Source organism: Pantoea sp. Ap-967 (assembly GCF_011752565.1).
GTDB lineage: Bacteria > Pseudomonadota > Gammaproteobacteria > Pseudomonadales > Pseudomonadaceae > Aquipseudomonas.
Genome location: NZ_VWXK01000040.1, coordinates 1 through 52,732, shown reverse-complemented (window position 1 = coordinate 52,732; position 52,732 = coordinate 1). Strand labels below are relative to the sequence as shown.

Annotated in this window: 39 protein-coding genes; 11 read left to right on the top strand and 28 right to left on the bottom strand. The window is 59.8% G+C overall.

Annotation, left to right across the window (positions count from 1 at the left end):
- The coding region (locus F3J45_RS29930; RefSeq protein ID WP_205300701.1) for a hypothetical protein at positions 1-240 on the top strand (240 nt) is incomplete at its 5' end.
- Between the two features lie 368 nt (positions 241-608).
- Here the strand turns inward: F3J45_RS29930 and brxL are convergent.
- The 11 genes from brxL to F3J45_RS26885 all read right to left on the bottom strand — a co-directional run bounded on the left by brxL (position 609) and on the right by F3J45_RS26885 (position 17,556).
- Positions 609-2,705 carry a BREX system Lon protease-like protein BrxL gene (gene brxL / locus F3J45_RS26935; protein ID WP_167070232.1) on the bottom strand — a complete coding sequence of 699 codons (2,097 nt, stop codon included), beginning with the start codon at positions 2,703-2,705 and terminating at the stop codon, positions 609-611.
- 12 nt (positions 2,706-2,717) lie between these two features.
- Positions 2,718-5,231 carry a BREX-1 system phosphatase PglZ type A gene (pglZ, locus tag F3J45_RS26930; RefSeq protein ID WP_167070230.1) on the bottom strand — a complete coding sequence of 838 codons (2,514 nt, stop codon included), beginning with the start codon at positions 5,229-5,231 and terminating at the stop codon, positions 2,718-2,720.
- Complete coding sequence (locus F3J45_RS26925) at positions 5,228-7,102, bottom strand: DUF262 domain-containing protein (protein WP_167070228.1); 1,875 nt, start codon at positions 7,100-7,102, stop codon at positions 5,228-5,230. Before F3J45_RS26925 ends, pglZ begins: the two co-directional genes overlap by 4 nt.
- Positions 7,103-7,105: 3 nt before the next feature.
- Positions 7,106-8,902 (bottom strand): BREX-1 system adenine-specific DNA-methyltransferase PglX, encoded by a 1,797-nt coding sequence (pglX, locus tag F3J45_RS26920; RefSeq protein WP_205300700.1) that lies wholly within the window; start codon positions 8,900-8,902, stop codon positions 7,106-7,108.
- Positions 8,895-9,503 (bottom strand): hypothetical protein, encoded by a 609-nt coding sequence (locus F3J45_RS26915; RefSeq protein ID WP_205300699.1) that lies wholly within the window; start codon positions 9,501-9,503, stop codon positions 8,895-8,897. The genes pglX (F3J45_RS26920) and F3J45_RS26915 overlap by 8 nt, the downstream gene beginning before the upstream one ends.
- Positions 9,500-10,645: an ATP/GTP-binding protein gene (locus F3J45_RS26910; RefSeq protein WP_167070224.1), complete on the bottom strand. Its 1,146-nt coding sequence runs from the start codon at positions 10,643-10,645 to the stop codon at positions 9,500-9,502. The genes F3J45_RS26915 and F3J45_RS26910 overlap by 4 nt, the downstream gene beginning before the upstream one ends.
- The gene (gene pglX / locus F3J45_RS26905) at positions 10,642-12,450 is read right to left on the bottom strand and encodes a BREX-1 system adenine-specific DNA-methyltransferase PglX (protein ID WP_167070222.1); all 1,809 of its coding nucleotides are present in this window, start codon (positions 12,448-12,450) and stop codon (positions 10,642-10,644) included. Before pglX (F3J45_RS26905) ends, F3J45_RS26910 begins: the two co-directional genes overlap by 4 nt.
- 78 nt (positions 12,451-12,528) lie before the next feature.
- Positions 12,529-16,083, bottom strand: a complete 3,555-nt coding sequence (gene brxC / locus F3J45_RS26900) for a BREX system P-loop protein BrxC (RefSeq protein WP_167070220.1) — start codon at positions 16,081-16,083, stop codon at positions 12,529-12,531.
- An 11-nt stretch (positions 16,084-16,094) separates the two neighbouring features.
- On the bottom strand, positions 16,095-16,751 hold the full coding sequence (locus F3J45_RS26895) for a DUF1788 domain-containing protein (protein ID WP_167070218.1): 657 nt from the start codon (positions 16,749-16,751) through the stop codon (positions 16,095-16,097).
- Entirely contained in the window at positions 16,748-17,362 is a 615-nt protein-coding gene (locus tag F3J45_RS26890; RefSeq protein WP_167070216.1) for a DUF1819 family protein, read from the bottom strand. Before F3J45_RS26890 ends, F3J45_RS26895 begins: the two co-directional genes overlap by 4 nt.
- Positions 17,359-17,556 carry a helix-turn-helix domain-containing protein gene (locus F3J45_RS26885; RefSeq protein WP_167070214.1) on the bottom strand — a complete coding sequence of 66 codons (198 nt, stop codon included), beginning with the start codon at positions 17,554-17,556 and terminating at the stop codon, positions 17,359-17,361. The genes F3J45_RS26890 and F3J45_RS26885 overlap by 4 nt, the downstream gene beginning before the upstream one ends.
- A 645-nt stretch (positions 17,557-18,201) precedes the next feature.
- Here F3J45_RS26885 and F3J45_RS26880 point away from each other — a divergent pair.
- On the top strand, positions 18,202-21,447 hold the full coding sequence (locus F3J45_RS26880) for a DUF726 domain-containing protein (RefSeq protein ID WP_167070212.1): 3,246 nt from the start codon (positions 18,202-18,204) through the stop codon (positions 21,445-21,447).
- Positions 21,447-23,150, top strand: coding sequence for a LeoA/HP0731 family dynamin-like GTPase (locus tag F3J45_RS26875; protein WP_167070210.1), 1,704 nt, complete (start codon positions 21,447-21,449; stop codon positions 23,148-23,150). The genes F3J45_RS26880 and F3J45_RS26875 overlap by 1 nt, the downstream gene beginning before the upstream one ends.
- 298 nt (positions 23,151-23,448) lie before the next feature.
- Here F3J45_RS26875 and F3J45_RS26870 read toward each other — a convergent pair whose 3' ends face one another.
- On the bottom strand, positions 23,449-23,706 hold the full coding sequence (locus F3J45_RS26870) for a hypothetical protein (RefSeq protein WP_167070208.1): 258 nt from the start codon (positions 23,704-23,706) through the stop codon (positions 23,449-23,451).
- 119 nt (positions 23,707-23,825) lie between these two features.
- Between F3J45_RS26870 and F3J45_RS26865 the strand changes: the two genes are divergently transcribed.
- Positions 23,826-24,701 (top strand): WYL domain-containing protein, encoded by an 876-nt coding sequence (locus tag F3J45_RS26865; protein ID WP_054573621.1) that lies wholly within the window; start codon positions 23,826-23,828, stop codon positions 24,699-24,701.
- Positions 24,702-24,938: 237 nt separating this feature from the next.
- Here F3J45_RS26865 and F3J45_RS26860 read toward each other — a convergent pair whose 3' ends face one another.
- On the bottom strand, positions 24,939-25,850 hold the full coding sequence (locus tag F3J45_RS26860; RefSeq protein ID WP_167070206.1) for a hypothetical protein: 912 nt from the start codon (positions 25,848-25,850) through the stop codon (positions 24,939-24,941).
- Positions 25,851-26,087: 237 nt separating this feature from the next.
- On the opposite strand from F3J45_RS26860, the gene F3J45_RS26855 reads away from it, so the two are divergent.
- Entirely contained in the window at positions 26,088-26,834 is a 747-nt protein-coding gene (locus F3J45_RS26855) for a hypothetical protein (RefSeq protein ID WP_167070204.1), read from the top strand.
- A 242-nt stretch (positions 26,835-27,076) separates the two neighbouring features.
- Here the strand turns inward: F3J45_RS26855 and F3J45_RS26850 are convergent, their stop codons facing one another.
- The 4 genes from F3J45_RS26850 to gabP form a co-directional block, all read right to left on the bottom strand.
- Positions 27,077-29,476 carry a TonB-dependent siderophore receptor gene (locus F3J45_RS26850; RefSeq protein WP_167070202.1) on the bottom strand — a complete coding sequence of 800 codons (2,400 nt, stop codon included), beginning with the start codon at positions 29,474-29,476 and terminating at the stop codon, positions 27,077-27,079.
- A gap of 143 nt (positions 29,477-29,619) precedes the next feature.
- Positions 29,620-30,480, bottom strand: coding sequence for a hypothetical protein (locus F3J45_RS26845; RefSeq protein WP_167070200.1), 861 nt, complete (start codon positions 30,478-30,480; stop codon positions 29,620-29,622).
- A 188-nt stretch (positions 30,481-30,668) separates the two neighbouring features.
- Positions 30,669-31,529 (bottom strand): hypothetical protein, encoded by an 861-nt coding sequence (locus tag F3J45_RS26840; protein WP_167070198.1) that lies wholly within the window; start codon positions 31,527-31,529, stop codon positions 30,669-30,671.
- Positions 31,530-31,736: 207 nt separating this feature from the next.
- Positions 31,737-33,128 carry a GABA permease gene (gene gabP / locus F3J45_RS26835; RefSeq protein WP_167070196.1) on the bottom strand — a complete coding sequence of 464 codons (1,392 nt, stop codon included), beginning with the start codon at positions 33,126-33,128 and terminating at the stop codon, positions 31,737-31,739.
- Positions 33,129-33,641: 513 nt separating this feature from the next.
- Between gabP and F3J45_RS26830 the strand changes: the two genes are divergently transcribed.
- Positions 33,642-34,841, top strand: coding sequence for an NAD-dependent formate dehydrogenase (locus F3J45_RS26830; RefSeq protein ID WP_167070194.1), 1,200 nt, complete (start codon positions 33,642-33,644; stop codon positions 34,839-34,841).
- Between the two features lie 2 nt (positions 34,842-34,843).
- Positions 34,844-35,320 carry an HPP family protein gene (locus tag F3J45_RS26825; protein WP_167070192.1) on the top strand — a complete coding sequence of 159 codons (477 nt, stop codon included), beginning with the start codon at positions 34,844-34,846 and terminating at the stop codon, positions 35,318-35,320.
- Positions 35,321-35,426: 106 nt separating this feature from the next.
- Here the strand turns inward: F3J45_RS26825 and F3J45_RS26820 are convergent, their stop codons facing one another.
- The 3 genes from F3J45_RS26820 to F3J45_RS26810 form a co-directional block, all read right to left on the bottom strand.
- Positions 35,427-36,329 (bottom strand): LysR family transcriptional regulator, encoded by a 903-nt coding sequence (locus F3J45_RS26820; protein WP_167070190.1) that lies wholly within the window; start codon positions 36,327-36,329, stop codon positions 35,427-35,429.
- A gap of 628 nt (positions 36,330-36,957) precedes the next feature.
- Positions 36,958-38,301: an MFS transporter gene (locus F3J45_RS26815; protein ID WP_167070188.1), complete on the bottom strand. Its 1,344-nt coding sequence runs from the start codon at positions 38,299-38,301 to the stop codon at positions 36,958-36,960.
- A gap of 122 nt (positions 38,302-38,423) precedes the next feature.
- The gene (locus F3J45_RS26810) at positions 38,424-39,371 is read right to left on the bottom strand and encodes a 2-hydroxyacid dehydrogenase (RefSeq protein WP_167070185.1); all 948 of its coding nucleotides are present in this window, start codon (positions 39,369-39,371) and stop codon (positions 38,424-38,426) included.
- A 99-nt stretch (positions 39,372-39,470) separates the two neighbouring features.
- Between F3J45_RS26810 and F3J45_RS26805 the strand changes: the two genes are divergently transcribed.
- Positions 39,471-40,358 carry a LysR substrate-binding domain-containing protein gene (locus F3J45_RS26805; RefSeq protein WP_167070183.1) on the top strand — a complete coding sequence of 296 codons (888 nt, stop codon included), beginning with the start codon at positions 39,471-39,473 and terminating at the stop codon, positions 40,356-40,358.
- Between the two features lie 109 nt (positions 40,359-40,467).
- Here the strand turns inward: F3J45_RS26805 and gudD are convergent, their stop codons facing one another.
- A complete protein-coding gene (gene gudD / locus F3J45_RS26800; protein WP_240164723.1) occupies positions 40,468-41,817 on the bottom strand; it encodes a glucarate dehydratase in 1,350 nt (449 codons plus the stop codon).
- 25 nt (positions 41,818-41,842) lie between these two features.
- Entirely contained in the window at positions 41,843-43,195 is a 1,353-nt protein-coding gene (locus tag F3J45_RS26795) for an MFS transporter (RefSeq protein WP_167070179.1), read from the bottom strand.
- Between the two features lie 263 nt (positions 43,196-43,458).
- Here F3J45_RS26795 and F3J45_RS26790 point away from each other — a divergent pair, with 263 nt between their 5' ends.
- Positions 43,459-44,157: a FadR/GntR family transcriptional regulator gene (locus tag F3J45_RS26790; protein ID WP_167070177.1), complete on the top strand. Its 699-nt coding sequence runs from the start codon at positions 43,459-43,461 to the stop codon at positions 44,155-44,157.
- Between the two features lie 210 nt (positions 44,158-44,367).
- Here the strand turns inward: F3J45_RS26790 and F3J45_RS26785 are convergent, their stop codons facing one another.
- From F3J45_RS26785 to F3J45_RS26765, 5 genes are read right to left on the bottom strand one after another with little or no spacing between them, the layout of a single operon-like run.
- Positions 44,368-45,126, bottom strand: a complete 759-nt coding sequence (locus F3J45_RS26785; RefSeq protein WP_167070175.1) for an ABC transporter ATP-binding protein — start codon at positions 45,124-45,126, stop codon at positions 44,368-44,370.
- Positions 45,123-46,184: a FecCD family ABC transporter permease gene (locus tag F3J45_RS26780; RefSeq protein WP_370526488.1), complete on the bottom strand. Its 1,062-nt coding sequence runs from the start codon at positions 46,182-46,184 to the stop codon at positions 45,123-45,125. The genes F3J45_RS26785 and F3J45_RS26780 overlap by 4 nt, the downstream gene beginning before the upstream one ends.
- Positions 46,181-47,290: an ABC transporter substrate-binding protein gene (locus F3J45_RS26775; protein ID WP_167070173.1), complete on the bottom strand. Its 1,110-nt coding sequence runs from the start codon at positions 47,288-47,290 to the stop codon at positions 46,181-46,183. Before F3J45_RS26775 ends, F3J45_RS26780 begins: the two co-directional genes overlap by 4 nt.
- Before the next feature lie 16 nt (positions 47,291-47,306).
- Positions 47,307-47,987: a Fe2+-dependent dioxygenase gene (locus F3J45_RS26770; RefSeq protein ID WP_167070171.1), complete on the bottom strand. Its 681-nt coding sequence runs from the start codon at positions 47,985-47,987 to the stop codon at positions 47,307-47,309.
- Complete coding sequence (locus tag F3J45_RS26765; RefSeq protein ID WP_167070169.1) at positions 47,987-50,320, bottom strand: TonB-dependent siderophore receptor; 2,334 nt, start codon at positions 50,318-50,320, stop codon at positions 47,987-47,989. The genes F3J45_RS26770 and F3J45_RS26765 overlap by 1 nt, the downstream gene beginning before the upstream one ends.
- Positions 50,321-50,499: 179 nt before the next feature.
- Here F3J45_RS26765 and F3J45_RS26760 point away from each other — a divergent pair, with 179 nt between their 5' ends.
- Positions 50,500-51,222 (top strand): response regulator, encoded by a 723-nt coding sequence (locus tag F3J45_RS26760; protein ID WP_167070167.1) that lies wholly within the window; start codon positions 50,500-50,502, stop codon positions 51,220-51,222.
- Positions 51,219-52,583 carry a HAMP domain-containing sensor histidine kinase gene (locus tag F3J45_RS26755; RefSeq protein ID WP_167070165.1) on the top strand — a complete coding sequence of 455 codons (1,365 nt, stop codon included), beginning with the start codon at positions 51,219-51,221 and terminating at the stop codon, positions 52,581-52,583. The genes F3J45_RS26760 and F3J45_RS26755 overlap by 4 nt, the downstream gene beginning before the upstream one ends.
- A 55-nt stretch (positions 52,584-52,638) precedes the next feature.
- Here F3J45_RS26755 and F3J45_RS26750 read toward each other — a convergent pair.
- Positions 52,639-52,732 (bottom strand): IS3 family transposase (locus tag F3J45_RS26750; protein ID WP_167061942.1); only part of this gene is annotated, 94 nt, incomplete at its 5' end.

Here is a 52,732-nt window from a genome sequence, read left to right as displayed (position 1 = left end):
GTAGAGATAGACTTTTTCGACTTTGGCGTCGGGGCGCATCATCGTCGGCAGACTCCAGAAAGAAATCGGGAGCACAGCATCGGGGATCAGGTAAGCGCTTTAAATGTGGGGTTCATGGAGCGCTTACATTGCTATCGCATTGACCGCGACCTTGATCAACAGGCGCGCCAGCAGATCAGCCTTGAGCTCGGACATAACCGGATCAATGTGATCACAACCTACATTGGAGGTCGAACGTGACCAGGCCTTTCGACATGGCACTGTTCCTGAGTGGCGTACTGAATGGCTCGAAGGCCACTCAGCAACGCCACCTACGGCAAGCCCGATGCATGCAAGTGGCCATCCAACAGCGATGGCAACAAGACACCCCCTGGACCTGGCGGCATAAGCATGTACGCTGGTTTTTCACCGAGTACCTAAAAAGCCATTCGCATGCTAGCTGCTATTACTATCGTCTCACAGCCTCATTGATCCTCAAACGAATGGGCACCGCCTGGATGCTCGAAGCTAAAGCCGTCAGTCGACAGTATTAAGATGCGGCGCCTAAGCATACGAACAGTTTGTAAAGACTCTGCGGACCTTGGGTAGAGTATTATTCCACAGCCGCTTCACTCCCCGGCATCCTCGACCCTGATGAACGTTGCGCTGAACTCCTTGCACTGGCGATGTTGCTGTAGGCGATTCGCAAAGCTAAACGCGTCGTTCAGTTCGAAGCGCTGGAAGATATCCAACCCCCGCCCGAGAACGATTTTCCAGCCCCTATCAGTGGTTATGTCACGATCGTGTTTAGTCCCTGTCGTGTCATACACCCAAGTGAGTTGAATACCCACCCCGGCACAAGCTTCCGCAATTTTCTGCAGGCTTTCGGTCTGGCGATCACCGTTGAACTCATCCTCAACGGTGACCACATGTACGGCCACCTCCTCACCGGAAGCAAGCTGCTTACTGATCGTCTCCATCAGCTCCATGAGGTTACGCAATTGATGGAACATCCGCAGGTAGGGATCTATAACGATGATCCGCTTAGCCCCTTTTAAGTACGGTCCAAACAGCTTATCGAAGGTGACGCCGCGCTGGTTCTCCTGGACTACCAGATGCTGAGGTTTTAGCTCAGGCTCTTTACTCACCGAGACAGCAGAATGAACAAGCGGAGGACAGACCGCATCGCTATCCGCACTCTTGGAAGCGGCGTTAGCCAAATCGAATGGATCTAACTCCGAAACTTCACTCGCCACTCGTCGGTGGTACTGGTTCGGGTACTCGCTCTCCTCCAGGGTGGAGATCAGCCTCTCTACGCCATCCGTTCCTTTATAGGTAAAACGCACAGCTGGGTAGGTTGTGTCGATACGCAACAACTGGTCTTTGACACGTTTGCGCCCTTCGATAGCGCAGCGCAACAAATCTTCGACCTCCGACTCAGTCGCCTCACCATGAGGAAAGAGGATTTTCATCAAGCCGGAGAAGGTCTTGTTGATACCATCACGATCACGTGTTGAGATCTCATCTGACAACGTGAACAGACCTTTGTAGCGATCTGAGAAATCATGGCTGCGCAGTGAGCGGAGAATCTCGGCCAGGTAGTCCACTACGAAGCCGTAGCCCGTGGAGAACATTTCTCCACGGATCACATCCACTTCCCATCCAGGTATGTAGCTGTGCAAGCGGTCGAGGAACGCCGAGTCGTGGAACTTCTCCGGCAGCGGATCGAATAGGTCGCTGTGCTTGAGCATGTACGGCACGGTGTGATCGGTGTTGCCGACAAACACCATACTGGCCTCGGCCCCAAGGGTTTCTACACCCCGCGAGAACGATTTGTTGGCCATGTAGTTTTTCATGATGTCGACCAGCGCCTTGTCCACCCGCTTTTGCTTGCCAGCGAATTCATCGAAGGCCACCACATCCCAATAACCCACGAGACCAAGTTTGCCTGTACCGTTGTGGACGAACAGCTTGGGTACCGTCACCTCACCGCCGGAAATCAGGATCCCATGGGGAGAAAACTCGGAGTAAACATGCGACTTGCCGGTGCCCTTCGGCCCTAGCTCGATCAGGTTGTAGTTCCGCTCGCAAAATGGAATCAGACGGATCAGCTGCAAGAGCTTGTTGCGCTTGCCGAACATCTGCGGATTGAAGCCGATGCTCTGAATAAGCAGATCAATCCACTCATCCGTGGTGAACTGCTTGCGGGCCTCCAGATAACCGTCGAAATCAAAACGGGAGATCTGGATAGGCTTGAGCGAGGCCAGCACCCAAGGAGATGAGGATTTATCTTCGGTGTAGTCGTACTCCAGATCAGCGATGCACCACACCCCTCCGACCAACAGCTTCTGATGTGCCTTCACCGTGCTGGAGTCGATCAGCACCTTTCTTATCCCGAGGTTAGCGAACTCAGCCTCGTACACATCGTCTTTGTCGTTGAGAGAAACGCTGACCCGGTCGATGACCTTGTGACGCCCCTTCTCCTTGATGATCGAACGCACCAACCCCGCTTCGTTGCGATGCACATAGTGCTTGCGCAGGATTTCCTTAACCGTCTCGATACCGGTTTGAATCGTCGACTCATCATTCGTTGCGCAGTACTGGCCCAGCAGGTATTCCAGTACATAGGACGGCACGATGGCGTTGCCCTTAACAGCTTTGACCAGATCCTTGCGAACGACTAAGCCCGCAAAATGCTGGTTGATCTTCTCATCGAGCTGACTCATGAGGGCTCCCGCTTAAAAATCGAATTCACTAGTGAACGAACGACGAATCGTATACCGAGTGACCTTGTACTGGGTTACATGTGAGGTGCCTTCAATCTGCTCTTCGAGTCGCAGCTCAACCTGCTGGTTGTTTGCTTCATCAGCTTTCCGGCTCAGGATGAAGCGCACCGACAGCTCTCGTTCACGAGGATTTTCGGACGCGAAATCGAACGTCAGTTCATGCGAGTCGGAGATTAACTCACCGTCCAAGGTGTACAGCCCAGCACGCAACCGGCGAGCTTGTTTCTTCTCAGTGACCGCCTCGGACTGATACAGCACAACAGCCAATTGGCCAGTCGTGATGCTTCTGCTCCCGCCTCCGATAAACTCTACTTCCACACTTCCAACATCGCTCTGGCGCTTTTTGTTGATGCGCACAACCGGGATCACCACCTCTTGCAACGTGGCACCACCATGCACGAACCGGCTGCCAGAACCTTTGAGACGCAAGCGATTGATCGACTTAGGGATCTGTACATCCAGCGATCCTTCAAGCCCCAGCTGTTCAGGGGTGAATGTCCGGAAACCTGCTTGACTACGCAGAGCGCGCCCAAGGACGAAACGCCGGTCGCGATAGAGCACCTCATCACCATCCGGCACATTGCTGAGAAAATCGCTCTCTTCCAGCGGTCGGTGCTGGTAGATGAAACCATGGTCTGCGGTGACCAAAAGGTTGCTGGCATTAGCATTGGTCAGCTTCTTCACCAGGCGGACAAGCTCGGACAATGTCTCTTCTGCCGCAGCAAACACCCGCTCCTCGGTATCTCGCGTATCGCCAGTCTTGTCGATCAGGTTGTGGTACACGTAAACCACATCGTTATCACGCAGCAGTGCCCGTGAATCCGCCTGATTCATAGCCAGCAGGTCTTTGGCCAACACAACAGCAGAGCTTGGCACCGCAGCGGCAAGGATCTTGCCGCGATTGGCCGAGCCCTGAGCGCTCTGACCATCCACTATCGCATCACCGCTGTCATTTTCAGCCAGCTGCAATGCCTGGTTAGGAAGCAGTGCGGCCATACCAAGCTGCGTGAAGCTCGGCAACATGGAAAGCGCCGGCTCCAACTCGGCCTCAAAGCGGTCTTCACGGCGAATCAGGCTCTGCAGCTCTTCACCCACCTCATAACGGAAGGCATCCGAGATCAGCACGCAGACCTTGGTCTTGCGCTCCAGGAAGGATTTTACGCAGCGGCTGAAGAAATTCCGCTGCAGCATGATCGGAGCGGCCGTCCAGCTCGGAGCAGAGTCCACAAACTGCTGCCAACGATCATTGAGACGCGCCAGATAATTGTTAGTGTACTGGTTTTCGATCTGGATGCTGAGCTCCTCCAGCAAGGAAGCCTGGCCAGACTTGCGCGCGTGATGGACAAATTTGCGATACAGCTGATCCAGCCGATACCAGCTCTTCGCATATTTCGCCACGCCATCGGCCAAGGATGTCATTTCCAGCTTTGCTGCATCCAATGTTTGCAGAAACTGCGCGGCATGGTCCAGCGCCAGATAGACATCCTCGAAATGGCTGAACCAATGACTCTGGCGTCGCTGACGAACAGACTGCTCAACATCGGCAGCTGTCGCCGTCCGAGCTACCGTGGCGCGAACAAGCTCACTGAGGATCTTGCGGTCGATCAGCTCGAAGTAGTCGAGCTCCAGTAGGATCCGGTAATCAAGCTTATGCAACTTGTCACCAATCTGTAGTACCTCTGCACACTGAGCAGAAAGCAGCTCGAAGCTGCTCTCATGTGAACGACTGTCTTTCCAGCGCCGGAGAAAAACCAAAGATTCGGCTGACAAGCGCGCCTTGTACTCAGGATCCGTGCCCATCATGAAGCAAGCCTTGAAAAGCTCGATCACGAAATCGTGCAGTCCCGGCTGCTCCGACACATAACCGTAAGCGCGCTTCATCTGCTCCCAGAGGAAGCTATCCAGGCCGCTTGTTTCAATGAGCTTGATGCACGTACTTTCAGCATTGGCGAGCTCAGCCAGCAGTTCCTCAACAATCACATCCAGTCGCGGCTCACCCTTTGCGCCAGCGCAGACAGCAAGCATCTTGAAACGTAGCATGCTCTGCGAGTCGCCTGGTTGCAGCAGCTTATGCAACTGCTCACGCCGCTTGGCCGCAGTGAAGAAGGCTGCATGCTCCTCCAGCACAGGATAGCAGTCTGGCCCCAACTCCAGCTCAGCCAGCCACAGGGCAAGCTGGTCCGTGCGGAAAGTATTTCCGCTGGCCAGTTGCACATCGAGCAACCAATTATCCAGGTAGGCCGGCTCGGCACCCTCGCGGTATAGCAGAAATTTCTGCTCGGGCCGTTCGCGCAAGACTCGATACTTCACACCGAACTCGTTGTTAGCCAGCTCGATTTTCTCGATACCCGCCAGCTCTAGCGATTCAAAATCCGCACGGAACTCCAGACGATTGTCGTACCAGAAGACAATGCGCTGCTTCTCAAACAGGTTGGTAAGCGCCTGAGTAATCTTCGAGTTGCTCATGCCGCAGCCTCACTCTCTTCCTCTTCATCCAATATCTCTTCCGATGCTGGCTGTGGCCCACTTACCACCACATTGCTACGGAGGCGCTGGAGAAGGGCTTCACGCCGTGCATTGCAGAACGCCTGGAAGTCCTGAAACTGCAGACTGTTACTCTCGTCTAGCAGCAAGTCGGCCCGTTTGATGCCGCACCCCTTTTCGGCCAGCCACTCGATCAGCGGCATATCCTTTTTGGAGCGGTTCTGTGAAGCATTCAGAAGGTGCAGGTTGGCAATCGAGTTCCAATTGACCGGGCTCTGGTAGAACGCCATCAACTCAGAGTCACTTTTGAGAAAACCTTGCTTGGAGAGCTCTGCCTTGCTGAAGGCGCTTTGCGGATGCAAGTGATCGATGTCGAACTGCAAGTTTTCGTTGATTTCGGGGAACAACAGACTCAAGACCGAACGACACCGCGAGTCCCCATACTGGATATCGAGCAGTCCTCTGAGATATGCCTCGTCAAAGCGCAGATCCTTGTTGGACGCAGTGAAAGCTTCGATGATTGCTTCCAGAGGGAATGCCTTTTTGCCGATGTGCTTGTTAAGCAGCCGCTGCATTCTCGTCAGTACACCATCAGCTTGACCGCCAAAAACCCCGCGCAGCAGCACCATGTGCAACCAGCGAGACAGTGCTAGGCGCTCATCGCGCAACTGGTTGATGTTGTTGATGCTCAGATATAGCGGCCTGTCCTGGAATGACTGCTTGTACAGGTAGAATGCTAACGGGATGACGGCATTCTTTGCTCTCAACGAATGGTCATTCAGCCCGAAAAGACGCAACAATTTGAAGGTTGCGACAATGCAGGATCGGATCTGCGACCATTGCGTCTGGATGACACTAACCTGATCAGCGTCGAAGTTTTTGACCTTAAACCGCACATCGGCACCGATAAGCATCAAGCAAGTCTTGAGAACCCAGTCTCGACCAATCGAAAACTGCATCTCTGAACTCTGCCTTACCTCGGCAATCAACTCATCAATGTCTTTGCGCGCATCGCCCTGCCAGTTGGCAATCGCAATCGACATCAACAGGTCGGAAAACGCCAACGGCGTACCACCGCTGTTGGTACGAATGAACACGTCAAGGACATGGTCGATATCCTGACTTTCCTCGTTATAGTAGTGGATGACCTCCTCTCTCCGAACGAGGTGATATAGACGATTCAACGTCTTGAGTGCAAACCTATTGCTAGCCAGTCCCTGTTCCGTCAGGTAAGGCAGCACAATCTCCATCAGAATCTCATCATCAGAGCGAACATCGGGCAGCTCTAAGACCTTACCCACCTCAAACCAAAACGAGGTGCTGTCGTTCTTGTACGTTGCTATCTGCTTCTCAGTCAGGAATCGGAAGTCGTACTGAGCCATAGACTCGTTGTCATCTCCTTCAACGCCCTTGCCCAGGTTGAGGTAAAGCCGGCGTGGCGGGAGAACCTGATCGTTGCGCGCGTTGGGCCACCAGACCCTAGGCTGCTTGTAGGCATAGGTTCCTTTTAGACCGATGTAGATTGAGGTCAGCCGCTGCTGCCCATCTATAACCGCCTTGAAGTTTTTGAAATCCCCCTGAGTCGCGACATAGTCATTGGACTCCTTGAAGCGCTGGCAGTAGTCGGTCAGGAAGCTATAAAAACGGTATTTATTCTTGATCTCGGGGCTCGTTACATCCCACATCATGAACGTGTTGATGGGATACTCACGCATCAGGGAATCAAAGAGCGTGCAGATCTGCTGCGTCGACCAGACAAAATTGCGCTGGATCGCCGGCAACAAAAACGTCCGGTCATCGATGTTGCGTATAGCCTGACGAATCGTGATCGCCTTTTCGAAACTACCCGGCATACGTCAGTCTTCCTTGGCTTCTAGGCCGGGGATTTTCTTCAGCGCAGTCCCTAGCTTGAGGTAATTAACCTTAACTCCATCGTCCAGTTCCAATTCGACCTGCTCGGTCGCCAGCGGATAAAGGGTATCGCGCTCGTAATCGTCCAGCTCAATGAGTTGTTTTTTGATCGTATCAGCCTCCTTGCTGGCTTTCGTTTTTTCGCTTTGACTGGCAGATGGGTTGATGGCTACCTGCTGCAGGTAATCCAAGCGCGAGGCGAGCTTTTTGCGGAAATCGCGCAGGTAATTAAGCACCACACTGACAGTATCCGAACGATAGCGATGCAGATAAACCAGTGCGTTGAAAGTCCCTTTCGGGCTGCTGAACAGCCAGTAGATTGGGCGCTTCTTGTAACGTTTCACATGGTCTGCATAGAACTCACCCAGGAAGTAGTCGCGTAGGCTGTAGTTGCGCTTGCCCTTGACGTTGAGCGCTTGCTCGATGAAAGCCAGGTTGTCCTCGTAGTGCACGTCGCCAAAGGCCACACGCAGGAATTGACGAAAACGCAGGGTGATATCGTCTGGAAACCAGTCACCGTCGAGTAGCGGGATCACGTTGTCGTCATCGGCCGGGAAGCTCGGCTGTGGCACTTCGCGCAGATAGTCCGCTAGCGTCTCGCCCTGGTTGGCCAGGACCAAGCCCGACTTGTCTAGGCTGTAACGGCCGAACATGCAGCCTACAGCATAGGAAACCAGTTCGCGCACAGTGTCTGCCAGTAGCATCACCTCCAGCTCTTCCTTGGTCTTTTCTCCGCCATAGCGATAGTGCGGGTTGCAGGTGAGCGTGATCTGGTTTAGTGGCACCTCGGGCGTCAGCTCGTCCTGCAGGCCGTAGGCGTCGATAAAGATGTGATTGTTCTCTTCCTCCAGTCGCTGCATGTCCAGCGTCATTTCGCGCCAGTAAGCGCGCAGCTTCTGATAACTAGCCTTGAGCGTGGGCTGGCGATGCTCGGGATACAACAACGGGAAGTTAGTGAAGTCCCAGGAGGTTTCGTAGGAGTCCCAATCCGTCCTACTAAGGCTAACAAGCTCTCTGACAGCAGCTTCAGCTGCAGCTCTATTAGATCCGGCGTCAATCCAAGGAAGCTCATTGACATTGACAACTTGAAAATTCAAAGTCGGGTTTGAGGCCTTAAGAAACTCAAAGGCAACCTTTGAACACAAATAACCGGCAGCAACATAATAATCCATATCGGACGGAAAAGTGCTTGAGCCACCCACATCAAATATTGCCCCACCCAGTGAACACCTAACGCCAAAATAAGAAGAGCTAACAAACGACCAAGTGAGAGATCTCTTAAAAAAATCCTTCTCGTTAGTTATTTTCCACCCAAGATTACCCCAACTTAGCTGAGGATACTTTTCCAGCGTCTCTTTTTTAATGTCGAATCCGTTCTCCTTCCAGAAAACGAGAAACTCATTGTTCCCATACCAACGCCGAAAATCACCACCCTTGTTATATGGAAACCATTTCTTTCCGGAAGACTCTGCATCCCCAGCATTCAAAGCATTGAGGTTTGTTTCATTTTTCGAGACTTCATGCCATAAGCGCAGCCACTTAGAGTTATCTCCTGTGCGCATACCGAGCTTGGCGGGGAAGCTCTCCTGGACTTTCTCCCCAATCACATAGCATTTTCTGGCATTTTCGCTTAGCCAATAAGCAATGCCCCCTCCTGGCATTTTTTTGAAATCCGCAGCCGAAGCCCGGAAGAAAAATTTCTCCACACTCCGATCAGCCTTACTGGCTTGGCTCTCACTCATCGTTTTTCTCCAAATCCTGTTCATGAACTGGCGCACCGGCCTGCTGCCAGTCGTCCGCAATCGTTTTCCCGTTGCGCGAGGCCTTTACCGATGGAGCGATACGAGTCGCGGGCCACTTTGGGAAGCTGTCGTTCCACAGGTCAATATTGAAAACTTGGCAGTTCTCCACCAACTGCCGCTTCCAACGAGGCATGACCTTCCCCATTGGAGGTAGCTTTCTTGCGATCTCGTCAGAGAAGTTTGGAAATAGCTCGCTATCTTCGAACGTGACCAGACTGAGATAATGCACAGGCTTATGCAGAAGTTCCTCAGCCCATCGGTACAAGAAGGTATCGATGAATTTCGCGGCAAAAGTGTCACCCAGCGTTCCGTCCGCAAGCTCCCCATAGAATTTTTCTAGCCCCTCAGGCTGCGCCTTAGGGTTACCTGGGTCTTTAACCTCAACGAAGAGAATCGCCTCTTCCAGTTCCACCACAAAATCGACGCGGTGCATTTCCCCGATGCCGTGGTAGCCCGATTTTTTCCTGTTCATCTGATCGAAGACGATGGCGTCAATCGCATCGGTGAAGTCGATTTCCAGATCGCGCTCACGCAACTTCATTTACCTAAGCCACCCATCTTGCGGGCCACTTGCTCCTTTGTCAGATCGTTGAATGTTTCAGCGATTGCATTCGGTTCAATGGCACGGTAGTCGTCCATGCTGTCTCGAAGTACTTGCCCCGTTTCCGCCTCGCGCGATAGCACATGGAAACGCACTTGGTCGCCCTTGCCCTTCTTATCCAACAGCAGATCGAACCATTTTAGCAGCACGTAGTCGTGTGTGGCGAGGATGACTTGCTGGCCATTACGAGCGAGCTCAAGCAATGCCAGCACGAGATCCTTCATTAGCTTGGGATTTAGATTGGATTCGGGCTCGTCCCACAGCAGCGGGCCAGCCGTTCCAGGGTTAAGGCTGCCGTTGCTGAGCAGCCGCTGCAACACGCCGATCTTGCGAAAGCCTTCTGCAGTCATCGTGCTGGACAGCAGTCGCGACTTGGCTGGCACAAAATACAGCTCGGAATCCTGGAAGCTCTGCGGTGCCTTCTGTTCCGAGCTGCTCTTGCCCCGCTTCTCGACATACTCGCCAGCCTGAAAGCAGAATCGCCCTTCGTGCAACTCATAGCGCCCGCCAATCAAGTTGGCCAACCGGGGAACGATGCTGGCAAAGCGTGGGTCGAGCTTTACCTTAGCATCCAGGTCGTCGGCCCCTTCTTTGATGAGCCGGCGAGCCAGGTCCAGATAACCATCGTCAAAGATACGCTCAATGGTGGACTGATCCGGCTGCTCTGCAGTAAGGCCGCGAACCAGCGATAGCACCTCCTTGGTGGGGATAAAGTTGGCTGCAGCAAGCTCCCCACCAGCGCTGGTGCTGACTTTTACCTGGCTGGCAGTGCCGCTGAATCGGGCGGTGATTTCCTGTCCCGACGCAAAAACAGCTCTTAGTACAGCATCTCCGCGCGTGCCGGCTCGACGCAGTTCACCGACTTGTCCACTGAGGGGGTGGTAGAGACGGCAGAGCTTGCGGGCGAGCTGTTCGCCTGCCTTCTCCACATAGGCCTCCTGCCCGCACAGGGCGAGAATCGACTTGAGCAGTTGGGTTTTGCCTGTACCATTTTCACCGATGATGATGTTGATACCCGGAGAGAAGTCGATAGCCAGATCGGTGAATGCGCCGAAGTTCTTGAGCTGGAAGCTACTGATCATGCTGCCCTGCCTTGTGCGATGGCTGTGGACAGCATCTCCATCTTCTCCGCTTCCGAGTTCCCGTCCACAAGCCGCATGTAGGCACCCCGATAATCCGGTTTGTGGGCGTTTTCCAGCACAAAGGCCGTGGTCGAAACGACCTCACCGCCGATGCTGTCGAAAGCACGCGCGCCCAGATGCGCCATAGAAAGAATGGTGTACTGATTGAGAATACGGCTGCGCAATGCCTCGAATGAGGAAAGGAACATCCAGCTCTGCATGGTGATCATGGCGACAGCCCCTCCCTTCACCGCCAGATCCAGATTGCGTTCAATGAACATCGCAAACAGGTCGGATTTGCTGCTCGGGAAATTCTCCTTGGCCCAAGAGCTCAAGCGAGGATTCATACCCTTGCCGCCCATATAAGGCGGGTTGGCCACGACCACTGCATAGCGCGCGCTCAAGACGTCAGCCATGCGCAGAACACTCAGCACTTTTTTGTGCGTCTCAGCCAAGAACAGGTTGATGCTCATGTCCTTGCTCTCCAACGTGGCCAGTACATCGGCCACGTTGACGACTTTGGGCACAATCAGCGAGCCGAAATTGTCAGCCTCACTGAACTGCTGCAGCGTTTCGCGCAAACCGTAGGTGAACAAGTCACGACCGACAAAGCTCATGTACTCATCAAGCTCTTCGCTACTGAAGATCATTCTCTCCAACACGGTGATGTTCGGCTTAACGCTTTTATTGAAGAAGCGCCGTTGACGGGCACGGGCTTTCATGGTTAGCGCAAATGCAGCCAGTTCTCCTGCACGTTCATCCAGCTCGATGCCAAAGAGATTGTGGGTGAGGATCTTTTCCGGGATTTCAGCCGGATCAAAACCCTCCTCTTCGTACATCGCATACAGCAGGTCGAAGGCGTAGGAGAGCATGTGGCCGGAGCCACACGCTGGGTCGCAGACTTTTATGCCCTCTGGACCGGTGATCTTGAGGAAATCACTCTCTGGCTTCTCTGGCGGGATGTAGTACTCCATTTGCTCTGCCAGCCGTGAGTTGGGCCGGTTGAGTAGCCAGAGTCGGCCCAGAGAATTGTCTACCAGGTAGCGCACAATCCAGTGCGGGGTGAACAGCTGAGTGGCGGCCGGGATGTTCTCTGGGGTGATCTTCTGATTCCTCTTCAACCCCTCGAACACCGCATCTTTCTTCTCGGAGATGTAGAACTGGTAGAGCCAGCCGACCACCTCGACATCCTCGCAGGCATCGGGCGTCATGGCCTCGCGCGTATAGGCGAGGATGGAATTGCCCGAAAGCAAATCATCGGGCATTAGCAGCTCGGTGTAATCGTCAATTCGCTCAAACAGGAAGGGCATGGACTGGTGCCAGGCATTACACACGGCAACTACCAGTAGGCGATAGGCCTCACCTTGCGAGTCGTTACTTGGTGCGCGACCCGCGAGAAGATCCAGGATCCTCTGACGAACCTGAGCCGATACCATCTCTTCGTCGACGTGCCCCATCTTCGCTTCAGCCAGGATCTCGGGCTGGAACTGCCCCTCAGCCGGCGACACCACGCCGATACGGGTGTAGCGGTTGACGTCCATAAAGCGCAAGGCACAGAAGCGGTTAAACCAGGTGTAGGCAACACGCTCTTCCACATGCTCGCGACCGGAGATGCTGATCAGTTTATCCAGCGCAGCCACTACCTGGGCTCGCTCACGGCGTGCAGCACTTTGCGGTGCCAGTACCACATCCAACTTACCGCTCACCTGATCAAGCAAGATGCGGCGCGCGTATTGGGCAAATTTCTTGAGTTTGCTGGTATCCATCAATCCCCACTCAGCCATTCAACCGAACGGCCCTAGAATTAGCCTCGCATCGAGCGGGCCAGTAGTATTTATTCAGTGTCAAATCTGCACTCGGTTGCCGGCTTGGATTTCCTTCAGCCAGGCTTCCCGCTGCTTCTGAAGATAATCGTCCAGCTCTGTTTCGCTGGTCAGCCAGGGCTTAGGGTAGCCAACCTTGATATGGCGAGACTGCACGATGCGTGGCTCAGCCACTTTCAACATTCGCTCTTCAGGCCTATCAGCGCCAAGCGTTTCAGTATCCTCGGGCTTCGTAGATGGCGAGGCTTGCTTAGCAGGAGCCGGTTTTGGATGCGCGAACTGATCCAGCTTGAGCAACAACTGAGGATATTGTTCGTCCTCGAATCGATTGCGCTGGTCACGAATGACCGCGATGAGCTTCTGCCCTTTCAACTGCTGCTTAGTCTGCGCAAAGGGGGCTGAGAGCTGCTGTTTCTGCGCAGCGTCGAGAGCCCCGTATCCCTCAGCGCCCTGCAGGCGCTGCTCCAGATCATCGACCAACTGCTCACTGGCTTTTTGCTCGCTGGCCAGTTGATTGGCGATGGCAAGCTGAAGCGCCTCAAGCTGCTGTCGAGCTTGTTGAAGGCGATTGCCTTGCCAAGGCTTTGCATCTGCGAGCACCGCTCGAATGGCGTCAACTTCCGCCGAGCCGACGTAAGCAAAATTCTCTTGCTGCTCCTGCACCAGCAGACGGGCCTGATCGTAGATCTCTTTCTGCGGGCTTTTCATAAAGCGCTGCACAGGGTCGATGATCTGCTCCTTGGCCTCTAGCAGCGCATCTTCTGCGCGAGCGAGATCCGTCAGGAACCAGGCTGGATTCCTGGCGGCTATTTCCTTGAGAGTTGCCAGCACACCGTCCAAGGCGCTAAGGAATGGATACTGCACCTTCTGACCGTGCAACTCAGCCAGGTCGATCTCCAGTTCCTTGATGGCATCTATGGTTTCACGCGCCAGAGCGCGAGCCTCATTGCTACTGGCCGGCTCGCCAATAAAGTCCGCAAAGAAATCCTTTAGTGCCCGTACCTGGGACGCGGTGAACTCGATTTGCGGCTCCAGCACTAGGGTGGTGTGGGCATTAGTATTGCGCAGGCTGCGCTCCAGCAGATCCCCTTCCAAGGGATTGCTGTCTTGACGCACCTCGACCTTTCCTCGCGTGCACAATAGGGCGAGGTTGCAGAGAATTGCGGCGTAGTACCAGCCGTAGCTCTTGCGTTCAAAGCGCTCCAGCAAGCTTTTGACCGTTGTACGAACGCCACTGCGAGCATTGGTCTGGATAAAAGCCAACAGCTCCTGCTCGGGTTCACTCAGGCTGGTGGCATCATTGCCAAGCAGTCCGTCCTGGCCCTGCCGCAAGTACTTGCCAATATCAGCCTCGCTGAAAGGCACATCCCGCAACATACGCAGGTTCGGATAGGTGATTTCGATGAGCTGGTAGAAACCTTTCAGAATCCGTGTCTGACCATCGGTACTAGATGCTTCAATATCGGCAGCATTGATGATCAGATGGGCACCAGCCAACAGGTGCTTGGCACGCTCCTGAATATCTGCGAGGCGCTCCGTATTCTGGAAGCTCTTAGAGTCAAGGATTCGTTTGACAGCCTCTTGTGGGGTGCTGCTGTTCTGACGAATGTACGTCTCCGTGCGCTTGTACATGGTCAGGTCTTGCATGAAACGCGCATCGGCAGGCAACACGACACGCAGCTCATCCCGCCCCATGCTTTGCATGCGCTGCACGGTGAGATTGTCGAAGTTGTCGCTGAGCGGTGTTACGACATGGATGGTGACCTCATGCTCCCGACTGAGCACCCGATCATCCATCTTGCGGGTGTAGGAGTAATCCTGGCCGTTCTCATAGCGAATCTTGCGCTGCTTGATCGCGCCATCAAACAGCAGAGCCTCTAGCTCTTTGAGAATGTCCGCAGACTCCACCTCGGTGTTCTTGATCTCCTCCTCAATATCCTTCTCTTCGTCTGTAAGGTACTCGTACAGATCGCCGTTGCGCTGGATGTAGGTCTGCTGCTCAAGCAGATTGAGCGCAGCTTCCAGCCTCTCGCGCTGGGCTGGTACGTCCTCGCCGAAGCGCTCTAGCATCAAAACACTGAGGTTGCGCAGAGTGGCTTTGAACTCCTTGACGTACTTGACCAGGAACAGAGCCTTGAGGACACGAACAGCATACTCATCACCCAGGTGATGCTCAGCAGTGTTGATCGCACTCTGGATCGCACTTTTCAGCGCGCCACGAATGCCTTCAAACATTCGATCAAAGGTGGCCAGTTGCCCAACCGACTCGTTATCAATGGAGATGGCCACCTCGCGGAACACACCGAGCATGGAGCGCTCGCCCACCGAATTGGCCTTGCCTTCGAAACCGTTGTGCAGAGAAATGCCACGGATGGCCGACTGGAACAGCGGAAACTGGTACGGCACAAACGGATAGCAGTAGGTGAAATGCTCCAGATCCCGGAAGTTCTGGTAATGTTGGCCCCCATCGGCGAACTCGAACAGGGTTTTGAAGTTGTTGAACTGCTGGTCATAGACGGTTTTCAGCAGGCCTGCACCGCTATCGTTCTTAGTCAGCAGACGCTTCTGGATCACCTCGGCCACGTCAGCGCTGGTGAGCTTGAGACGGTTGGAAAAACGAGCCTGGATCTTGGTGAAGTCGTTACTCTGCTGCTTGCTCATGTCACCGAGCACAGAGTTCATATCCTCCTGGGCGGTGACGATAATCCAAGCCCTCCCCTGGCACTTAGTCGCCAGACTTTCGGCAACTGTCTGCAGGTTGGTCATCAGCTTGGTGTTTTCGGCGATGTACTGGCCTACCTCATCGACAAAGAAATTCAAGCGGAAATTGGCTGGCTGCTTGTCTAGCCAGGCCTTGACCTGGTTGCCAAAGTCCTCGATGGAGACGCTGTACTGGGTGCGGTATTTATCGAGGATTCCCTTGGCCAGAGTCGGATCTTCACCGTTAATCTGCGCATAGGCCTTGGCAATGTTGCCGGACTCCAACAGGGCCTGCTCGCGACCACGCTCCCAGGGCTTTTTAGCGATGATCTGGTAGGCGTTCTTGAAGGCATCGAACTGCTCGCGACTGTCGAGATCGCGTTCGAACTGGGCAATGTAGCCCTGCTTGCCGAAGTAGCCGCACATCTCGTTGAAGACCTTGACGAAGACCGACAGCAAAGCGTCGATCTGCGTCTTGCTGATGATGTCGGCCTTCTGGTCGATGTTGAACAGGATGCTCTTCGAGGGGATGGCAACGGCTTGCTTAAGCATGCTGCGCAACAGTGCATCGTCCTCGTGGATCTTGGGCACGAAGATATCCAGTGCAGAAGAGCCATCGATGCGTCGGTTTTCCAACAAAAGCGCCAGCATCTTCAACAGGTGCGATTTACCCGACCCGAAGAAACCAGAGACCCACACGCCGTTGGCACCGTGATAGTCGGTGTAAGCATCAAGAAAGTGCTCCAGGCGCTTGGCGACCTCGTCTGTCAGCACATACTCGCTCAGCTCGTTGTACAGGCTGGCTTCATCATCAGCCTTAATCACCCCTTCGATAGGACGGCTGACGGGGTTCAGGAAAATGCCGTTGAGTTCCATCTACTGCTTCCTCAGGCCTGAGTCTCGAAAATGTTGAATGCGCGGTAGTACTTGTCGTCGTGCAGCAAGCCAAATAGCTCCAGCGAAGCTCCCTGCTCCAACGAGTAACGGTACTCGCCGGGGAAGAACATAACAGTGGGCTTGGACTTAGCAGTGCTTTGCAGGTTGTTCAGCACGTTGTGTGAACGGATATAGGGGAACACTTCACCAATCCCAGAGAGGAATAAAACGTCGTACTCAGCAGCACCCAGCCGCTCACCAATAGCGGGGATCAGATACTCTTCGATGCCCAAAACGTTCTGCAGAGTTTCCAACAGCTGCTCTTTCTCTGCCTCCTGCTCAATGGCGAGAAGGTCATCCCAGAGGCTACCCTCCTCGCTGCTGCCCTCCCGGGCTTTGAGCAGCTCAATGGACAAGTCATACAGGTTAATTTCCAGAACCTGTATGCCTCGGCCCTCGAGACAGGGGATGCTCATGTTCGCCAACCGCGTTACCAGCTGTCGACGTACTCGCCCCATCTCCACCGCTTCAGTAGCTTTGAACTCGCAGATGTAAAAGGGCAGATCGTTATTTAGCCCTCTCATCTCTAGAAAACGCTGGCTGCTGATAACGCCCAGCAGATGCTCGAAGCGTGCGGCCAGCGGCTGCTGGCTGATTTTTCGGTTCATTGAAGCCACCTCTGAATTTCGCTATCCGTGGCAGAAAAAACCAACAGATGCTCACGCCCATGCTTGGCTATCAGCCGGGCTAAATACGGGCTAAGCAGCGCAGGCTGGATCTGACCTTGATCGGAGAGCAGATCAGCCTCGCGCAGCATCTGAAATACACCATGGCGCAGACGCTTTTGGGTGGAGACTGCAATCTCGTCCAGCTCCTTGTGCCAAAGTGCCTTAGCGTTGTAGAAAGCCTCGTAGTCAGCAGTCATGATCTGGTGACGTCGGTTGAGGTAGTACTCGTGCAATACCTCAATGGCGAAATCACGGATGAAACCATAACGACGACATGCCGCCGACCAGAGCAAGTAACTGCGCTCACGCCGGTTACCTTCGACCAGAACCTCCAGCTCTTCGACATCGAGCAGTACGAGTCGCCCGAACAACTCGATGCTAATGCGCTTGGCTGCATTGGCTGTACGCGCCTGCAGGAGGTTGGCACTACGCACCTCAGCACGAGTCTGCGACCAGTCGCGCAGCGATAGGTAACGCTCAGCAACCAGTGGGGCTTCCTGTAGAAATAGGCCACCTGTTGTAAACGACAGACGGTAGCGTTCGGTGCTCATGCTGGCTCTCGTGCCACATCGTCGTTCGCCCCACCCCCTTTCACCCAGGCGTCTACATCGCACCTCTGGAATTTCCACAAACGACCCACCTTGTGTGCAGGCATGCTGCGCTTGGAAATCCATGAGTAAACGGTGTCTTTGCTGACACCCAGGTGTTCTGCAATCTCATCGACGCTCAGCCAACGGTCAGTCATCGAATTTGCCTAGAAAAAAACAGCGATCTTAACCGATTTAAACTGGTTAAGCAGGCATAAGCATGAGCGAAAAGCCAAGATTCAGCTCGCGACCGTTAGATCACCGACGTATCCTTCAACCTATCGACAGACTACAACCAAGCCGCTGCCCTCCAGCATTCAAAGACTCGCTTCGAGTGATAGCAGGAACTCTGCACGCATGATGCAAGCCGCCTTGCGAGTGATGTCGAATGGCCACACCCTAAAGCAAAATGGCTGACGACGTCCATGTTGGCTGTTCATACAGGTAAACAGATAGAGCAGATTAAAGCGCTAGGCTCAGCCTGGTTTTACTAATTACCCCCAGCAGCCCAGATACCCGTAAAGTTTTCAGGCACACGCTTCTACTTCACGGACTGTTTTCGACCTCAGGCAAGCCGCTGACCACATAGCAAACCGCCATCAAAACGAGGTAAATTCGCCACATCAGTGACGCCAACAAACGTCGCCCCCAGTTCAAGACGACAAGGATGTAGCAATGCCCAACCCAGGGACTCTTTCCTCTGGCCCCCAACCTGGCCGCCCCCGTCTGCAAAGCGCCCACACCACTTTTCCTCACAAGCGCTGCCCGAAAAGTAGCATCACCGTGGATAGGGAATAGCCCCCATGCCCCAATCATTCCACTTCCGGAGCGCACGGTCTGCCAGCACCAGCAATACAGAAGCCAACGTCTTCATCCACGGCTACAGCGCCGGGCATAGCGACGAAGACAAGCAACTCCTACTCGACAGGATCCCTGAGCAGCTAAAGCACTTCACCAACATCTTCGCGTTCTGGCCTTCGAATCACATCTTGCGGTTCGACAAATCCTCAGCCTGGAAGCTTGCCGCTGCGGGTCTGAACACCGGCGCGGCGTTCACCGGTGCCCCCGTGGGGTCTCTAGGCCTTGTGGGCTCGATCGCCAAGGATCGGATGGGTAATTTCACTCAGGCCCGCGCACGCGCGGAAAGCATGGGCGCGGTATTGCTCGAACAGCTTCAGCAGTACCTGCTCAGCAACCACCCGCAGATCAAGACCATCAACCTGATTGGCCACTCGCTTGGCGGCCGGCTGGTCATCAGCAGCCTCAAGAACTTTTCGAGCAGGCAACAACTGGCTATCAACGATGTGCTGCTAATGGCCGCAGCCGTCGAGGTCACAGCCATTGAAGCCCGCAAGATGCGTGGCCTGCTTCAGGGGCGACTGATCAATGCCTATTCGAAGGCAGACAAGACCCTGCTGCTAAACGTGGGAGAAACCTGCCTGGGGCGTAACGAGGTCGAACACTTCGAATGCATCGAGATGAGCGACTTTGGTCACACCGATTACTGGGAGCGGCTCGCTGAGGTACTGACCGAAACACGCTTCAAGGTGTTCTTACCCCCCTCACCAGAGCCTGCCCAAGCACCTGCAGAGGCCATAATGCCAACCCCCACGTCCGCGCAAACTGCCAAAGCTCATAACATGAAACTTGAACTGAACAGCCCAAGTGACGTTTACCAGCAAATCAACGACGAGCTGGCACTCATCATCGCAGAACTGAGACACCCCTCCGATGACATCGCGTTGAACCAGGCACGTGAAGAAGCACTCCAGCGGCTTGAGCAACATCGCAAAGCCTTGTATGAGCGGCTCGCCGAACTGGAGAAGAATGCCGAGTGGAACACCTTCACCATTGCCTTCTACGGCGAAACCGGCGCAGGCAAGTCAACCCTTATCGAAACCCTGCGCATCCTGCTTCAGGAACCTAGCAAGCGAGCCAGCCAGCAGGCGTTTCGCAAGCTGCGCACAGAGTATGGGATGACGGAAGAAAACCTGCAGCGGCTGCATCAGGATATCGAGCAAGTCGAAGCGCGACTTGGCGAACTGACGCAACAGCTCAATGCCACAATGCAGCAGTTCGAACAGCCATTTAGTGAAGCCCGGAGCGCCCTCGACCAGGCTAATGTCCGGTCCGGCGAGTTGACTCAGCGTCTGGGCAGCGAGCTTGAACAACATGAGCAGGCACATAAGGACGCCCTTGCGGCCGTAACCCGCCTGCATACGCTTCTCGCCACACGTAAAAGCACCGCTTCACTATGGCAGTCGCTCTTGAGCCTGTTCAGAAAAATGCCGGAAGAGCTCGAACTGAATGCCGCTACGGCTTCACTAGCCGAAACCACTCAGGCACGCGACAGCGCTACTGCGACACTGAGCACTGAGCGGCAGAAGGCAGAGCAGGAACGCGTCGCACTGGAACGGCAACTGGGTGAAATAACGACAGCACGTGACCAGGCCTGTACGGCACTTGCCACCCAACAGGCGCAAGCGACGCAGCATCAGCAGGCGATGGTGCAGCAACGTCTGGAGAATGAAAGCCAGCTGGCGAACTTGGTGGCACAACTGCAGGTGCATGCCGACGGTGAAATCATCGGAGACGGCCAGGCCGACTACACCCGAGAGACGAAGCGCTATGAGTTCGAGCTGGACGGTCGGCCATTCGCACTGCTGGATGTCCCGGGTATCGAGGGCAAGGAAGGCTTGGTGCTCAACGAGATAGAAAAGGCCGTGCAAACCGCTCACGCCGTGTTCTATGTCACCAACCAGCCCGCACCTCCACAAACGGGCGATGGCCAACACCAAGGCACGCTGGAGAAGATCAAGCAGCACCTGGGAGCGCAGACAGAAGTTTGGACACTGTTCAACAAGAAGATCACCAACCCTAAACACTCTCTAGCCAACCGACCACTGATCTCCGACGACGAAAGCATCAGCCTTGCCGGCCTTGACGAGAAGATGAGCGAGCAGCTTGGCAAACACTACCAAGAGATGTTCCCGCTCAGCGCGCTGCCGGCATTCCTCGCCTCGACCGATCACCTCGCGCCGGGCTCGCAGAATGCCAAACGACGCAGCAAGATGCTTGACGACTTCGGCGCCGACGAGTTGCTGGAAAAGTCCCGCCTGCGCGCATTCCTGCAACTGCTGGGCGATCGCCTGATCCTCAACAGCAATACCAAGATCATCAGGGCCAACTTCAACAAGGCCAATGACGCGCTCAACCAGACCACCTCGACGCTTTCAGGTGTTCAGCAAACTCTGAGCGCGCTGTCGCGTAAGCTCTCGCAAGAAGAGCAAAGTGCAAAAAGCCAGCTGAGCAGCAGCTTCCAGGCACTGAGAAAGCGCCTGGAATCCTGCGGCGAAACCTTGATTGACCAATTCGCCAGCAACGTACGTAACAACGTCTATGCGAAGATCGAAACCAATATCAGCAATGACGAGTTCAAAAGCACACTGACCGACGAGCTTGAAACCCAACAGAAATCGCTGGGTAAAGAACTGCCACAGGCGGTTCATACCGAGGTCGGCAAATTCCAGAAGGCGGCCGAAGATATTCTGAAACGCTTCGAGAAGCATGCCCAGGAGCTGACCGCAAGCTACGCAAAACTGGGCAGCATGCGCTTCAACGAGCGCTTCAGCCTCAACATCAAGATCGACAACGGCATCAAGGTTGCGGGGCTACTGGCCAGTCTTGTAGGCATCGCCGCGGCACCGTTCACTGGCGGGGCCAGCCTGTGGGTCGCCGGGGGCGCTGCACTTACTTTCCTGATCGCGGTCGGCAAAGCGCTATGGAGTGCAATCGACAAAGACTTCAAAAAGTCCCAACAACGCCAGGCGCTTGATAAAAACCTACGCAGTGCTATTGAACAACTGCGCGAATCGCTGGAGGCAAGCCTGGACGCGGCACTGAGCGATATGCAGGGGACCATTGAGCAACTCGACCTCGCCCTTGAAGCACCCGCCAGACAGGCTGCCAATCAGGTAAACACGCTGTCTCGCTCGACAAACCGCCTGAAAGTTCTCTCCCGTCAAATTGAAATCGCAGGAAATCTGTAATGGAAAACACGCTCAAGACATTTAAGGCGCAACAGACAAGCGCGCTGACATTGCTCGACAGGCTGCAAGACTTTCTCGGGCAGGGTGAGCAGGCCGGCATCCCGATCGATCCTGCTTTGATCAGCAAGCTGCAGAATGTCATCAACAGCATGTCGGATGAGAAACTCAAGGTTGCGCTGATTGGCGGCTTCTCTGAGGGAAAGACCTCCATCGCGGCGGCCTGGATGGAAAAGCTGGACAGGTCCAGCATGAAGATCAGCCATCAGGAGTCATCCAATGAGGTGAAAGTCTACGAGGTCGGTGAAGACTTCGTACTGATCGACACCCCCGGGCTGTTCGGTTTCAAGCAGCAGGAAAATACCGAAACGCACACCGTCGAGAAGTACAAGGACATCACCAAAAAGTACGTGAGCGAATCACACCTGGTGCTGTACGTGATGAACTCGACCAACCCCGTCAAGGAAAGCCACAAGGATGACCTGACCTGGTTGTTCCGCACTCTTGATTTGCTACCCCGCACCATTTTCGTTCTTAGCCGTTTCGATGAGGTGGCTGATGTAGAGGATGAGCAGGATTACCAGTCCAACCTGCAGGTCAAGCGCAACAATGTGGCAGGCCGCCTTCGCGAACAGATCGAGCTGACTGAGAAGGAGGCGGCCGAACTGTCTATCGTTGCAGTGGCCGCCAACCCCTTCGACATGGGCGTGGAGCACTGGCTGGCCAACCTTGGACAGTTCAAGGAGCTGTCGCATATTGCTACCCTGCAGGCGGCCACCACTGGCAAGATCCAGCAGAATGGCGGCGGCGCCGCACTGGCAAAAGAGATGCACGCCAGCGTGATCCGTGACGTGCTCAACAACCAACTACCTGTTGCCATCGAGAACGACGAAAAGGTTGCCCAAGAGGTTGCCAGGCTTGATGAGCTCAACACTCGCCTGGTCAATCAACTGGCAGTGACCGATCAGCAAATCGAAGAGGCGCGCATTAACCTGCGCAACTTTGCCACGCGCTATTTCTCTGATCTGATCCTGCAGGCCAAGGGTTCCAGCCTAGAAACCTTCGGTGACTTTTTCGAGCGCGAGGTCGGCGCAGAAGGCATCATCGTCTCCACCCGCCTGCAAAACGAGTTCAGCCGCCAGACGCAGTCGATCACGCTTGAGGTCGAAAAGATGCAAGTGGGCTTCGATAGCGAGGTCAACCACTTCAATACCACCGTCAAGGCACTGGGCAAGCAGGGCATCAACCATGTGCTCAAAGGCAACCTGATCAACAACACCACGGTACTGGCTGCGCGTGATGGGCTCACTACCATTGCCAAGACGGTTGGCATGGATATCGGAAAGTATCTGAAGTTCAAACCGTGGGGCGCCGTAAAGTTTGCCAAAGGCGCCAACGGGGCGCTGGCCTTCATCGGGGTGGCCATTGAAGCCTGGGATAGCTGGGAACAGTACAAGCGCGAAGAAGCCTTCAAGAAGTCAGTTGCAGAGATGGTTAACAATTTCGAGCAGCAGCGTCAGGACTTCCTTGCCGTCGTTAACTCGGAGCGTTTCAAGGAGCAGTTCTTCCCAGACTACCTGCTGCTCAACACCCGCCGACAGGAACTGCAGGTCAATGTCGATGAAAGCCGTGTACGTCAGCAACGCTTCAAGGCATGGCGCGAAGAAGCTGAAGCTATCGACGCGGAATTCAAGCGAATAAACTGACCCACTTCCGGTGCCCGCTGCAGAATGCGGCGGGCGCTTGCTAATCAAAACTGCCCGCCGTCCCGCTAACGCCCCCGCCGCGCCAAAACCTCCGCCACAGCAGCCTCGAGCCATCCCGCTACGCGCATCTTCAGATCAGTACTACCGCACCGCGGGCACACTACGAGCCACTCCCCCGGCATCAATGCATCGCTGCGCGGAGCGATGGTCTTCTTCCAGTTGCAGTCTTCACACTGCAGCGTGAAGGGCTTTGGCTTTATCGGCATGAATGCCTACTCCTGTAGAACGCTACCAAGCATTACTGCGCAACCGGTACCAACCCCTGCAGCAACTCCACCTTGCGCCGCAACTGCGCCACATGCTCCCGCTCTGCCCGCAACGCCGAGCGCAGCTCACGGTTCTCCATCTCCCAAATCTGCAACCAGCGCAAATCCCGCTGCCAATGCTCCACCTTTTTCCCAAGTTCGCCCAGCTTCAACCCCTGCTGAATCAGCACCAACAGGATGATCCCCATCGCTACCAATGCACCCGTCGCAACCACTTCCGGCATAGTCATGCTCATGTCCTTTGCTGCCCTCGATGTATTCCGAAGACCAGCCAAAGATATGTAATTCAAAATTACACGTCTAGAATGTAGACTTATACAGGTAAAGTAATCGCGCACATGGAGAGGGTATGAAACGCAAGCAATCTATTGAGCAGGTACGCTGGGACCTGGCACTTCGCTATCGGTTGATCGAGACCGTTGCCTGGTGGGAAGGCCGGCTGACCACGGGGCACCTGATACAGAGCTTTGGCATCAGCCGTCAGCAGGCGTCGAAGGACATCAATACCTACATCACCGAACATGCGCCCGAAAACTTGACGTATGACAAGCAGATCAAGGGCTATGTACCGAGCGAGCAGTTCGAGCCGCTGTTCATCGACAACAGCGCCAGCGCCTATTTGCACCTGCTGTACCAGAACAATGAGCGCGCCCCGCACATCGACGGGCTGGCACTGGCTTATGCGCACACCCGGGTGCTGGAAGTACCTGATCGCCCCATTCGGCCAGAGGTGCTGCGCCCCTTGCTCAAGGCCTGCCGTGAAGGCCTGCGCCTGGAAACCGAATACGTGTCCTTCAACACCCCAAACGTTGAAGTGCGCCTGATCGCACCGCACACACTGGTGTACACCGGAATGCGCTGGCACGTGCGGGCCTACTGCGAAAAGAACGGCCAGTACCGGGACTTTGTCCTCAGCCGCCTGCGGGGGCAGCCAGACTTGCTGGACGCGTCGCCAAACACCCGCGAGCAGGACGAAGATTGGAATATAGAGGTGCCAATCATCTTCGAGCCTGATTGGCGGTTGAACGCGGCGCAGAAGGCAATTATCGAAACCGACTTCGGAATGACGGAGGGACAGTTGGTGGTCTCCAGCCGCCGGGCACTGGTGAAGTATGTGCTACAGCGGTATCAGATCGACCACCGGAACATGGCAATACTGCCTGAGGCCCAGCAATTGGTGGTGAGCAACCTCCAGGACCTGCAGCCGTGGTTGATGAAGTACTAATACTTAGCTCTTCGCAGCGTCAACCGAGATAATCTGCGAGACTGCCTCAACCCGCTCGGCACGTTCAGTGCCTCAGCTCAGTGGCTGTGCTTGGAACAGGGGTCGCCCGACAGCGGGCGACCGATCTGGCCATCGATAGGCCAAGAATACTTTTCGCAGTATTCCAATCGGTATTCCAGCTCAAAAATCAAAACCGGAATTCCCACCATAATCAATATTTTAACAACCTAATTCAAATTACCCCGGCCCACCAACACCCCTCAGTTCCTCTACTCCTTTCACCACCGGCACACAAACCACCTGCTCAAACCGATACCCCTCCCCCTCATCCGGCAAAGCAATCGCCCCAACCTCATCATGCAGCACCGCCACCTTCGCCCCTCTAAAACCTGGCAATCCACAATACGACGGCGGTAAATGAAACGCCCCAAACACAATCGCTTCCCGCACAGGCCCTGCATACGTCTGCTTATCTGCCAATTTAATCGCAAGCGTCAGCGCCAATAGCCCCCCAATAAACAGCGCACACACCGCAACCCAATCATACAAGCTGTCGTGCTTGCGCTTCTTACGCATGCTCAGGTAGTCGCGCACCATGGCATACAGCTGCAGCACAATGGTCAACCCAGCAGCCGCCAGGCCCAGCACCATGGCGAAAGCAGAGAACCAGACCATCGGGGTGATCACCAGAGTCAGCGCAAGCTGGGCGCCGGGTAGGTCGCGCGCGGGCAGCCCGGTAAGCTCAGCGATCATCTGGTCAGAAAGAATCTTCGAGACGGCTGCAATGCCTATGGCGAGCAAACCGAATAGTGCCTTCCAGGGCAATAACGGCTTGAGAAATGCGATCAGCTTTTCGAAATAACAGTAAAGGTACGCCGTGGCTGTGACTAAAGTGACTGCCGCAATAATGATAAAGGTACGGAGTTCGATGGGCATTCCGCCCCTTTTCCAGAAGGCTGCTGCGTACAGCACAGCCATTGAGGCGATAAACACCCACATCGCGTACTGACGCTTCTCCCAGCGCCTTATGCGTATGTAGCGGCGCTGATACCAGATGAATTTGTGGGGCTGCGTCTGAAGATGGCTGAGATGCCCCAAGATCGCGGGGGCTACGAGAAACGCGAAAACGAGCAGTAAAACTTCAAACATTCCGAGTCCTTTTTGGCGCTGACGTGTCGTCCATGAGCACTGCCGGGATCAATGAGGCCAGCAGCAGTCAGCTCCGATGATGCCAGATCAACGTCCTGGCCAGGGAGCCAGCGCGCTACCCCACCGCCAACAAGATGGCCATTAGCCATAGCACCCGTAATTGACCTTGGCTAAAGTAGCGCCCTTCGTGGATTTCGCCGCATGCAGCGCCGCCACCATCAACAAGGACGCCCCCCAATGACCACCAGCGGAACCCTAACCTTCGCCATCATGATGCTCCTCGGCGCCATCAGTTTCCTGATGCCCCCCGACGGCGCTGTTCTGGCGGTCGGCCTGGCCTGCCTGTTTTCCTTCGCCTACTTCGTCTACTACATCATCTACCGCGACCTGCACCACGACATCATCGGCGGTGTGCTGTTGGCGCTTCTGGTCATGGCCCTGGTCGCCATCCCCGTCATTGGCTGGCTGATTCTGCTGGCCTTCGTGTTCTACAACATCGCCAAGGCGTTGGAAGGGTTGAAGGCCCTGACGCCAGACATCATCACCAGCTTTGGCATCTATGGCCTCCTGTGCGCGCACAGCTTCCTTAACGTGAAGGACGCAGCAGCGGTGATCGCGTTCGCCGCTGTCTACACCGTGGCCGCCCTCGCCTACTGCCGGCAGCTCAACCGGCTGCCGCTGCGCGAAGCGTTGTTCAAGCTGAGCGTGATGTGGCTGGCGATTCCTTTTGCGGTGCTGATGGTGATTTCGATCTTCTCCAGCTTGGCGAATTTGTTTAAGGCGGTGAGCTCTACGATTACACGCACGGTCATCACGCCACAGACGGTTTCTGCGCATGTGCGTAGTGGGGTGGAGGTCGCGGCCTATACGCGCAATGTCACCAGCACGGTGACGTCGACGGTGACTAACTATGTGCCGGGGTCGGGGGCGGTGACTTCGGCGGTTGCCAAGGAAGTGGCGCGGGCGGCTAAGGCGGGGGAATAGGCACTGGAGTGGATGGCACCGGCTTTGCCGGTGTTCGCGGGCAAGCCCGCTCCTACAGGGAAGCCGTTTTCATCTGGTTACGGTGGGCCTGGTAGGAGCGAGCGCAGCTCGCGATGGGCTGCAAAGCAGCCCCAGCATCACGTGCGTGGGACTGAAAATTTGGGGCCGCTGTGCGCCCCATCGCGAGCTGCGCTCGCTCCTACCAGGTTGGGGTAAGCCTGTTGAACCGAGTGGCGCGAAAGTTACCAGCTGTAGCTGAGTTTCGCGGTCACTTCACGGCCTGGGTTGTAGTAGTTCGCTGTGCCGGAACCCACTACATGCTGCTCGTCGAACAGGTTGCTGACGTTCAGGGCCAGGTCTGTACCCTTGGCAATCTTGTAGTTCAACGCCGCATCGAACAACGTGGTGCCGTCGCTTTTCTTGGTGTTGGCAGCATCCATGTAGTACCCACCCACATACCGCGCACCCAGGCCGACGCTTACGTCGGTGGCAGGAATGTCGTAGTAGCTCCACAGCGACGCGGTGTGCTTGGGCGCCACGGTGAACTCCTTGCCCTTGAGCGACGTGCCGTTGTACAGCGAGCCGCGCAGTACCTCGGTTTCCATGTAGGAGTACGCACCGATCAGGCTCAGGTTCGGGGTGATCTGCGCCTTGCCTTCCAGGTCCAGGCCGCGGGCATGGGACTCGCCCACGGTTTGCTGCTCGATAATGCCGCTCGGCAGCACCACGGCGATGGTCACGTTTTGTTGGGTCAGGTCATACACGGCAGCAGAGAACAGTGCGTCCATGCCCAGCGGCGAGTACTTCACGCCCACTTCGTACTGCCGGCCGGTCTGCGGGGTCACGCCTACCTGCGGCGGGGAAACCGATTCCACCATGCTCACGTAGGTGGATACCTCGTCGTTGACGATGTAAGTCAGCGCGCCGCGGTAGGAGGTTTCAGAGAAGTTGTCGCTCTGCTTGGTCGGGCCGCCGACATATTCGGTGCTGGACAGGTCCATGGAGTCGTTGCGCACGCCGGCCGTTGCGATCAAGCGGTCGTAGAACGACAGGTTCTGCTGCAGGAACACCGCCTTGGTGGTCGCGTCGTTCTTCTTGCGGGTATACGGCGTAACGCCACCCGGAACGCCGGTGTACACCGGGTGGGCGATGTCGATGGACGGCGCCAGGCTGTACACCGAGCTTTGCTTGGTGGTGGAGTCGAGGTATTCGACGCCCACCAGGGTGCTGCTGTCGACGTGCTCGAACTGGGCATCGTACTGCAGCATCAGGTTGCCGTTGAGCTGGTCGGCATCGCTGTCGGTGCCGAACACGTAGCGCGGGATGACGGTGCCCACGCGCGAGGCGCTGTCGCTCAGGTAGACGTAGCCGAAGTCGTCGCTCAGCTCGCTGTAGCGCAGGTTGCCGCGCAGCACGAAGCCGTTGTCGAAGTCGTGGGTGATGTTGCCGCTGAGGCTGGTGCGCTCTACATCATGGAAGTTGTAGCTGGGCTCGCCGAAGAAGTCGCTGCGGTCGTATTCCTTGTCCAGCGGGTAGCCGCCGCTGTTGGGCGAGCTGTTGGTCTTCAGGTAGTCGAGGATCACCGTGGCCGAGGTGTAGTCGGTCGGTGCCCAGGTCAGGCCGCCCATCACGAAGCGGTTATCGTCCTGGGAGTGGTCGTACTCGCGGTCGCTGTTCTGCATCTTGGCGGTGAAGCGGCCGGCCAGGGTTTGCTCTTCGTTCAGCGAATCGCCCACGTCGATGCCGGTTTCGGCATGGTTGTAGGAGCCGTAGGTGACGTAACCCTGGCCGAATTTTTCGAAGCGCGGCTGCTTGGTCACGAAGTTCACCGAGCCACCCGGGTCGGCCGGGCCGAACAGGGTGGAGTTGGCGCCGCGCAGAATTTCGATGCGCTCATAGGCATACGGGTCTTCGCGCACGCCACGCATCGAGCTCAGGGTCAGGCCGTCGCGGTAGGTGGTGGCCTGGAAGCCGCGGATCTGGAAGTAGTCGTTACGGTCGTCCGAGCCATAGAAGTCGCTGACCACGCCCGGGGTGTACTGCAGCGCCTCTTCGGTGGTGCTGACGCTGCGCTGTTCCATCTCCTTGCGGGTGACCACGGAAACGGACGCCGGCGTGTTACGGATGCTGGTCGCCACCTTGCCGCCCACCCACAGCTCCTGGGCGACCACCGAGTTCAGGTCGTCGTCAGCGCTGGCCTTGACCTTGGCATTGATGATCACCGGTGCAAGCCGGTAGTCCTCGGTCGCCCCCAGCTCCAGTGGGGCTTGGGGCTGGGGCTGGGGCTGCGGCAGCACCAGGTAGGCGCCAGGCCCTTGCTGCTCGGACTGCAAGCCGGTTCCCTGCAAAAGCGCTTGCAGTGCGGTCGAGGTGTCCAGCGCGCCCTGCACCCCTGCGGTAGTGCGCCCGGCCACGTTCTGCGCATCGAACGACAGGCTGATCCCGGCCTGGCGTGCAAAGCGGTCGAGCGCCGGCTGCAGTGGGCCGCCTGGGATATTCCATTGCTGGAGTTGGCGGCTTTGGTCGGCACTCGACGGTTGCGCCAGCGACGGCAGCGCGTAGCTGCTGACTACCAGGCCCAGGAAGGCGCCGTGCAAGGCGCGGTTCAAGGGATGGCGCAGTGGAACCGGGGTAGAACTCATTTTCTCGCTCCGTAAAGGGGTCGGCAGACTGGCCTGTACTTCGGCCTTTTCTACATGCCGAACGAGAATGAGAAAACACCTCATTTATTTTTGCGTGTCATACCCCAGCACCACTGAAGCATTGAAGCTTGCCGCCTCTCGCCCTAGCGCGCAGCCTGCTGCGAAGCGCTCTTGAACTCGTACAGGCTGTTCTTGCACCCCATGGACGCCACCGTGAATCGCACTTCATAACGGGAATAGTCCCGCGCTGAAACGTTCGCAGGCTTACGCCCCTTGTCGACAGCGCCATTGTAGGCCAGCACCGCATCGCAGGTGCTCATGTCGCCGACCTTGGTATTGAGCCTCGCGGCCTTCGAGCGCATCTGCGCCTCGAAGCCGGCATCGTTGATCACGACCGGGGTACGCAATGGCGTCGTCGCCAAGGCCACATCCTGCCCCCGGCCTGCGCCGAGGAAGCCCACCACCATGGTGATCTGGCCATTGCTATCCACGCGCGGCAGCCCGGTGAAACGGGTCGCGAACTGCTCAGCCCCCGCCAGCTGGCTGATGGTTTGCCCCGTCATCTGTACCCAGTAGGCTTGCGGCGGATTGGCTGCATCGTAAGCAGGAGCGGCCCTGTTGTAGGGCTTGCCAGCCATCTTGAGGGCCTGTTGCCTGCTGAAGTAGCGGTCACGGCAGGTATTGCTGGTTTGCGTGTCCATCGGCTGGCTGGATTTCGCGCTGTAGAGCAACGCAGCCGCGCACTCATAGTCGTACTGGCCGGCGAAATACAGGAACTGGCCACTGTTAAGCGGGCTTCTGGTGGGCATCAGGTCCAGCCCACTACTACCCGCCCCACCCGCCATACCGGTAGCGACACTACCGGGCACCAGCGACCTCAGGGAACTTGCCGTTTCATCCGAAAAGCGAACCTTGGTGGTGCCATCGGGCATCCGCTCAGTGGTTACACACCCCGCCATCGCGACGGCAGCCAGCACGGCCAGAAGGAGTTTGAACTTGTTCATGCGCGTATCCTTACGTAGAAAATCAGCTTGCGTATGAGTAGATGAAGTGCCCCATGCCCCACAAGCACTGCCTGCACAGGCAAGGCCGGCTCGCTGCAGCGAGCCGCCAGGCTGATCGATCTACCTGCACCCAAGCCAGCACCTGCGCCAAGGCTCAACTCGCCGCAAAGTGCTTGCCGAGAGAGTGATCAGCGTGCCGCAGTCTGCGAAACGCTTTTGTAGGAGTGCATACCATCCTTACACGACATCGAGGAAACCGTGAACCGAACCTCGTACTGCAAGTATTCACTGGCGATGATGTTTGCCGGGCGCCGGCCTCGATCAACGGTAGAGCTGTAGACCAGCACTGCATCGCATGTAGTCCAGTTACCGAACTCCGAGTTGCGTTTGGCGGCATTCGAGCGCACTTGCGCCGCGAACCCGGCATCCTCCATCACAACCGGAATGCGATGGGGTGTAGTCACCAGCGCTACATGCTGCCCACCACCTTCACCCATGAACCCTGCGGTCATCGTGATGTTGCCTTGGCTATCGAGCCGAGGCATGGCGGTAAATCGCGCGGCGAATTGCTGAGTGCTAGCCAACTGGCCAACGGTTTGCGCTTTCAATTTGGACCAGTATGCATCCGGCGGATTGCGCACATCATAGGAAGGCGCGGCCCTGTCATAGGCATTGCCCGCCAGCTTCAACTCCGACTGGCGCAGGAAATAACGATCGCGGCAGGAGTCATTGGTATTCTTGTCCAGCTCTTTGCCGGACTTCGCGCTGTACAGCAGGGCACTGGCACAATTGAAGTCATACCGGCCGTCGAAATACAGGTACAACCCACTGCCGGCCTGGCTTTTGGTCGGCAGCAAGTTCAACCCTCCCCCACTCGAACCATTGGCAGCCCCGGTGACAAGGCCGCTGGGCATTATCGACGTCAGCGAACTGACTGCTTCATCGGAAAAACGAACCTTGGTGGTGCCATCGGGCATCCGCTCAGTGGTTACACACCCCGCCATCGCTGCAGCGGCCAGCATCGGCAGAATGAGTTTGATCTTGGTCATGCGCGTATCCTTACGTTGAAACCGGCTCAAGTGCGATCAGAAAAAACGCCCCAGCCTCCGACCGGCTACAGATGCAGGCGTTTCGGGGCGAGGGAAGAATAATCGAAAAAAGCCATAACACAGCCCATTTGCCGGCCATCGGAGGGCCAAAAAAACAAAGGGCACCCATCCACAGGTGCCCTTTGCCTTGTTGCAAGGTGAACTCAATCACCCCATCGACCGCGCCCCCACCGCTTGCGCATGGCCCCGCGAGGTGACGATTCCAAGGAAGGAAATCACGATCGCCAGGCCCAAGGTCGAACTCACTTCCATGCGGTGCTCCGGCGTGTACATCATCACCGCCAGCGCAGCGGCGATGAAGATGATCACCGCCCAGGTCAGGTACGGGAACAGCCACATGCGGAACTTCAACTCGGTGTTCTCGCGCTCCAGGCGGCGGCGCATGCGCAGCTGGGAGATGGCGATGACCAGGTACACCAGCAACGCGATGGCGCCGGAGCTGGCCAGCAGGAACTCGAACACGCCCTTGGGTGCGAAGTAGTTGAGGATGGCGATGGCCGCGCCGATCAGGGTGCTGCCGAACACCGCCGCACGCGGCACGCCGACCTTGGAGGTGCCCTTGAGCATGGCCGGTGCATCGCCGCGCTTGGCCAGCGAATACATCATCCGCGAGGCAATGTAGATCGACGAGTTCATGCAGCTGGTCACCGCCACCAGCACCACCAGGTCGACCATGAATGCCGCGTTGGGGATGTTCATGATTTCCAGTGCCCGCTGGTAGGAACCCACCACCGCCAGCTGCGGGTCGTTCCACGGCACCACGGAAATGATCACGAAGATCGACAGGATGTAGAACGTGCTGATGCGCCAGATCACCGAGCGCGTGGCCTTGGCGATGTTGCGCGACGGGTCGCTGGACTCGGACGCCGCGATGGTCACCGCCTCGGTGCCGATGAAGCTGAACATCACGGTGATGAAGGCACCGACCACCGCCGCCCAGCCCTTCGGCGCAAAGCCGCCGTGCTCGGCAATCAGCCCGCTCAAGCCGCTGACTTCACGGTTGGGCAGCCAGCCCATCAAGGCGGCGAAACCCAGGCCGATGAAGCCAAGAATCGCCGTGACCTTGAGAATGGCGAACCAGAACTCGAACTCGCCGTACTTGGCCACGCTGAACAGGTTGGTGCAGGCCAGCAACAGCACCGAGGCCAGGGCGAAGATCCAGCCTGGAATGTCGGGGAACCAGGCGTTGAGCACGTGCCCTGCTGCCAGCGCCTCGATGGGGATCACCAGCACCCAGAACCACCAGTACAACCAGCCGATGGTGTAGCCGGCCCAGCGGCCGATGGCCTGGTCGGCATAGGTGGAGAACGATCCGGTATCCGGGTGCGCTACGGCCATTTCGCCGAGCATGCGCATGACCAGCACCACCAGGGTTCCGGCCACGAAGTAAGAAATTATGGTGGCGGGCCCGGCGGCCGCGATGGCATGGCCGGAACCTACGAAAAGTCCTGCGCCGATGATGCCGGCGATGGACAGCATCGTTACATGACGTGGCTTGAAACCTTGTGCAAGGTTGCCATCAGATCCCACGGTGTTCATTGATGTTGTTCTCTTTTTGCTGACACAAGGATGGACGGGCAGGCGTAGGCGAAAATATCTCCTTTTAAATCAATAAGTCGACAGGATGCAGGCGTGCTGTTGTTGATCTTTGGCACGCATCACAGTGCACATTGCCGGAGCGGTTCGGGCTTCATTTAAGCCCCGCGAGGCTGTGGGTAATTACACGAGAACGCCTCGGAACTGTTCGATCACGACAGGGCATTTCCATTCGCGCCAGATGTCGTGAATGGCATGCTCGATCGCGTCACCGAGCCACCTGGGGCTTTTGTTTTTCATCTGGATGTGTGTTGCCAGGGCCGGCCCTTTCGCGGGCAAGCCCGCTCCTACAGGGACCGCACAGCATTTGGAATCTGTGCGGCGTGGCGAACACCGGGTTGATAACCACCGCCTATCTCACCATCCGATCAAACGATTGGCCCGCCTTTGCCCTCCTGGTGAACCATCGGCGCCAGCGGCCACCCTGCGCCGCTCGCCAAATCCAAGGAGAAGAAGATGGCCAAGATTGTGTGTGTGCTCTACGACGACCCGGTAACCGGTTACCCGCAAAGCTATGCCCGCGACGACCTGCCGGTGCTGGAGCGCTACCCCGACGGGCAGAGCCTGCCCACGCCCAAGGCCATCGACTTCAAGCCCGGCCAGCTGCTGGGCAGCGTTGGCGGCGAACTGGGCCTGCGCAAGTACCTGGAAAGCAACGGCCACCAACTGGTGGTGACCTCCAGCAAGGACGGCGCCGACAGCGTGCTGGACCGCGAGCTGCACGACGCCGAAATCGTCATCTCGCAGCCATTCTGGCCGGCCTACATGACCGCCGAGCGCATCGCCAAGGCGCCCAAGCTGAAGATGATCGTCACCGCCGGCATCGGCTCGGACCACACCGACCTGCAGGCGGCCATGGAACGTGGCATCACCGTCGCCGAAGTCACCTACTGCAACAGCCACAGCGTGGCCGAGCACGTCGTGATGATGATTCTGGGCCTGGTGCGCAACTACATTCCGTCCTACAACTGGGTGGTCAAGGGCGGCTGGAACATCGCCGACTGCGTGGCCCGCGCCTACGACCTCGAAGGCATGAACGTCGGCACCGTGGCCGCCGGCCGCATCGGCCTGCGCGTGCTGCGCCTGCTCAAGCCGTTCGACGTCAAGCTGCACTACATGGACCGCCACCGCCTGCCCGAGAGCGTCGAGCGCGAGCTCAACCTGACCTACCACAGCACCCTGGAAAGCCTGGCCAAGGTGTGCGACGTGGTCACCCTGAACTGCCCGCTGCACCCAGAAACCGAGCACATGATCAACGCCGACACGCTGAAGTACTTCAAGCGTGGCGCCTACCTGATCAACACCGCGCGCGGCAAGCTGTGCGACCGCAATGCCATCGCCGGCGCCCTGGAAAGCGGCCAGCTGGCCGGCTACGCCGGTGACGTGTGGTTCCCGCAACCGGCCCCGGCCGACCATCCATGGCGGCACATGCCGCACCATGGCATGACGCCGCACATCTCCGGCACCACCCTGTCGGCCCAGGCGCGCTATGCCGCCGGCACCCGTGAAATTCTTGAGTGCTACTTCGACAACCGGCCGATCCGCGACGAGTACCTGATCGTCCAGGGTGGCGAACTGGCGGGCGTCGGCGCGCACTCGTACAGTGCCGGCAACGCCACCGGCGGTTCCGAAGAAGCCGCGCGCTTCAAGCGTTGAGCATGACGGCCTCGACCACTGCCAGCAGCAGCTTGGCCCGGCGCCGTCCAGCAGTGATCCTGCTGGCCGGCCTCGGCTCGCTCGCAGGCCTCGGTGCGCTCGGCGCCCTCGCCCACTACAGCGGCAACGCTTGGGTGATGGGTTCGTTCGGCGCCTCCTGCGTGCTGCTGTTCGGCTTCCCGGACGGGCCGTTTTCGCGGCCACGCAACCTGATCGGCGGGCACTTGCTGTCCACCACCGTGGGGTTGCTGGTGCTGCATTACGGTGGAACGGACTGGTACTTCATGGCCCTGGCGGGTGCGCTGGCATTGATGCTGATGCTGGCCACCGACACCGTGCACCCGCCAGCGGGGAGCAACCCGGTGATCATCTTCCTGGCGCAGCCGGGGTGGGATTTCCTGGTGATGCCGACCTTGGCGGGGGTGCTGGTGCTGTTGGTGATCAGCCAGGGTTGGCGCTGGGGTTCGAAACCTCGGTGAACCTGTGCCGGCCTCTTCGCGGGGCAAGCCCGCTCCTACAGGGGTTGTGTTGGCCCTGTAGGAGCGGGCTTGCCCCGCGAAGAGGCCAGCACTGCCAGCACCCCTGTCAAGGCAGCACCCGATCCGCCCAGCCTTGCAAGTCCAGGCTCTCCAATTCCCTCAACGCCGCCGCCAGCAACGGGCTGCGCACCGCCTCGTCACGCACCAGCAAGCCCATCTCGCGGCTCAGCTCCGGCACCAGCACCCGCGCCGCCAGCGGCCCGTCCGCCTGGCACAGCACGCTGTGCGGGAGAATGCTGAACAACCCCGAATGCCGCACATGGGCACACAGCGCCGTCAGCGAATCGGTTTCCACCCGCGGCTCAACCGCCAGCCCCTGGCGCTGGAACATCGCATCGATCCCCTGCCGGCACTGCATCTTCGCCGCCAGCAGGCACAACGGCAGGTGCGCCGCCGCTTCCCAGCTCATCGGTTGGTCACCGTCGAAACTGCCCTCCCCGGCGGCCACCAGTACATAGCGCTCGCGAAACACCGTGCGCACCGAGCAGGCCGCCAATGGCTGGTCGTCCAGGTAGCTCAGGCCCAGGTCCAGCTCGAAGGTATCGAGCTTGCGCTGGATCTCCTGGGCCGACAGCGTGTGGATTTCATGGCGCATGCGTGGAAAGCGCGCCAGGCAGCGCTGGGTCAGCAGTGGCGCCAGCGGCAAGGCTGCCGGAATCACCCCCAGACGCAAGGTGCCCACTGGGTCGCCTTCATCGGCACGGGCATCCTGGCGCAACCCTTCGCAGTCGGCCAACACCCGCCGGGCCCAGGCCAGCACCCGCTCGCCATCCTGGGTAAAGCCCTCGAAGCGCCGGCCGCGCTGGACGATGACGATGCCCAGTTCTTCCTCGATGCTGCGAATGGCGCCGGACAACGCCGGCTGCGAAACATGGCAGGCCTGGGCGGCGCGGCCGAAGTGTTTTTCCCGGGCCAGGGCGACCAGGTAGTTGAGCTGGCGAATGAACATGGCAGCAAGGACTCCTGCCAGGCCACTCCGGCGCATCCGTGGGCCTGGTCGTGTTGTAGTTGCTGCAGTATTAGCGCATCCCTTGCTTGGGCTCAACTTGGGGGGCGCTTCGCGCGCTGCGCTTGCTCCGTCTGTTTCGGGCCAGTTACCTCTGTGCCTGGCGCGCACAGCCGTCTTGTTGGCAAGACGCGATATCGCGCCAAGCGCGAAGGGCTCGCGCGCGGTGGTCACATGAACATTGGCCCGAAACAGATGTAGGAGCAGGCTTGCCTGCGATGCGCCGCGCGGGCGGCGCTCGGTCGCACAGGCGACACATATTCTTCGGCGAACACCCGCTGACTTTTTCCGATTGTTGCCAAACAGCCTGTCCAGCCTGCATGCGGTCGAGATGGCCGAGGGGTTGGTTGAGGCGATTCTGGATGGCATCGAATCGGGGCCTGTGAAGCAGTAGCCGGTGTGGAGGCTTACAGGTGCTTGCCTTGATGCTTTCTGCGCCTGTGAGATCGAGCGCCGCCTGTGCGGCGCTTCGCGAGCTGCGCTCGCTCCTACAGGGAGGGGTGTGCGCCGCTTAAGCCAGCCGAATAAAAAAGCCCCGGTTTCCCGAGGCCTCTGCTGCCAAGGCGTCTGCCTACGCCTGCCCGGTTCGCTCGAAGCGCCTGGCCAGCAACAGGTAAGCGAAGATCCCCAGCACACCATGGGCGGCCACGAACCAGAGTGCGTTGTGGAACGAGCCCGTACTCGCCACCACGTAACCAATCACCAACGGGGTCACGATGCCCGCGGTATTGCCGATGCCGTTGAACACGCCACCGCACAGGCCGACCATCTTCTTCGGCGCCACATCCGACAATACCGCCCAGCCCACCGCCGCCAGGCCCTTGCCGAAGAAGGCCAGGGTCATCAAGGCGATCACTGCCGCATTACCGTCCACGTAGTTGGCCAACACCAGGCTGGTGGACAACGCCATGCCGATGATGAACGGGGTCTTGCGTGCCTTGGACGGGTGCACGCCACGGCGGATCAGGTAATCGGAAACGAAGCCCCCGAGCACCCCGCCGCTGAAGCCGCAGATGGCCGGCAACGCGGCAACCCAGCCGGCTTCCATGATGCTCATGCCACGGCCCTTGATCAGGTAGATCGGGAACCAAGTGATGAAGAAGTATGTCAGCGCGGTGATGCAGTATTGGCCCAGGTAGATCGCCCACAGGTTGCGGCTGGTGAACAGCTGCATCACCTCGGCGCGGGTCGGCTTGCTCTTGGCGCTTTTGCGTTCCTTCTCCAGGTCCACCAGCGCGCCACCTTCACGCATGTAGTCCAGCTCTTCCCGGCTCAACCCAGGTGCACTGTGCGGCTCGTGATACAGGCGGAACCACAGCACGCTCAGGGCAAGGCCGAGTACGCCCATCCAGATGAACACCTGCTCCCAGCTCAGGGCATGGGTCATCCACGCCATCAACGGGGCGAACACCACCACCGCCATGTACTGCGCCGAATTGAACAGCGCCGAGGCGGTGCCGCGCTCGCGGGTCGGGAACCAGCAGCTGACGATGCGCGAGTTGGCCGGAAACGCCGGCGACTCCACCAGGCCAAGCATGAAGCGCATGGAGAACAGCGCCACCGCCGCCGACACCCCGGCCAGGCCCATCCAGCCCACCGTGCCCTGCAGCAAGGTGAACAGCGACCAGAGGATCAGGCTGGTGCCATATACCCGGCGGGCGCCGAAGCGGTCGAGCAGCATGCCGCCTGGCACCTGGCCAAGGGCGTAGGCCCAGGCAAAGGCGGAGAAGATCATGCCGAGCATGACCGGGTCGAGGTTGAGGCTTTTGAGCACCTCGGTGCCGGTGATCGACAAGGTGGAACGGTCGGCGAAGTTGATGACGGTGATGACGAAAATCAGTGCCAGGACCTGGAAACGATGACGGCCGGTCCCGGCCATGGCCTGCGGTGCGGCGACGGCGGATTTGCTGTTCATGTGGACCCTCTTGCTTCTCGGTGGAAGCGATTGTTCTTGTACAGAGAAGGTGTGGCCCTTGGGCCTGTGGTGGTTGGGCGTTGTGGTGGTTGTGCCGGCCTCTTCGCGGGGCAAGCCCGCTCCTACAGGGAGACCTGGTTTGGCGGCACCTCGCCGCTGAAGCAGGCTTCAAGGTTGCTCAACACCATGCGCCCCATCGCCAAGCGGGTCTGCAGCGTGGCGCTACCGCGATGCGGCTGCAGGCTCACCTGGTTCAGGTCGCGCAGCGCTGGCGGCACATGCGGCTCATCGACGAACACATCCAGCCCGGCCCCGGCAATGCGCTGTTCACGCAGGGCGGCTTCCAGCGCCAGCTCATCGACCAACTTGCCGCGCGCCACATTGATCAAATAGCCCTGCGGCCCCAGCGCATCGAGCACTTCGCGCGTCACCAGCACCTGCCCGCCATCGGCCGAGGCGGCCACCACCAGCACATCCACCGAGCGCGCCAGCGCCACCAGGTCAGGCTCATAGCGGTAGCCGGTGTGGGGCTGCTCACGGCGCCCGTTGTAGGCAATGCGCATGTCGAAGGCAGCGGCGCGGCGGGCGATGGCCTTGCCGACCTCGCCCAGGCCAACGATGCCCAGCGCAATACCGCTGACCTGGCGCGCCAGTGGCAGGTTGACCGTGCCCCACAGGCCATCGCGTACCAGCCGCTCACCCTCCCCCATGCGCCGCAGGGTGTTGATGATCAGCCCCATGGCCAGGTCGGCCACATCGGCGGTGAGCACGCCCGGCGTGGTGGTGACGTAGATGCCACGGCGGGCGGCGTGGTGCAGGTCTACCGCGTCGGTGCCGATGCCGCTGATGGCGATGATTTCAAGCTGTGGCAGCTGGTCCATCAGCGCGTTGGACAAGCCCTTGGCACCGCCGGTGACCACAGCGCGAATGCGCGGGCCTACCTCGTCGAGCAGCGCTTGCGGGTTGGCGTGCTGGTACAGGCGATGCACCTGGTAGGTGCTGGCCAGCCGGGCATCGATTGCCTCGGGCACTGGCTGGGTCAGCAACACATCGATGGCGTGGTCGTTCATCGTGGACATCCGGCAGTTCGAAGACATGAGTCGATGCTAGGCCGGCATTTGATACAGGTCTAATATAGATGCTGGATCGAATAATTCAGGAATTGAATCATGGAGCTGCACCAGCTGCGCTGCTTCGTCGCCGTCGCCGAAGAGCTGCACTTCGGCCGCGCCGCCACCCGCCTGCACATGACCCAGCCGCCGTTGAGCCGGCAAATTCAGCTGCTGGAGCATTCGCTGGGGGTGTTGTTGCTGGAGCGCAACAACCGCCAGGCACGTCTGACCCTGGCCGGGCAAAGCTTTCTGGAAGATGCCCGGCGCATCCTGCACATTGCCGAAACCGCCAGCCATTCGGCGCGGCGCATCGCCCACGGCGAAGCAGGCCGGCTGACCCTGGGTTTCACCGCCGTGGGGGCCTACAGCATGATCCCGCGCTTGCTGGTGCACGCCGGGCACACCCTGCCGGACATCGAGCTGGTGCTCAGCGAGAGCGTTTCCAGCACCCAGGTGCACGACCTGGAAGCGAGCCTGATCGACATCGGCCTGGTGCGCCAGGTGCTGCCCAGCGCACGGGTGGAGTACCTGCCGATCCACCGCGAGCCGTTCGTGGCGGCGCTGCCGGCCGGGCACCCGCTGGCGCTTCGTGAACGGATCACGCCCAGCGATTTCCATGGCCAGCCGTTCGTGATGTACAGCGCCGGCGAAGGGCGGTACCTGCATGACCGCATCGCCAACCTGTTCGCCACGCACCAGGTGCAGCCGCGCTATCAGCACCGCTTGGGGCAGACGCACTCGATTCTCGGGTTGGTCAATGTGGGGCTGGGGTGTGCGGTGGTGCCGGCCTCGGCGCAGGCGTTGAGGCTGGAGCAGGTGGTGTTCAGGCCGCTGGTGGGGATGGAGCAGCAGGCGGAGATATTCCTGGCGTTTTGCCGGGATAATCCAAACCCGGTGCTCGGGGCGTTTGTGGAGATGGCGCGGGCATTCTTTGAGGCAGGATAAACAGTGGTGGCTTCTTCGCGGGCAAGCCCGCTCCCACAGAAATCGCACAGGTTTCAAAGGCTGCGCTGTACCTGTGGGAGCGGGCTTGCCCGCGAAGAGCCCATCGGCTTTAACGCACCAGGCAAGGCCGCTTGTTATCGAAGCTCCACCCCGGAATCAGGAACTGCATCGCCACACTGTCATCCCGCGCCCCCAAGCCCATGTTGCGGTAGCACTCATGGGCCTTGGCCAGCTGGTCCTCATCCAGCTCAACCCCCAGCCCCGGCCGCGCCGGCACCCGCACATGGCCATCGACGATGCGCAGCGGCTCGCGGGTCAGGCGCTGGCCGTCCTGCCAGATCCAGTGGGTGTCGATGGCCGTGATCTCACCCGGCGCCGCCGCCGCCACCTGGGTGAACATCGCCAGCGAAATGTCGAAGTGGTTGTTCGAATGCGAACCCCAGGTCAGGCCCCAGTCGTTGCACATCTGCGCCACCCGCACCGAGCCTTGCAAGGTCCAGAAGTGCGGGTCGGCCAATGGGATATCCACCGACTGCAGCTGAATCGCATGGCCCATCTGCCGCCAGTCGGTGGCGATCATGTTGGTGGCGGTCGGCAGCCCGGTGGCCCGGCGGAATTCAGCCATCACCTCACGGCCCGAGTAACCGTTCTCGGCACCGCACGGGTCTTCGGCATAGGCCAGCACATCGTGCTTGTCGCGGCACAGGGCAATGGCTTCCTTGAGCGACCAGGCGCCGTTCGGGTCGAGGGTGATGCGTGCGTCGGGGAAGCGCTCGGCCAGGGCCGTCACCGCTTCCATCTCTTCCTCGCCACGCAGCACGCCGCCCTTGAGCTTGAAGTCGCTGAAACCGTAACGCTGCCTCGCCGCTTCGGCCAGGCGCACCACCGCTTCAGGCGTCAGGGCCTTTTCATGGCGCAGGCGGAACCAGTCGTCGTCGGCATCGGCTTCGTTGCGGTAGGCCAGGTCGGTTTGCTGGCGGTCGCCAATGTAGAACAGGTAGCCCAGCATCTTCACCGCCTCGCGCTGCTGGCCTTCGCCAAGCAACGCGGCCATCGGTACGTTCAGGTGCTGGCCGAGCAGGTCGAGCAGTGCCGACTCGATGGCGGTCACCGCGTGCACGGTAATGCGCAGGTCGAAGGTTTGCAGGCCACGGCCAGCCGCGTCGCGGTTGGCGAAGGCCTGGCGCATGGCGTTGAGCACGCGCTGGTAGTGGCCAATCGGCTGGCCGACCACCAGGCTGCGGGCATCTTCCAGGGTTTGCCGAATCTTCTCGCCGCCCGGCACTTCGCCAAGGCCCGTGTTACCCGCGCTGTCACGCAGCACCACGACATTGCGGGTGAAGTACGGGCCATGGGCGCCACTGAGGTTGAGCAGCATGCTGTCGTGGCCGGCAACGGGGATCACACGCAGGTCGGTGACCACTGGGGTGCTGCTGTGAACGGCGGGATTGGTCTGCATATTCATGGTTGTTGTCTCGCAGTCATCAGTGGGTCTGGCCCAGGGCCGAGGGGGCCTTGAGGTCGTCAGAGGTGGCGCCCTTTGGGCGCATGCGTACGAAGAAGATGGCAATGGCCGCCAGCAGTGAGGTCACGGCCAGGCCATACAGCCCGCCCTGGATCGACCCGGTCTGCTGCTCCAGCAGGCCAAAGGTGGTGGGCGCAACGAAGCCGCCGAGGTTGCCCACCGAGTTGATCAGCGCAATCACTGCCGCGGCGATGCGGGCATCCAGGTAGCCCTGGGGAATCGGCCAGAACAGCGACGAGGCAGACTTGAAACCAATGGCCGCGAAGCACACCGCGACGAAGGCGAACACCGGCCCGCCGGTGGTCGACATGAACATGCCGATGGCAGCCACCACCAGCGCCCCGGCAACCCAGGCCTGCTGGAATTTCCAGCGCATCGAGCCGGCAGCGAAGGCGTACATGGCGATGATCGAGATCAGCCACGGGACCGAGTTGAAGAAGCCGACCTGCAGGTCGCTCAAGTCTCCCATGCGCTTGATGATGCTCGGCAGCCAGAAGGTTGCGGCGTAGATGGTCAGCTGGATACAGAAGTAGATCAGGCAGAACAGCACGATCTGGCGGTCCTTGAGCAGGCTCCAGGCCGAGGGTTTCAGCGCACCGACTGCCTCGCGCTCACGCTGCTCGCGGTCGATGGTGGCCACCAGCGCGGCCTGCTCGGCCTGGCTCAGCCACTTGGCGTCCTGGGGTTTGGAGTCGAGCCAGAAGAACACGAAGAAGCACAGCGTCACCGAGGCCATGCCTTCGATGAACAGCATCCACTGCCAGCCGTGCAGGCCCAGGCCCTGAACCTGCATCAGCGCCCCGGCCAGCGGGCCGGAAATCAGCGAGGCGAAGGCCGAACCGCTGAGGAAGATGGCAATTGCCTTGCCGCGCTCGGCAGCCGGCAGCCAGCGGGTGAAGTAGTAGATCACACCGGGGAAGAAGCCCGCCTCGGCCACGCCCAGCAAGAAGCGCAGCACGTAGAACTGGGTTTCGTTCTGCACGAAAGCCATGGCCGTGGCCACCAGGCCCCAGGTGAACATGATGCGGGTCAGCCACAGGCGCGCGCCGACCTTTTGCAGCAGCATGTTCGACGGCACTTCGAACAGCGCATAGCCGATGAAGAACAGCCCCGCGCCGAACCCATAGGCGGCTGCGCTGATGCCCAGGTCGCTTTCCAGGTGTGGGCGCACGAAGCCGATGTTGACGCGGTCGAGGTAGTTGACGATGAACATGATGACGAACAGCGGCAGGACGTGGCGCTTTACCTTGGCCACGGCACTGGCCAACGCGTCGCCTTCATTCCGGGCAGACGGAGCGAGGGTGTCGTTCACTTGTGGATCTCCCACTAATTGTTTTTGTGCGGGTCGTAGTTGTCTGACATGGCAGTGGGAAAGAGCATATGCGCGACACAGTTGTACGACAAGATGCCGATTGTCGCCGAATGAGCAAAGTACAAGCTAATAAACAGCAATAATGACGCGATCATGCTAATAACACGCAAAACACTCAGCAACGCCGCAGGGAAAAACCGCGCAAAAAATAATTTTCTCGATTAACTTGTCGTACAAGATAGCCAACCCATCGGGATTACCCCATGCCCCAGCCATCCGCCAAACGCAGCCACAGCCGCGCCCATGACCTGGTGTCGAGCCTGACCCAGCAGATTCTACTGGGCACCTTCAAACCTGGGGACAAGCTCCCCTCGGAAAACACCTTGGTGCGCGAGCATGGCGTCAGCCGCACCGTGGTCCGCGAAGCGCTGTCGAAGCTGCAGGCCTCAGGCCTGGTGGAGCCACGCCACGGCATCGGCACCTTCGTCATGGAGCGCCAGGCCCAGGCGGGTTTGCGGGTGGGGGCGGAGAATGCGGCAAGCGTGCGCGACTTGCTGGAGTTGCGCATTGGGCTGGAGGGCCAGGCCGCTGCCCTGGCCGCCGTACGGCGCAGTGATGAGCACCTGTCGCGCATGCGCCAGGCGCTGGATGACTACCAGGACCTGGCAGCGGCCGGGGACAGCTGCATCGAGGCGGACCGGCGCTTTCACCTGCTGATTGCCGAGGCCACGGGGAACCTGTATTTCAGCGAGATGATGGGGCAACTGGGCAATGGGCTGATCCCGCGCAACCGCATGGCCTTCGCCGAGCGGTCAGGGGCCAACTTGGCGCGGCATGCGTACCTGGCGAACCTGGAGCATGAGGCGATTTTGAATGCCATCCGCCGGCAGGACCCGGATGCGGCCCGGGCGGCGATCTGCCTGCACCTGTCCAACAGCCGGGATCGGTTATTGCCCGATTGAACCCAGCGCTGCGTGGCCGGGCTTCGCCCCTGTTCGAGGACGGCGGGTGATGAACGGGTAGGAGCGAGCGCAGCTCGCGATGGGCTGCAAAGCAGCCCCGGCATCCTGTGCCGCGAAGCTGAAAAACTGGGGCCGCTGCGCGCCCCATCGCGAGCTACGCTCGCTCCTACCGGGCCGGCGCAAAGCCGTGCGCGAGGCCGGCACAGGCCATTACAAGGCCCGATCCACCAACACCTGCAACCGCCCCTGGGAACACTGCTCGACCCGCGCCTGAACACCGTACACCTCGGCCAGCAGCTCAGGCTGCAGCACCTCCCCCGGCGCCCCACAGGCCACCACCCTGCCCTCGCGCAACACCACCAGCCAATCGGCATGGCTGGCCGCCAGGTTGATGTCATGCAGCACCGCCACCGCCAGCAAGCGGTGCGCCACCACCCGCTCGCGCACCGCGCCCATCACCCGCAACTGGTAATGCAGGTCCAGCGCACTGGTCGGCTCGTCGAGCAGCAGCACTTGAGGATTACGCGCCAGCAACTGCGCCAGCGCCACCAGCTGGCGCTGGCCACCGGACAGGCTGTCCAGCGAACGGTCGGCCAACGCCTCGATGCCCAACTGGCGCAACGCCTCGTAGGCAGTTCCCAGCAGGTCATCGGCACCACTCACGCGCAGCGCCGCGACAATGCTTTCCAGCACCCCCAAGGCAATGCCCGGCGGCAGTTGCTGCGGCATATAGGCCAACCGCCGCGAGCGCTCGGCAAAGCTCAGCCGGGTCACGTCCTGGCCATCCAGGCTCACGCCACCCTTCATCCGCTCCAGCCCCGCCAGCGCCCGCAACAAGGTCGACTTGCCCGCACCGTTCGGCCCCACCAGGGCCACCAGGCTGCCCGCCGGCAATTCCGGCAAGCTCACCCCGTGCAAAATCTGCCGCGCGCCATAGGCCACGGCCAGCTCATCGATCAACAGGCTCACAGCTTTCTCCCTCGGCGGAACACCAGCACCACGAACACCGGCACCCCCACCAGCGCGGTCACGATGCCCACCGGCACGATCACCCCCGGCAGAATCAGCTTGCTGGCAATCGACGACAGCGACAGCATCAACGCCCCCACCAGCGCACTGGCCGGTAACAGGAAGCGCTGGTCCTCACCCACCAGCAAGCGGGCGATATGCGGCCCGACCAGGCCAACGAAACCGATGGTGCCCACGAACGCCACCGCCGTGGCCGACAACAGGCTGATGCGCAGCAACGAAGCCAAGCGCAGGCGCCGGGTGTCCACGCCAAAGCTGCGCGCGCGGTCCTCGCCCATGCGCAGCAAGGTCATCGCCGGTGCCGCGCGCAACGAAAACGGCAGCAACACCCCCAGCACCAGGGCCAGGATGCCAAGCTTCTGCCAGTTGGCCCGGGCCAGGCTGCCCAAGGTCCAGAACACCAACTGCTGCAGCACGTCCTCGGTGGCCAGCAGTTGCAGCAGCGACACCAGCGCATTGCAGCTGAACACCAGGGCAATACCAAACAGCACCAGGCTTTCCACACCGGCGCCGCGCAAGCGCGACATGGCCTGCAGCAGTACCACCGACAGGCAGGCGAAGGCGAATGCCATCACTGTCACCTGGGCACTGGGCGCCAGCCAGGCAACGCCCAGCGGGTAGGCGATTGCCAGCGAAGCACCCAGCGCCGCCGACGACGACACGCCCAGGGTGAAGGGGCTGGCCAGCGGGTTGTCGAGGATCGCCTGCATCTCGGCGCCCGCCAGTGCCAACGCCGCGCCCACCAGCACTGCCATCAGCGAATACGGCAGGCGCACGTTCCAGATAATCACCCGCTCGGTGGCGCTCAGGGTTGCCGGGTCGAAGATGCCGTGCACCAACTGCCCCAGGCCCATGCCCGAGGCGCCGCTGGCCAGGTCGCCGAGCACCGACAACAGCAACAAGGCCGCCAGCGCGGCCACCAGCATCGCCCGCCGCCAGAGCAGGCGGCGGTAATGCCAGGCCGCGAGCGCGGCGCCGTCCTGGGCCAGCGCGGTCACTTGGCGTCGACCCAGTACTGGCCGTCCAGGCCTACCTTGAGCATCTGGTTGATTTCAGCCATGGTCGCCAACGGGTCGACATCGGCGAAGCGCTCGGGGTGAACCCAGCGCGCCATGGCCTCGATGGCGAGGATGTTGAACGGCGAGTTGTAGAAGTCATGCCACAGGCCATGGGCCTGCCCGGCCTGAATCGGCCGCAGTGGCGCGAACTCGGGGCGTGCGGTGATCTTGGCCAGGCTCTGGCGCGCGGTGTCGGTGGACACGCCGGCCCCCAGCAGCACGCCCGGTGCACGGTTGCCCGTGGCGATGTACACGTCCGGGTCGGCCTGCAGCACGTATTCGACGCTCACATCGCCCAGCGCCCCCGGCACCACATCGGCACCGATGTTATGCCCACCCACGGCCTCGACCACGCTGCCCAGGCCGCTCTTGCCGGTGGTGTGCCCCGGTGCCTGCCAAACGCCTGCCAGCAGTTCGAGGAACACCTTGGGCCGCTCGCCGGCCTTGAGCGTGGCCACGCTGTCGGTGATGTGCTTGAGGTGGCGGTCGTACAGGCTCAGGTATTGCTGGGCCTGTTGCTCACGCCCAAGCAAGGTGCCCAGCGCCTGCATGCTCACCCGAGTGTTCTGGATGGGGTGAACGCGAAAATCGATGAACAACACCGGCACCCCGGCTTTTTCCAGCAGGTCGGCCACCGGGCTGTGCTGGGTCGGGCCTTCACCGGCAATGCTGAAGATCGCCAGGTCCGGCTTGAGCGCCAGAATCTGCTCGGCGCTCACGCTTTGCTCGGAGGCCTGGCCGATCAGTGGCAGCTTGGCCACCTGCGGGTACAGCTTGGCGTACACCTCGTAGGTGTGCGGGTCGAGCAGGCGCATGTCGTTCTGCCAGCCGACCACGCGCTGGAACGGGTTGTCGCGGTCGAGCAGGGCCAAGGCGAAGAACAGCCGCCCTTCACCCAGCACGATGCGTTGCGGCGCGTGGTCGACCTCGACCTTGCGCCCCAGCACGTCGGTGACTTCCACGGCGCTGGCGCGCTGGGCCATGCCCAGGCACGCCCCCAGCACCAGCAACAACGGCAGCAGGCGCCGCCAGAAAGGTTGGTTCATCGGTGACCTCCCAAGGTCAGGTATCGCCCCAACGGCGGAGCAGGTTGTGGTAAACCCCGGTCAACTCAAGCAGCGAGCCCGCGTCGGCGCCTTGGGCGGTGAGGCGCTGGATGGCCACGTCCATGTCCAGCAGCAGGCTGCGCTGGCTGTCTTCGCGTACCAGGCTCTCGATCCAGAAGAAGGCCGCCAGGCGCTCGCCACGGGTAACCGGCTCTACCCGGTGCAGGCTGCTGCCCGGGTACAGCACCAGGTGGCCGGCTGGCAGCTTGACCGCGCGCTCACCGAAGGTGTCGCGGATCACCAGTTCGCCACCGTCATAGGTGTCGGGGTCGGCCAGGAACAAGGTGGCCGAAAGGTCGGTGCGTACCCGTTCGCGCACGCCCTTGATGCCGCGTATGGCGTTGTCGACGTGAAAGCCGAAGCCCTCGCCTGCGCCATAGCGGTTGAACAGCGGCGGATAAATGCGCTTGGGCAGGGCCGCGGACATGAACAGCGGGTTGTCCGACAGCCGCTGCAGAACCAGCCCGCCGAGCTGGCGGGCGACCGGGTCGTCCTCGTCCAGCTGGCGGTTGCGCTTGGCCTGGGCCGACTGGATGCCGGCCGTGGCCTTGCCGTCGACCCAGGGTTGCGCCAGCAATTGCTGGCGCAATGCATCCAGTTCGTCGGCACTGAACAGCCGGTCGATTTCCACCAACATCAGAAGGTGTAGTCCACGCTGGCCGTCACGGTACGCCCGGCACCCGGGATGCCGTACAGCTGGAAGCCATCGAGCGAGGCGCCGACACGGCTGTAGTAGAACTTGTTGAACAGGTTCGAGACGTTGAGGTTGACCGTGGTCTGGCTGTCGACCTTGTAGCGCGCGGCCAGGCTGTGCAGCCAGTACGACGGCGCCTTCTCGTGGTCACGGGTGGAAATCGTGTAGACCCCGGACGCGCCATTGGCGTAGCTGCTGTTGTTGTTCAGCCCGCCCACGTACTTGTTGTCGCTGTAGCGGCGCCGGCCCACATAGTCGGCGCCGTAGCTGACGCTGAGCTGGTCGGTGAGGTCGTAGGTGGTCCACAGGTTGGCCGTGAGGTCAGGAACGTTCTTGGCTTCCTCGCCCTTGTTGTCGCCCTTGGTCTGGCGGCTCTTCATTGCCGCGAACCCGGCATAGGCCGACCAGCGGTTGGTGATCTGCCCCTGCAGGCCCAGCTCGATACCGTCCACGCGCTTGGCCGGCAACGAACGCACAGGCGCGCTTTCGCCTTCGGTGTATTCCCAGCTGTCTTCAAGCTCGGTGCGGAACAGCGCGGCGGTGAGGTTCAGGCGCTCGTCGAACAGCTCCCACTTGGTGCCCAGCTCATAGGTTTTCGAGACGGCCGGTTTGTAATCCTCGGTGCCGGCGGCGCCGTAGATCTGGTTGTTGGTGCTGGCGCCCACCGCCGAAGGCTGCGCCGCCTGGCTGTAGGACACGTAGATGCTGCCGTTGGGCAATGGCTTGTAGACCAGGCCCACACGGCCACCGACGGCATCGTCGCTGCTGCTGGTGCTACCGGTGCTGCGGTCGGTGTCGACATCCCAGTGGTCATAACGCAGGGCGGTCAGCAACTGCCACTGCGGGCTCAGGGTCATGGTGTCGGACACGTACAGGGCGGCATCCTTGACCACGCTGCGCGGGTCGCCATAGCCCTTGTCGGTGCTGGTGGACGCGAAGTGGTGCGACGGGTTGGCCAGGTCGAAGAACATGTTGCCGTCCGGCACATCCAGGGTCTTGTGCAGGCCGCCGTAGGTTTCGCGGTACAGCTCGATGCCAGTCACTGCCTCGTGGTGGATGCCACCGGTGTCGAGGTTGAAGCGCAGGTCGGTCTGGTTGTCGACGATCTCGTAGCGCTTGGACTGGCCGAAGTCGCTGCCGCGCAGGTAGCCGTAGCCGCTGCTGCTGTTGGCGTAGTCGGTGTAGGCATTGATGCCGTTGACCGAGCTCAGGCCACCAACGCCGACGTAGCCCAGGCTGGCGCAGCGGGTGCCGGTGCAGGTCTTGTTGCCATTGGCGTCGGCGGCGATGAAGCGCGCCGGCGAGAGCACGGCCCAGTTGTCGGTCTGCTGCCAGCGCAGCTGGTTGCGCAGGGTCAGGTCGTCATTGAAGTCATGTTCCAGCAGGCCGGTGAGCGAGCGGGTTTCGCTGCGCTGGGTGTACAGGCTGGAGTCGCCGTACCAGGCATCGCGAGACACCCCAGGCATGCGGTGGCCGTTGGTGCCACGCTGGATAGGCACACCGCCATCCGGGGTGTTCTTGTCCTTCTGGTAGAACGCGTCGATCCACAGCCGGGTGTCGGTGCCCAGGCCAAAGCCGAACGAGGTGGCGAAGCCCCAGCGGTCGTAGTCCACCTCGTCGCGCTCGGACACGGCGTTGTAGTGCTTCATCAGGTTGATGCGCACGGCAGTGGTGTCGTTGAGCTGGCGGTTGATGTCGGCGGTCAGGCGCTTGTAGTTGTCGGTGCCGATGCCAGCCGACAGCTTGCCGGCGTCGCCTAGGTGGGCACGCTTGCTGACCAGGTTGACGCTGCCGCCTACGGCAGATACGCCCGACTCGACCGAGCCCGTGCCCTTGTACACCTCGGCCTGTTCCAGGTTGAAGGTGTCGTTACGGCTGGCCATGCCGGCATCGCGCACGCCATCGACGGTCATGCTCTGCTCGGCGGCAAAGCCGCGAATCGAGAACAGGTCGCCCCAGCCCAGGTTGCCCTCGCCAGACATGAAGGTGATGCCCGGCACGTTGCGCAGCACGTCCTGCAGGCTCTGGGCATTCTGCTCATCGAGCACGGCACGTGGGACTACACTGATGCTCTGCGGCGCGTCCAGCAGCGGCGTGGTGATCTTGCTCGACGTCACGCTGTCGACCTTGTAACGGTCTTGCTTGCCAGTCACCTGGGTAGCGGGCAGGTCGAGCGCCTGGGTGTCGGCAAGGGCCGGCAGCGCGCAGGCGCCGAGCACCATACCGAAGGCCGGGGCGAGGGTCACCGGCAGCCGCTGGAGGGACGCATGGGGCATGTGAATTCCTTAAAGAAAATCAGTCTCATTTGTGTTGCGCATTCTAATGATGGCCACCAGCCCTTCGGTGTCCGCAAATGTACCGGCGTGCAGTCCCTCGCCACTGCAACACATTCCGTTACATTCGCGTTGCAAGACGCGGTGTAAGGTGCCTCCCATCCATGCTCTGCAGGTGCCTGATGACCAAGCCCGACCACATCCTGATCGTCGATGACGACCCCGAAATCCGCCAACTGCTCTCCACCTACCTGGATGAAGCAGGCTTTCGCACCTCGGTAGCCGGCGAAGGCCGCGAGATGCGCAAGCGCCTGGAAGAACACCGGGTCGACCTGGTGGTGCTCGACCTGATGCTGCCCGGCGAGGACGGCCTGAGCCTGTGCCGTGAGCTGCGTGTGCGCAGTAACATCCCCGTCATCATGCTGACCGCCCGCGGCACCCTGGTAGACCGCATCGTCGGCCTGGAAATGGGCGCCGACGATTACCTGGGCAAGCCGTTCGACCCACGTGAACTGCTGGCCAGGATCAAGGTGGTGCTGCGCCGTACGCAAAGCTTCCCCGAGCGCGCCCGCCTCGATGAAGCAGGCACCCTGCGCTTCGCCGGCTGGCGGCTGGACACCACCACCCGCCAGCTGCGCTCGCCGGCCGGGCTGGTGATCAGCCTGGGCAATTCCGACTACCGCCTGCTGCGCCTGCTGCTGCAACACCCCAACCGCGCCCTGAGCCGGGACTTCTTGCTCAACCACGTGTTCGACCGTGAGCGCGAGCCGTTCGACCGCAGCATCGACGTGTGCGTCAGCCGCGTCCGCCAGCACCTGGGCGACGACCCACGCAACCCGGCGCTGATCCGCACCGTGCGCAACGAGGGCTACATGCTCACGGTCGACGAAGTGCTCAGCGAATGAAGCGCTGGTGGCCCCGTTCGCTGCAGGGGCGCATGGTGCTGATTCTGGTGGTGGGTGTGCTGGCCTCGCAGTTGCTGACCAGCAGCATCTGGTACGAAGTGCGCCAGACCCAGGTGCTGGAGATTCCCCTGCGCCTGCTGGCCGGGCGCCTGGGCGACCTGCTGCGGGTGGCCCACGACCAGCCAGCGCAACTGCCGGCCATGCTCGACGCCATGGAGTCGCCGCGCTGGCACCGCCTGCCGGCAGCCCCGGCCCCCGGCAACGCGGTGGAACCGGCCCAGCAACGGCTATTGCAGGAACTGCTGGCGGCGCGCACCACTGGGCCTGCCCCGGTGCGCCTGCTGGGGCTGGAGATCGTCGATGGCGAAGGCCGCCCGGGCGGCGCGCCCTTGCTGCTGCGCGGGGCGCCGGCCAGCGTACGTGCCGTGGTCGAACTGACCTTGCCCGATGGCCAGCCCCTGTACCTTGAAACCGTCGAGGGCCAGGGCTGGCGCAATGCATCAATCGGCTCGCTGGTATTCGACTTCATCTTCCGCATCTACCTGCTGCGCACCATCGCCGTGGTGCTGATCGCCCTGCTCGCCGTGCGCCTGGCCTTGCGCCCGCTCAAGCAGATGGCAGCGGCCGCCCAGGCGCTGGGGCAAGACATCCACCGCCCGCCGCTGAGCCTGGATGGCCCACAGGAAGTACGCCAGGCCGCCCAGGCGTTCAATGCCATGCAGCGCCGGCTGATCGACAGCATCGCCGAGCGCACGCGCTTCTTCGCGGCCGTTTCCCACGACCTGCGCACGCCCATCACCCGCCTGCGCCTGCGCACCGAACTGCTGCCTGACGAAAACCTGCGCCAGCGCTTTCGCGGCGACCTGGAGCATATGGAAGACATGGTGTCGGCCAGCCTTGATTTCCTGCGCAGCGGCGAGCTGGAAAATGCCCGCGAGCCTGTGGATATCGACGCGCTGTTGATGGCGCTGCAAGCGGACTTCGAAGACCTGGGCTGCGAGGTGCGGGTCACCGGCCACGCCCTGCCCTTCAGCGCCCACCCCAGCGGCCTGCGCCGCTGCCTGCAAAACCTGCTGGACAACGCCCGGCGCCACGCCCCGGGGCCGGTGGACATCGAGGTGCGCGATACCCCGGACCGGCTACGCATCCAGGTGGCCGACCGTGGCCCCGGCATAGAGGCCGAGCACCTGCAGCGGGTGCTGGAGCCGTTCTACCAGGCCGACCCGTCACGCAGCAGCGGCGGCCACGGGTTGGGCTTGAGCATCGCAGCCAGCATCGCCAGCGCCCATGGCGGCAGCCTGAAGCTGGGGCCGAGGATCGGCGGTGGGCTGCTGGTGACCCTGGACCTGCCGAGGCGCTGATCAGGCCCGCTCCCACAGGGTTTTGAACTGCGCCCCAAATGTTAGACGGTCGAAGCTAGGCTACCTCAGCCTGAGTCCTGTAAGCCACAGGACTCAGGCCATTGAGCTTCATTTTGATTCGTTCGTGGTTGTAGTAATGGATGTACTCG

Bases quoted from the DNA above. Each gene is read 5' to 3' on its own strand.
- F3J45_RS26865 (WP_054573621.1), top strand. From the start codon at position 23,826: ATGAAACGCAAGCAATCTATTGAGCAGGTACGCTGGGACCTGGCACTT.
- brxC (WP_167070220.1), bottom strand. From the start codon at position 16,083: ATGGAACTCAACGGCATTTTCCTGAACCCCGTCAGCCGTCCTATCGAA.
- F3J45_RS26775 (WP_167070173.1), bottom strand. From the start codon at position 47,290: ATGAACCAACCTTTCTGGCGGCGCCTGCTGCCGTTGTTGCTGGTGCTG.
- pglX (WP_167070222.1), bottom strand. From the start codon at position 12,450: ATGGATACCAGCAAACTCAAGAAATTTGCCCAATACGCGCGCCGCATC.
- F3J45_RS26915 (WP_205300699.1), bottom strand. From the start codon at position 9,503: ATGAAGTTGCGTGAGCGCGATCTGGAAATCGACTTCACCGATGCGATT.
- F3J45_RS26760 (WP_167070167.1), top strand. From the start codon at position 50,500: ATGACCAAGCCCGACCACATCCTGATCGTCGATGACGACCCCGAAATC.
- F3J45_RS26790 (WP_167070177.1), top strand. From the start codon at position 43,459: ATGCCCCAGCCATCCGCCAAACGCAGCCACAGCCGCGCCCATGACCTG.
- brxL (WP_167070232.1), bottom strand. From the start codon at position 2,705: ATGAGTCAGCTCGATGAGAAGATCAACCAGCATTTTGCGGGCTTAGTC.
- gabP (WP_167070196.1), bottom strand. From the start codon at position 33,128: ATGAACACCGTGGGATCTGATGGCAACCTTGCACAAGGTTTCAAGCCA.
- F3J45_RS26810 (WP_167070185.1), bottom strand. From the start codon at position 39,371: ATGAACGACCACGCCATCGATGTGTTGCTGACCCAGCCAGTGCCCGAG.
- F3J45_RS26890 (WP_167070216.1), bottom strand. From the start codon at position 17,362: ATGAGCACCGAACGCTACCGTCTGTCGTTTACAACAGGTGGCCTATTT.
- F3J45_RS26885 (WP_167070214.1), bottom strand. From the start codon at position 17,556: ATGACTGACCGTTGGCTGAGCGTCGATGAGATTGCAGAACACCTGGGT.
- F3J45_RS26895 (WP_167070218.1), bottom strand. From the start codon at position 16,751: ATGAACCGAAAAATCAGCCAGCAGCCGCTGGCCGCACGCTTCGAGCAT.
- F3J45_RS26850 (WP_167070202.1), bottom strand. From the start codon at position 29,476: ATGAGTTCTACCCCGGTTCCACTGCGCCATCCCTTGAACCGCGCCTTG.
- pglX (WP_205300700.1), bottom strand. From the start codon at position 8,902: ATGAGTGAGAGCCAAGCCAGTAAGGCTGATCGGAGTGTGGAGAAATTT.
- F3J45_RS26925 (WP_167070228.1), bottom strand. From the start codon at position 7,102: ATGCCGGGTAGTTTCGAAAAGGCGATCACGATTCGTCAGGCTATACGC.
- F3J45_RS26875 (WP_167070210.1), top strand. From the start codon at position 21,447: ATGGAAAACACGCTCAAGACATTTAAGGCGCAACAGACAAGCGCGCTG.
- F3J45_RS26830 (WP_167070194.1), top strand. From the start codon at position 33,642: ATGGCCAAGATTGTGTGTGTGCTCTACGACGACCCGGTAACCGGTTAC.
- F3J45_RS26805 (WP_167070183.1), top strand. From the start codon at position 39,471: ATGGAGCTGCACCAGCTGCGCTGCTTCGTCGCCGTCGCCGAAGAGCTG.
- pglZ (WP_167070230.1), bottom strand. From the start codon at position 5,231: ATGAGCAACTCGAAGATTACTCAGGCGCTTACCAACCTGTTTGAGAAG.
- F3J45_RS26815 (WP_167070188.1), bottom strand. From the start codon at position 38,301: ATGAACAGCAAATCCGCCGTCGCCGCACCGCAGGCCATGGCCGGGACC.
- F3J45_RS26840 (WP_167070198.1), bottom strand. From the start codon at position 31,529: ATGACCAAGATCAAACTCATTCTGCCGATGCTGGCCGCTGCAGCGATG.
- F3J45_RS26765 (WP_167070169.1), bottom strand. From the start codon at position 50,320: ATGCCCCATGCGTCCCTCCAGCGGCTGCCGGTGACCCTCGCCCCGGCC.
- F3J45_RS26910 (WP_167070224.1), bottom strand. From the start codon at position 10,645: ATGATCAGTAGCTTCCAGCTCAAGAACTTCGGCGCATTCACCGATCTG.
- F3J45_RS26845 (WP_167070200.1), bottom strand. From the start codon at position 30,480: ATGAACAAGTTCAAACTCCTTCTGGCCGTGCTGGCTGCCGTCGCGATG.
- F3J45_RS26755 (WP_167070165.1), top strand. From the start codon at position 51,219: ATGAAGCGCTGGTGGCCCCGTTCGCTGCAGGGGCGCATGGTGCTGATT.
- gudD (WP_240164723.1), bottom strand. From the start codon at position 41,817: ATGCAGACCAATCCCGCCGTTCACAGCAGCACCCCAGTGGTCACCGAC.
- F3J45_RS26870 (WP_167070208.1), bottom strand. From the start codon at position 23,706: ATGACTATGCCGGAAGTGGTTGCGACGGGTGCATTGGTAGCGATGGGG.
- F3J45_RS26820 (WP_167070190.1), bottom strand. From the start codon at position 36,329: ATGTTCATTCGCCAGCTCAACTACCTGGTCGCCCTGGCCCGGGAAAAA.
- F3J45_RS26860 (WP_167070206.1), bottom strand. From the start codon at position 25,850: ATGTTTGAAGTTTTACTGCTCGTTTTCGCGTTTCTCGTAGCCCCCGCG.
- F3J45_RS26770 (WP_167070171.1), bottom strand. From the start codon at position 47,987: ATGTTGGTGGAAATCGACCGGCTGTTCAGTGCCGACGAACTGGATGCA.
- F3J45_RS26825 (WP_167070192.1), top strand. From the start codon at position 34,844: ATGACGGCCTCGACCACTGCCAGCAGCAGCTTGGCCCGGCGCCGTCCA.
- F3J45_RS26880 (WP_167070212.1), top strand. From the start codon at position 18,202: ATGCCCCAATCATTCCACTTCCGGAGCGCACGGTCTGCCAGCACCAGC.
- F3J45_RS26855 (WP_167070204.1), top strand. From the start codon at position 26,088: ATGACCACCAGCGGAACCCTAACCTTCGCCATCATGATGCTCCTCGGC.